The sequence below is a fragment of the Arsenicicoccus sp. UBA7492 genome (assembly GCF_002479615.1).
Classification (GTDB): domain Bacteria; phylum Actinomycetota; class Actinomycetes; order Actinomycetales; family Dermatophilaceae; genus Arsenicicoccus; species Arsenicicoccus bolidensis.
The window spans coordinates 14,196-71,205 of record NZ_DLOE01000021.1 but is presented as its reverse complement, the minus strand read 5'-3'; the positions used below and the strand labels follow the sequence as shown (position 1 = coordinate 71,205).

Annotated in this window: 50 protein-coding genes, 4 tRNA genes and 1 pseudogene (1 of these 55 running past the window's edge); 34 read left to right on the top strand and 21 right to left on the bottom strand. The window is 72.5% G+C overall.

Annotation, left to right across the window (positions count from 1 at the left end):
- On the top strand, positions 1–559 hold the 3' portion of the coding sequence (locus tag B4E97_RS05350) for an RDD family protein (RefSeq protein WP_286955637.1). Its footprint begins 353 nt before the window's first position; only the last 559 of its 912 coding nucleotides appear in the window; its start codon lies beyond the left edge, outside the window; it ends in the stop codon at positions 557–559.
- A gap of 115 nt (positions 560–674) precedes the next feature.
- On the opposite strand, the gene B4E97_RS05345 is transcribed toward B4E97_RS05350, so the two are convergent.
- Positions 675–1,355: an isochorismatase family protein gene (locus B4E97_RS05345; protein ID WP_286958967.1), complete on the bottom strand. Its 681-nt coding sequence runs from the start codon at positions 1,353–1,355 to the stop codon at positions 675–677.
- Between the two features lie 3 nt (positions 1,356–1,358).
- A complete protein-coding gene (locus tag B4E97_RS05340) occupies positions 1,359–2,681 on the bottom strand; it encodes a nicotinate phosphoribosyltransferase (RefSeq protein WP_414632785.1) in 1,323 nt (440 codons plus the stop codon).
- A 164-nt stretch (positions 2,682–2,845) separates the two neighbouring features.
- On the opposite strand from B4E97_RS05340, the gene B4E97_RS05335 reads away from it, so the two are divergent.
- The 9 genes from B4E97_RS05335 (at position 2,846) to B4E97_RS05295 (ending at position 10,253) form a co-directional block, all read left to right on the top strand.
- Positions 2,846–4,369: an aldehyde dehydrogenase family protein gene (locus B4E97_RS05335; RefSeq protein ID WP_286958965.1), complete on the top strand. Its 1,524-nt coding sequence runs from the start codon at positions 2,846–2,848 to the stop codon at positions 4,367–4,369.
- A 2-nt stretch (positions 4,370–4,371) separates the two neighbouring features.
- Positions 4,372–4,842, top strand: coding sequence for a DUF779 domain-containing protein (locus B4E97_RS05330; RefSeq protein WP_313666854.1), 471 nt, complete (start codon positions 4,372–4,374; stop codon positions 4,840–4,842).
- A 10-nt stretch (positions 4,843–4,852) separates the two neighbouring features.
- Positions 4,853–5,143, top strand: a complete 291-nt coding sequence (gene clpS / locus B4E97_RS05325) for an ATP-dependent Clp protease adapter ClpS (RefSeq protein WP_019287718.1) — start codon at positions 4,853–4,855, stop codon at positions 5,141–5,143.
- Positions 5,144–5,734 (top strand): DUF2017 domain-containing protein, encoded by a 591-nt coding sequence (locus B4E97_RS05320; protein WP_029212799.1) that lies wholly within the window; start codon positions 5,144–5,146, stop codon positions 5,732–5,734.
- 149 nt (positions 5,735–5,883) lie between these two features.
- Positions 5,884–6,810 (top strand): ABC transporter substrate-binding protein, encoded by a 927-nt coding sequence (locus B4E97_RS05315; protein WP_286958964.1) that lies wholly within the window; start codon positions 5,884–5,886, stop codon positions 6,808–6,810.
- Positions 6,811–6,813: 3 nt separating this feature from the next.
- Positions 6,814–7,803 carry an amino acid ABC transporter permease gene (locus tag B4E97_RS05310; RefSeq protein WP_029212797.1) on the top strand — a complete coding sequence of 330 codons (990 nt, stop codon included), beginning with the start codon at positions 6,814–6,816 and terminating at the stop codon, positions 7,801–7,803.
- 11 nt (positions 7,804–7,814) lie between these two features.
- Positions 7,815–8,651, top strand: a complete 837-nt coding sequence (locus B4E97_RS05305) for an amino acid ABC transporter ATP-binding protein (RefSeq protein ID WP_029212796.1) — start codon at positions 7,815–7,817, stop codon at positions 8,649–8,651.
- A 28-nt stretch (positions 8,652–8,679) separates the two neighbouring features.
- Positions 8,680–9,486 carry a glutamate racemase gene (gene murI / locus B4E97_RS05300; RefSeq protein WP_019287723.1) on the top strand — a complete coding sequence of 269 codons (807 nt, stop codon included), beginning with the start codon at positions 8,680–8,682 and terminating at the stop codon, positions 9,484–9,486.
- Positions 9,483–10,253, top strand: coding sequence for an MBL fold metallo-hydrolase (locus B4E97_RS05295; RefSeq protein ID WP_286955645.1), 771 nt, complete (start codon positions 9,483–9,485; stop codon positions 10,251–10,253). Before murI ends, B4E97_RS05295 begins: the two co-directional genes overlap by 4 nt.
- 67 nt (positions 10,254–10,320) lie before the next feature.
- Here the strand turns inward: B4E97_RS05295 and B4E97_RS05290 are convergent, their stop codons facing one another.
- Positions 10,321–10,701 (bottom strand): cytochrome b5 domain-containing protein, encoded by a 381-nt coding sequence (locus B4E97_RS05290; protein ID WP_019287725.1) that lies wholly within the window; start codon positions 10,699–10,701, stop codon positions 10,321–10,323.
- A gap of 58 nt (positions 10,702–10,759) precedes the next feature.
- On the opposite strand from B4E97_RS05290, the gene B4E97_RS05285 reads away from it, so the two are divergent.
- A complete protein-coding gene (locus B4E97_RS05285) occupies positions 10,760–11,650 on the top strand; it encodes a TetR/AcrR family transcriptional regulator (RefSeq protein WP_239266071.1) in 891 nt (296 codons plus the stop codon).
- A gap of 75 nt (positions 11,651–11,725) precedes the next feature.
- On the opposite strand, the gene B4E97_RS05280 is transcribed toward B4E97_RS05285, so the two are convergent.
- On the bottom strand, positions 11,726–13,975 hold the full coding sequence (locus tag B4E97_RS05280; RefSeq protein ID WP_286958963.1) for an MMPL family transporter: 2,250 nt from the start codon (positions 13,973–13,975) through the stop codon (positions 11,726–11,728).
- A 196-nt stretch (positions 13,976–14,171) separates the two neighbouring features.
- Here B4E97_RS05280 and rph point away from each other — a divergent pair, with 196 nt between their 5' ends.
- Together rph and rdgB are read left to right on the top strand one after the other, a co-directional pair.
- A complete protein-coding gene (gene rph / locus B4E97_RS05275; RefSeq protein WP_286958962.1) occupies positions 14,172–14,921 on the top strand; it encodes a ribonuclease PH in 750 nt (249 codons plus the stop codon).
- A complete protein-coding gene (gene rdgB / locus B4E97_RS05270; RefSeq protein ID WP_286958961.1) occupies positions 14,918–15,520 on the top strand; it encodes an RdgB/HAM1 family non-canonical purine NTP pyrophosphatase in 603 nt (200 codons plus the stop codon). The genes rph and rdgB overlap by 4 nt, the downstream gene beginning before the upstream one ends.
- 95 nt (positions 15,521–15,615) lie before the next feature.
- Here the strand turns inward: rdgB and arfB are convergent, their stop codons facing one another.
- The 3 genes from arfB to bcp all read right to left on the bottom strand — a co-directional run bounded on the left by arfB (position 15,616) and on the right by bcp (position 16,681).
- Positions 15,616–16,071, bottom strand: coding sequence for an alternative ribosome rescue aminoacyl-tRNA hydrolase ArfB (arfB, locus tag B4E97_RS05265; protein ID WP_286955650.1), 456 nt, complete (start codon positions 16,069–16,071; stop codon positions 15,616–15,618).
- A gap of 19 nt (positions 16,072–16,090) precedes the next feature.
- Positions 16,091–16,170, bottom strand: a tRNA-Leu gene (locus B4E97_RS05260).
- 40 nt (positions 16,171–16,210) lie between these two features.
- Positions 16,211–16,681 carry a thioredoxin-dependent thiol peroxidase gene (gene bcp, locus B4E97_RS05255; protein ID WP_286958960.1) on the bottom strand — a complete coding sequence of 157 codons (471 nt, stop codon included), beginning with the start codon at positions 16,679–16,681 and terminating at the stop codon, positions 16,211–16,213.
- Between the two features lie 160 nt (positions 16,682–16,841).
- Here bcp and B4E97_RS05250 point away from each other — a divergent pair, with 160 nt between their 5' ends.
- Together B4E97_RS05250 and B4E97_RS05245 are read left to right on the top strand one after the other, a co-directional pair.
- On the top strand, positions 16,842–17,429 hold the full coding sequence (locus B4E97_RS05250; protein WP_286958959.1) for a DUF3618 domain-containing protein: 588 nt from the start codon (positions 16,842–16,844) through the stop codon (positions 17,427–17,429).
- Positions 17,430–17,522: 93 nt separating this feature from the next.
- Positions 17,523–17,597 (top strand) — tRNA-Lys (locus B4E97_RS05245).
- A 74-nt stretch (positions 17,598–17,671) separates the two neighbouring features.
- On the opposite strand, the gene B4E97_RS05240 is transcribed toward B4E97_RS05245, so the two are convergent.
- Positions 17,672–18,337 carry a copper resistance CopC family protein gene (locus B4E97_RS05240; RefSeq protein ID WP_286958958.1) on the bottom strand — a complete coding sequence of 222 codons (666 nt, stop codon included), beginning with the start codon at positions 18,335–18,337 and terminating at the stop codon, positions 17,672–17,674.
- Between the two features lie 168 nt (positions 18,338–18,505).
- Here B4E97_RS05240 and B4E97_RS05235 point away from each other — a divergent pair, with 168 nt between their 5' ends.
- Complete coding sequence (locus B4E97_RS05235) at positions 18,506–18,877, top strand: hypothetical protein (protein ID WP_286958957.1); 372 nt, start codon at positions 18,506–18,508, stop codon at positions 18,875–18,877.
- Positions 18,870–20,303: a thioesterase domain-containing protein gene (locus B4E97_RS05230; protein WP_286958956.1), complete on the top strand. Its 1,434-nt coding sequence runs from the start codon at positions 18,870–18,872 to the stop codon at positions 20,301–20,303. The genes B4E97_RS05235 and B4E97_RS05230 overlap by 8 nt, the downstream gene beginning before the upstream one ends.
- 96 nt (positions 20,304–20,399) lie before the next feature.
- Here the strand turns inward: B4E97_RS05230 and B4E97_RS05225 are convergent.
- Both B4E97_RS05225 and orn read right to left on the bottom strand, forming a co-directional pair.
- A tRNA-His gene (locus B4E97_RS05225) sits at positions 20,400–20,475 on the bottom strand.
- Between the two features lie 101 nt (positions 20,476–20,576).
- On the bottom strand, positions 20,577–21,215 hold the full coding sequence (gene orn, locus B4E97_RS05220; RefSeq protein WP_286958955.1) for an oligoribonuclease: 639 nt from the start codon (positions 21,213–21,215) through the stop codon (positions 20,577–20,579).
- Between the two features lie 44 nt (positions 21,216–21,259).
- On the opposite strand from orn, the gene B4E97_RS05215 reads away from it, so the two are divergent.
- The 3 genes from B4E97_RS05215 to B4E97_RS05205 are packed head-to-tail and all read left to right on the top strand — an operon-like array spanning position 21,260 to position 27,690.
- Positions 21,260–22,417, top strand: coding sequence for a PrsW family intramembrane metalloprotease (locus B4E97_RS05215; RefSeq protein WP_286958954.1), 1,158 nt, complete (start codon positions 21,260–21,262; stop codon positions 22,415–22,417).
- A gap of 54 nt (positions 22,418–22,471) precedes the next feature.
- Positions 22,472–26,350, top strand: a complete 3,879-nt coding sequence (locus tag B4E97_RS05210; protein WP_286958952.1) for a Pls/PosA family non-ribosomal peptide synthetase — start codon at positions 22,472–22,474, stop codon at positions 26,348–26,350.
- The gene (locus B4E97_RS05205; RefSeq protein ID WP_286956228.1) at positions 26,347–27,690 is read left to right on the top strand and encodes a M1 family metallopeptidase; all 1,344 of its coding nucleotides are present in this window, start codon (positions 26,347–26,349) and stop codon (positions 27,688–27,690) included. The genes B4E97_RS05210 and B4E97_RS05205 overlap by 4 nt, the downstream gene beginning before the upstream one ends.
- A 227-nt stretch (positions 27,691–27,917) precedes the next feature.
- On the opposite strand, the gene B4E97_RS05200 is transcribed toward B4E97_RS05205, so the two are convergent.
- On the bottom strand, positions 27,918–28,634 hold the full coding sequence (locus tag B4E97_RS05200) for a 4'-phosphopantetheinyl transferase family protein (RefSeq protein ID WP_019287750.1): 717 nt from the start codon (positions 28,632–28,634) through the stop codon (positions 27,918–27,920).
- 70 nt (positions 28,635–28,704) lie between these two features.
- On the opposite strand from B4E97_RS05200, the gene B4E97_RS05195 reads away from it, so the two are divergent.
- A tRNA-Arg gene (locus tag B4E97_RS05195) sits at positions 28,705–28,777 on the top strand.
- 2 nt (positions 28,778–28,779) lie between these two features.
- On the opposite strand, the gene B4E97_RS05190 is transcribed toward B4E97_RS05195, so the two are convergent.
- Positions 28,780–29,667 carry an antirestriction protein ArdA gene (locus B4E97_RS05190; RefSeq protein WP_019287751.1) on the bottom strand — a complete coding sequence of 296 codons (888 nt, stop codon included), beginning with the start codon at positions 29,665–29,667 and terminating at the stop codon, positions 28,780–28,782.
- Between the two features lie 385 nt (positions 29,668–30,052).
- On the opposite strand from B4E97_RS05190, the gene B4E97_RS05185 reads away from it, so the two are divergent.
- Entirely contained in the window at positions 30,053–31,903 is a 1,851-nt protein-coding gene (locus B4E97_RS05185) for a bifunctional metallophosphatase/5'-nucleotidase (protein ID WP_286958950.1), read from the top strand.
- Positions 31,904–32,015: 112 nt separating this feature from the next.
- Here B4E97_RS05185 and B4E97_RS05180 read toward each other — a convergent pair whose 3' ends face one another.
- Positions 32,016–32,456: a vitamin K epoxide reductase family protein gene (locus B4E97_RS05180; protein WP_029211639.1), complete on the bottom strand. Its 441-nt coding sequence runs from the start codon at positions 32,454–32,456 to the stop codon at positions 32,016–32,018.
- Positions 32,453–33,394: a DUF929 family protein gene (locus B4E97_RS05175; protein ID WP_286958949.1), complete on the bottom strand. Its 942-nt coding sequence runs from the start codon at positions 33,392–33,394 to the stop codon at positions 32,453–32,455. The genes B4E97_RS05180 and B4E97_RS05175 overlap by 4 nt, the downstream gene beginning before the upstream one ends.
- A gap of 202 nt (positions 33,395–33,596) precedes the next feature.
- On the opposite strand from B4E97_RS05175, the gene B4E97_RS05170 reads away from it, so the two are divergent.
- From B4E97_RS05170 to B4E97_RS05150, 5 genes and pseudogenes are all read left to right on the top strand, one after another.
- Positions 33,597–35,351: a dynamin family protein gene (locus tag B4E97_RS05170; protein WP_286958948.1), complete on the top strand. Its 1,755-nt coding sequence runs from the start codon at positions 33,597–33,599 to the stop codon at positions 35,349–35,351.
- On the top strand, positions 35,348–37,003 hold the full coding sequence (locus B4E97_RS05165; RefSeq protein ID WP_286956254.1) for a GTPase: 1,656 nt from the start codon (positions 35,348–35,350) through the stop codon (positions 37,001–37,003). Before B4E97_RS05170 ends, B4E97_RS05165 begins: the two co-directional genes overlap by 4 nt.
- Before the next feature lie 257 nt (positions 37,004–37,260).
- Positions 37,261–37,893, top strand: a complete 633-nt coding sequence (gene ssb / locus B4E97_RS05160) for a single-stranded DNA-binding protein (RefSeq protein WP_286956258.1) — start codon at positions 37,261–37,263, stop codon at positions 37,891–37,893.
- Positions 37,894–38,001: 108 nt separating this feature from the next.
- Entirely contained in the window at positions 38,002–39,684 is a 1,683-nt protein-coding gene (gene ettA / locus B4E97_RS05155; RefSeq protein ID WP_286956259.1) for an energy-dependent translational throttle protein EttA, read from the top strand.
- A 175-nt stretch (positions 39,685–39,859) separates the two neighbouring features.
- Positions 39,860–41,598 (top strand): annotated as a pseudogene (locus B4E97_RS05150) (pyruvate dehydrogenase).
- A gap of 29 nt (positions 41,599–41,627) precedes the next feature.
- Here the strand turns inward: B4E97_RS05150 and B4E97_RS05145 are convergent.
- Positions 41,628–42,593 (bottom strand): acyl-CoA thioesterase, encoded by a 966-nt coding sequence (locus B4E97_RS05145; RefSeq protein ID WP_376786861.1) that lies wholly within the window; start codon positions 42,591–42,593, stop codon positions 41,628–41,630.
- 153 nt (positions 42,594–42,746) lie between these two features.
- On the opposite strand from B4E97_RS05145, the gene B4E97_RS05140 reads away from it, so the two are divergent.
- Positions 42,747–43,256 (top strand): AMIN-like domain-containing (lipo)protein, encoded by a 510-nt coding sequence (locus B4E97_RS05140; protein WP_286958946.1) that lies wholly within the window; start codon positions 42,747–42,749, stop codon positions 43,254–43,256.
- A 19-nt stretch (positions 43,257–43,275) separates the two neighbouring features.
- On the opposite strand, the gene B4E97_RS05135 is transcribed toward B4E97_RS05140, so the two are convergent.
- Positions 43,276–45,429, bottom strand: a complete 2,154-nt coding sequence (locus tag B4E97_RS05135; RefSeq protein WP_286958945.1) for a RecQ family ATP-dependent DNA helicase — start codon at positions 45,427–45,429, stop codon at positions 43,276–43,278.
- 55 nt (positions 45,430–45,484) lie between these two features.
- Here B4E97_RS05135 and B4E97_RS05130 point away from each other — a divergent pair, with 55 nt between their 5' ends.
- Positions 45,485–45,955, top strand: coding sequence for an acyl-CoA thioesterase (locus tag B4E97_RS05130; protein ID WP_019287765.1), 471 nt, complete (start codon positions 45,485–45,487; stop codon positions 45,953–45,955).
- Positions 45,952–46,584 (top strand): hypothetical protein, encoded by a 633-nt coding sequence (locus tag B4E97_RS05125; RefSeq protein WP_019287766.1) that lies wholly within the window; start codon positions 45,952–45,954, stop codon positions 46,582–46,584. The genes B4E97_RS05130 and B4E97_RS05125 overlap by 4 nt, the downstream gene beginning before the upstream one ends.
- Here the strand turns inward: B4E97_RS05125 and B4E97_RS05120 are convergent.
- The 5 genes from B4E97_RS05120 to B4E97_RS05100 all read right to left on the bottom strand — a co-directional run bounded on the left by B4E97_RS05120 (position 46,566) and on the right by B4E97_RS05100 (position 52,134).
- Entirely contained in the window at positions 46,566–47,972 is a 1,407-nt protein-coding gene (locus B4E97_RS05120) for an MFS transporter (protein ID WP_286958944.1), read from the bottom strand. The genes B4E97_RS05125 and B4E97_RS05120 overlap by 19 nt on opposite strands.
- Complete coding sequence (locus B4E97_RS05115) at positions 47,969–48,787, bottom strand: glycerophosphodiester phosphodiesterase family protein (protein WP_239261664.1); 819 nt, start codon at positions 48,785–48,787, stop codon at positions 47,969–47,971. The genes B4E97_RS05120 and B4E97_RS05115 overlap by 4 nt, the downstream gene beginning before the upstream one ends.
- Before the next feature lie 116 nt (positions 48,788–48,903).
- Positions 48,904–50,649, bottom strand: a complete 1,746-nt coding sequence (locus B4E97_RS05110; RefSeq protein WP_414632784.1) for an alpha-amylase family glycosyl hydrolase — start codon at positions 50,647–50,649, stop codon at positions 48,904–48,906.
- Positions 50,650–50,729: 80 nt separating this feature from the next.
- The gene (locus B4E97_RS05105; RefSeq protein WP_286958941.1) at positions 50,730–51,101 is read right to left on the bottom strand and encodes a globin; all 372 of its coding nucleotides are present in this window, start codon (positions 51,099–51,101) and stop codon (positions 50,730–50,732) included.
- 22 nt (positions 51,102–51,123) lie between these two features.
- Complete coding sequence (locus tag B4E97_RS05100) at positions 51,124–52,134, bottom strand: mechanosensitive ion channel family protein (protein ID WP_286958940.1); 1,011 nt, start codon at positions 52,132–52,134, stop codon at positions 51,124–51,126.
- 61 nt (positions 52,135–52,195) lie between these two features.
- Here B4E97_RS05100 and malQ point away from each other — a divergent pair, with 61 nt between their 5' ends.
- The 4 genes from malQ (at position 52,196) to B4E97_RS05080 (ending at position 56,997) form a co-directional block, all read left to right on the top strand.
- Positions 52,196–54,310, top strand: a complete 2,115-nt coding sequence (gene malQ / locus B4E97_RS05095; RefSeq protein ID WP_286958938.1) for a 4-alpha-glucanotransferase — start codon at positions 52,196–52,198, stop codon at positions 54,308–54,310.
- Between the two features lie 270 nt (positions 54,311–54,580).
- Positions 54,581–55,426, top strand: a complete 846-nt coding sequence (locus B4E97_RS05090) for an ABC transporter substrate-binding protein (protein ID WP_019287777.1) — start codon at positions 54,581–54,583, stop codon at positions 55,424–55,426.
- A 6-nt stretch (positions 55,427–55,432) separates the two neighbouring features.
- Complete coding sequence (locus B4E97_RS05085; protein ID WP_286955514.1) at positions 55,433–56,263, top strand: amino acid ABC transporter permease; 831 nt, start codon at positions 55,433–55,435, stop codon at positions 56,261–56,263.
- Positions 56,263–56,997, top strand: coding sequence for an amino acid ABC transporter ATP-binding protein (locus B4E97_RS05080; RefSeq protein ID WP_286955513.1), 735 nt, complete (start codon positions 56,263–56,265; stop codon positions 56,995–56,997). Before B4E97_RS05085 ends, B4E97_RS05080 begins: the two co-directional genes overlap by 1 nt.
- Positions 56,998–57,010 lie beyond the last annotated feature (13 nt).

The window sequence follows — 57,010 nt, the reverse complement described above, 5'->3', positions numbered from 1 at the left end:
CCAGCCGGCGCAGGACACCACGCCGGACGGGCAGCCCCTCAGCGGGTGGTGGCGACGGTTCTTCGCCTGGATCCTCGACGGGCTTCTCGTCCTGCTCGTGATGCTGCCGCTCACGGCATACCTCATGCGCGACTGGATCCCGCAGGTGCAGTCCTGGTGGGACGCGGCGATGGCGGCCGCGGCGGCCGGGAGCTCGACGCTGCCGGAGACCCCGATGCCGGGCGCGGCCCTGCAGCTGCAGGTCGCGGGGGCGATGTTCGCCGCCGCCGTGCTCTACGAGGTCGTCTGCCTGAGCCGGTGGGGCCGCACCCTCGGGCGCCTGGTCACGGGGATCAGCGTTCGCAGCATCGACGCCGCCGCCCCCGCGCCCGCCGGCCAGATCGCCCTGCGCACGATCGTGAAGAGGCTGGGCGATGTCCTGCCGGGCGCCATCGGCATGGTCTGGATGCTGGTCGACGGCCTCTGGCCGCTGGCCGACCGGCCGCTGCACCAGGCGATCCACGACAAGGTCGGCAAGACCTGCGTAGTGCGCGGCCCGCTGCCGCCCCGCCGCCGCTGAGGCGATCCACACCGCGGACGCCCGGATGCCCCGGACCACGTCTCGGGGTGGCGCGCCTGTCTCGTGCTGCAGGGTGAGACGGCCTCGGTGCGGGTGTCGGGTGGGGTGCGTGGCCTCAGGCCGGTCCGAGGCGCGGGGCGCCGACCAGCTCAACTCCCGCCGCACGCAGCTCGCCCAGCGCGCGCTCGGTCGTGTCCGGCGCGACACCTGCCGTGAGATGCAGGAGCACGCGGGTGGACAGCCCCGCCGCGACCGCGTCCAGGGCGGTGGCCCGCACGCAGTGGTCGGTCGCGATGCCCACGCAGTCCACGGCCGTGATCCCGTGCGACGCGAGCCAGCCCGCGAGCGGCTCACCCTCGGCCGTCAGCCCCTCGAAGCCCGAGTAGGCGGCCGACCGCCGGCCCTTGCGCACGACCACGTCGACCCGGTCCAGGGCAGGGCGCAGCCCCTCGTGGAAGTCGGCGCCCGGCGTCCCGGCGGCGCAGTGCACGGGCCACGTGTCGACGTAGTCCGGCTCCTGCGCCCAGTGGCCGCAGGGGTCCTCGTGCCAGTCCTGGGTGGCCACGACCGCGGCATACCGGTCCCTGTCCGAGCCGCTGTCCGAGCCGCTGTCCGAGCCCGCGCCCGAGGCAGCGCGCGAGCGCACCAGCGACGCGACGTCCCGCGCCACCGCAGCCCCGCCGGCCACGGCCAGCGACCCGCCCTCGCAGAAGTCGCCCTGCACGTCCACGACCAGCAGCGCCCGCCGCTCGCCCCCGGCCTCGCCCCCGGCCTCGCCCCCGGCCTCTCCCGCCACCGGTCAGCCCTTCACGTCGTCGACGAACTGGGTGGGGATCGCCGGCTCGCCGCGCGACAGGCGTCGCGCCCGCGCCGGCAGCTCGGCCACGGACGCCTCGTGCCGGGCCCGCGCGGCCTCGAGCGACAGGTCGCCGACGATCTCGCCACCGCGGACCAGCTGCACGAGCAGCTCGCGGTCGTTGTCGTCGCCCACCGGGTGCTCGCCGATGCCGATGACCTCGGCCTGCGCCGCGCCGCGCTCGTCGAGCCGGCGCAGGGCGTACTTGCGGCCACCCACCGAGGTCTTGGACGCGGAGGCCTTGGCCACCGAGACCCACGTGCCGTCGTCGTCCTTGCGGGCGACGAGCTTGTAGACCATGCCCGCGGTGGGTGCGCCCGAGCCGGTGACCAGCGAGGTCCCGACCCCGTAGCCGTCGACGGGGGCGGCGGCCAGCGCCGCGATGGCGTACTCGTCCAGGTCGGAGGTCACGGTGATCCGGGTCGTGGTCGCACCGAGCTCGTCCAGCTGCTGGCGCACCTCGCGGGCCTGCGCGACGAGGTCCCCGGAGTCGAGGCGCACCCCGCCGAGCTCGGGCCCCGCGAGGCGGACGGCCTCGGCCACGGCGGCGCGGACGTCATACGTGTCGACCAGCAGCGTGGTGCCCTGGCCGAGCGACTCGAGCTGGGCCTGGAAGGCGCCGCTCTCGGTGTCGTGCAGAAGGGTGAAGGAGTGTGCCGAGGTGCCGGCGGTCGGCACTCCGTGACGCCGTCCCGCCTCGAGGTTGGAGGTCTTGCCGAAGCCCACGATGTAGGCCGCGCGCGCCGCCGCCACCGCCGCCTCCTCGTGGGTGCGCCGCGAGCCCATCTCGATGAGCGGGCGCTCCTCGGCGGCCGTGACCATGCGCGACCCGGCCCCGGCGATGGCCGAGTCGTGGTTCATGATCGACAGGACCAGCGTCTCGAGGATGCAGGCCTCGGCGAAGGTCCCCTCGACGACCAGCAGCGGCGAGCTGGGGAAGTAGACCTCGCCCTCGGCGTAGCCCCAGACGTCGCCGGTGAAGCGATAGGAGGCGAGGTAGTCCAGCGTCGTCTCGTCCACGACCTGGTGCTCGCGCAGGAAGGCGATCTCCTCCTCGCCGAAGCGGAAGTCGCGGATGGCCTCGACCACCCGACCGGTCCCGGCGACGACCCCGTAGCGACGCCCGTCGGGCAGCCGCCGCGCGAACACCTCGAAGACGCAGTCGCGGTGGGCTGCGCCCGAGTGCAGGGCGGCCTGCAGCATCGTCAGCTCGTAGTGATCGGTGAGGAGGGCCGTGCTGGCCACGTTGCGAGTCACGCGAGGCACTCTAACCGCCCCCTACCCCTGCGGGGAGGCAGAGCCCGTATGCCGCCCGCCCACCGTCACCCGGGTGATCCTGGTCGCGCGCGGCCCGGACTGACGTAGCGTGGTGATCCCGGTCACGCCCACCCGCGGCGGCCGACGACCCACCAACGACGATGGGAGCACCGATGAGCGTCTATCCCCAGCCCGGCAGCAGCGAGTCACCGATCGAGATCAAGGAGCGCTACGGCCACTGGATCGGGGGTCGCTGGACCGACCCGGTCAAGGGCGAGTACTTCGACAACCCGACGCCGGTGACCGGCCAGGTCTTCACCAGCATCGCGCGCGGCACCGCCGAGGACATCGACGCCGCCCTGGACGCCGCGCACCGGGCCGCGCCCGCGTGGGGCCGCACGTCCGTCGCCGACCGGGCCAACGTCCTGCTCAAGATCGCCGACCGCATGGAGGAGCACCTCGAGGCGATCGCGGTCATCGAGACGTGGGACAACGGCAAGGCCGTCCGCGAGACGCTCAACGCCGACATCCCGCTCGCGATCGACCACTTCCGCTACTTCGCCGGGGCGCTGCGCGCCCAGGAGGGCGGGATCAGCCAGATCGACGAGCTGACGGTCGCCTACCACTTCCACGAGCCGCTCGGCGTGGTCGGGCAGATCATCCCGTGGAACTTCCCGATCCTCATGGCGGTGTGGAAGCTCGCCCCCGCCCTGGCCGCCGGCAACGCGATCGTCCTCAAGCCCGCCGAGCAGACCCCCTGGTCGATCCTCAAGCTCGTCGAGATCATCGGCGACCTGATCCCCGAGGGCGTCCTCAACATCGTCAACGGCTTCGGCGTCGAGGCGGGCAAGCCCCTCGCGTCGTCCCCCCGCATCGCCAAGATCGCGTTCACCGGCGAGACGACGACCGGCCGCCTGATCATGCAGTACGCCAGCCAGAACATCATCCCGGTCACCCTGGAGCTCGGCGGCAAGAGCCCCAACATCTTCTTCGCGGACGTCGCCGAGCAGCAGGACGCGTTCTACGACAAGGCGCTCGAGGGCTTCGTCATGTTCGCGCTCAACCAGGGCGAGGTCTGCACGTGCCCGTCGCGGGCGCTGGTGCAGCGCTCGATCTACGACGGCTTCGTCGCCGACGCCATCAAGCGCGTCGAGGCGATCGTCCAGGCCAACCCCCTGGACACCGACACGATGATGGGCGCCCAGGCCTCCAACGACCAGTTCGAAAAGATCACGAGCTATCTCGCGATCGGTCGCGAGGAGGGCGCCAAGGTCCTCACCGGCGGCGAGAAGGCCGAGCTGGAGGGCGATCTCGCGGGCGGGTTCTACATCCAGCCCACGATCTTCGAGGGCCGCAACGACATGCGGATCTTCCAGGAGGAGATCTTCGGGCCGGTCGTGGCGCTGACCTCCTTCGAGGACGACGCCGAGGCGCTCGCGACCGCCAACGACACGCTCTACGGCCTCGGCGCCGGCGTGTGGACCCGGCAGATGCAGCGCGCCTACACGATGGGGCGGGCGATCCAGGCGGGCCGCGTCTGGACCAACTGCTACCACCAGTACCCCGCGCACGCCGCGTTCGGCGGCTACAAGCAGTCCGGCATCGGCCGCGAGAACCACAAGATGATGCTCGACCACTACCAGCAGACCAAGAACCTCCTGGTCTCCTACAGCCCCGACAAGCTCGGGTTCTACTAGAGATGAGCGATCACCAGCCCGCGGAGCCGGTCACCCCAGCGGTGTGCCCGGCTCCGCAGGAGCGGTCGTATGCCGAGATCCCGCAGCCGGCGCCGTCGCGGGTCGGGCTCACCGAGGCCGCCGCAGAGCTGCTGCGTCGGCTCGTGGACCGCAACGGCCCCGTGATGTTCCACCAGTCCGGCGGGTGCTGCGACGGCAGCTCCCCGATGTGCTACCCCGAGGGGGAGTTCCTGACCGGTGACGCCGACGTGCTGCTCGGTCGGCTGGTGGCGCCGGGGCTTCCCGGCATACCGGTCTGGATCTCGCGGGCGCAGCACGCGGCGTGGGCGCACACCCACCTGACGATCGACGCCGTCCCCGGGCGGGGCGGGGGCTTCTCGCTGGAGTCGCCCGAGGGGCTGCGCTTCCTGACGCGGTCGCGGCTGCTGACCGACGAGGAGCGGGCCGCTGCCCTGCCGGAGGACTCTGCCTAGACTGGCGACCATGTCCGTCGCCCCCGTCGAGCTCGACCTGCCGCAGTCGGACGAGCTCATCAGCCCCGACGTGCCCTGGGTGACCCTCGTCTGGAACGACCCGGTCAACCTCATGTCCTACGTGACCTATGTCTTCCAGGAGTACTTCGGCTACGACCGGGCCAAGGCCGAGAAGCTCATGCTCGGCGTGCACCTCGAGGGGCGCGCCGTCGTCAGCTCGGGCACGCGCGACGAGATGGAGCGCGACACCGAGGCGCTGCAGGGCTACGGCCTGTGGGCGACCTACCAGAAGGACGAGTAGATGGCGCAGGCCTTCCGACGCCACGGCGACCGCATCGTCGGGCACCTCGACGAGGACGAGCGGGAGCTCGTCGCCAGCCTGCTGGTCCAGGTGGGGCGCCTGATCCGGGGCATGGGTCCGGCGATCCCCGACCCCACGGGCGACCCGCTGACCGACGCCATGGCGGGCCTGTCGGCCGAACCACCGCGGCGCCAGGCCGACCCGGCGCTGCGGCGGCTGTTCCCCGACGCGCGCCGCGACGAGGGGCAGCAGGCCGAGGAGGAGGCGCAGGAGTTCCGCCGGCTCACCGAGATGGGCCTGCGCCAGCGCAAGGTCGCGACCATCGACGCCGCGGTGTCGCTGCTCGAGCACGCCACCGACCCCGAGGTCCTGACGCTGACGACGGCGCAGGCCGGCCAGCTGACCGTCGCCCTCACGGACGTGCGGCTGGTGCTGGGGGAGCGGCTCGGGCTGCGGACCGACGAGGACGCCGAGGCCCTCGAGGAGCTGGTCGAGCAGTACGGCGAGGACCATCCGCACGTGCAGACCGCCGCGCTCTACGACTTCCTGACCTGGATCCAGGAGACGTTGGCAGAGGCGTTGGTCCGCTGAGCAGCGCGGCTGCCGCTCGCCGCACCTCACCGACCGCTCACGTCACGATTCGGGCGCAGCGCATCCGTCCGTGGCTCGATCCGTTGTCCGGCATGATCATGCGTGGCATGGTTCACACACCGCTCACTCATGCCTATGGAGGTAGCCCCGTGCCCATCCGTCCCGCTCGAGCCTCGGTGGTCGTCGCCGCCCTGGCGGTCGCCTCGTCCCTGTCCCTCGCCGCCTGCGGGTCGGACTCGCTGGAGTCCGGAGCCGCCAAGGCCTCCAGCGCCGCCGGATCGGCCACCGCCGCCGCCAGCCAGGCCGTCGACCAGGCACTCGCCGACAAGGTGCCCGCCAAGATCAAGCAGGCCGGCGTCCTCAAGGTCGGCTCGGACGCGTCCTACGCCCCCAACGAGTTCATCGGCGACGACGGCAAGACCGTCACCGGCATGGACGTCGACCTCTTCACCGCCGCGGCGCAGAAGCTCGGTCTCAAGGCGGAGTTCCAGAACGCCGAGTTCCCGTCGATCATCCTGGGGGTCACCTCCGGCAAGTTCGACGTCGGCGTCTCGTCCTTCACGATCAACGCCGACCGCAAGCAGAAGGTCAACATGGTGCAGTACTTCAACGCCGGCACCCTGTGGGCGGTCAAGAAGGGCAACCCCAAGCAGGTCGACCCGGCCAAGGCGTGCGGCCTCAAGGTGGGTGTCCAGAAGGGCACCGTCCAGATCGACGACCTGACGGCCCGCTCCAAGAAGTGCACCGACGCTGGCCAGCCGGCCATCACCCAGATCGTCGAGACCGAGCAGTCCAAGGTCACCGCCGACCTGTCCTCGGGCAAGGTCGACGCCATGGCCGCCGACTCCCCGATCACCAACTACGCCGTCAAGCAGACCAACGGTCAGCTGGAGAAGGTCGGCGAGCTCTACGACTCCGCGCCGTACGGCATCGTCGTCCCCAAGGACCACCAGGCCCTGGCCGAGGCCATCGGTGGGGCGTTCGCCGCGATGGAGAAGTCCGGGGACTACAAGAAGGTCCTCGAGAAGTGGAACAACGCCGACGGCGCCGTCACCGCGTTCCCGGTGAACCCCTGATCCATGGCTGATTCCGTCTCGAGGTCACCCCAGCAGGGACAGCCGGTCAGCACGACGGACCGGCCGGGCGCCATCGACGCCCGGCCCGTCCGGCACCCCTGGCGCTGGGTCGCCGTCGCCGTCATCCTCGTCCTCCTGGCCATGATGGTGAGCTCCTTCCTCACCAACGAGCGCTGGGACCTGGCGTTCATGGTCAAGGTCATGAACTACAAGCCCGTGCTCAACGGCCTGCTGATGGGCACCATCCTTGGCACCCTCGGTGCGATGGTCATCGGCGTCACGCTGGGCGTGATCCTCGCCGTGATGCGCCTGTCGTCCAACCCCGTGCTGACGTTCACGGCCGCGGCCTACACGTGGTTCTTCCGCTCCATCCCGCGGCTCGTCCTGCTGGTCATGCTGGGTACCGGGGTCGGCTACCTCTACCCCGAGCTGACCCTGGGCGTACCCTTCGGCCGGCAGCTCGCGGGGGCGCTGGGCCTCGGGACCGACCTGACCATCACCCAGATCGACGTCAACGCCTTCTCGTCCACCCTGTGGGCCGGCATCATCGGGCTCGGCCTGTCCGAGGCGGCCTACATGGCCGAGATCGCCCGCGCCGGGATCCTGTCCGTCGACCAGGGGCAGCGGGAGGCCGCGCAGGCGCTCGGCATGCCCGGCGGCAAGACCATGCGCCGGATCGTGCTGCCGCAGGCCATGCGCGTCATCGTGCCGCCCACCGGCAACGAGACCCTCGCCATGGTCAAGGACACCTCGCTGCTGTCGGCCGTGCCGATCAGCGCCGAGCTCTTCTACCAGACCCAGGTCATCGGGCAGCGGACCCTGCAGATCATGCCCACGATGATGGCGGCCGTGTGCTGGTACCTCGTCGTGTGCTCGGTCCTCATGGTCGGCCAGCTCTACCTCGAGCGGCACTTCGGCAAGGGCTTCGGGACCCGGCCCAGCAAGAAGGACCAGCAGGTCAACCGCCTGCTCGCGACCACGGGGAGCCACTGATGAGCAGCCGTATGACGGAGCCCGCCGCCACCGGGCGTGACGGCGACGCGCGAGACGCCGGCCGGGCCGGCATACCGCTGGTGCACGCCGTCAACGTGCACAAGGCGTTCCACGGCAACGAGGTGCTCAAGGGCATCGACATGGACGTCCACCAGGGTCAGGTCGTGTGCCTGCTCGGGCCGTCCGGGTCGGGCAAGACGACCTTCCTGCGGTGCATCAACCAGCTCGAGTCGATCGACGGCGGCCGCATCTGGGTCGACGGCGACCTCATGGGCTACCGCGACGTGGGCGGGCGGCTGCACCACCTGACCGACAAGCAGGTCGCGGCCCAGCGGCGCGAGATCGGCATGGTGTTCCAGCGGTTCAACCTCTTCCCGCACATGACGACGCTCGCCAACGTCATGGAGGCGCCGATCCAGGTCAAGGGGGAGCGCAAGGCCGAGGTCAGGGAGCGGGCCGTGCAGCTGCTCGACCGGGTCGGCCTGGCGGAGAAGGCCGACGCCTATCCCAGCCAGCTGTCCGGCGGGCAGCAGCAGCGCGTCGCGATCGCGCGGGCGCTGGCGATGCAGCCAAAGCTGATGCTCTTCGACGAGCCGACGTCCGCGCTCGACCCCGAGCTGGTCGGCGAGGTGCTGACGGTCATGCGCGAGCTCGCGGCCAGCGGCATGACGATGATCGTGGTGACCCACGAGATGGCGTTCGCCCGCGAGGTGGCCGACCACGTCGTCTTCATGGACGCCGGGGTCGTCGTCGAGCAGGGCCCGCCGCGCGAGGTCATCGGCAACCCGAGGCACGAGCGGACCCAGGCCTTCCTGTCGCGGATGAGGTCGGAGTCGCACGACGGCTGACGGCCCGCCAGCCTCTATCCTCGGTCGGGTGAGCGACGCACCCATCGGCATCTTCGACTCCGGCTACGGGGGTCTCACGGTGGCCCGGGCCGTGCTCGACCAGCTGCCGAGCGAGTCCATCGCCTACCTCGGCGACACGGCGCGGGCGCCATACGGCCCCCGCCCGATCGCCGAGACCCGCCGCTATGCGCTGGAGTGCCTGGACCGGCTCGTCGACCACGGCGTCAAGGTCCTGGTCATCGCGTGCAACACCGCGAGCGCCGCCGTGCTCCACGACGCGCGGGAGCGGTATGACGTGCCCGTGGTGGAGGTGATCCGGCCGGCCGTGCGACGCGCGGCCGCCGCTACCCGCAACGACGTCGTCGGCGTCATCTCGACGCGGGGGACCCACCAGAGCCGGGCCTACCCGGACGCCTTCGCGGCGGCCCCGCAGATCCGCGTCGTCAGCCAGCCGTGCCCGCGGTTCGTGGAGTTCGTGGAGTCGGGGGTGACGGGCGGTCACGAGGTGCTCGAGGTCGCGCGCGGCTATCTCGAGCCGGTCATCGCCCAGGGCGTCGACACCCTCATCCTCGGCTGCACGCACTATCCGCTGCTCACGGGCGTCATCTCCTATGTGATGGGAGACACGGTGACACTGGTGTCGTCCGCCGAGGAGACTGCCAAGGACGTCTACCGCGTGCTCGCCGACGGCGACGCGCTGCGACCGGCCGACCAGGGCCCTCCGTCCCACGGGTTCACCACCACCGGCGACCCCGAGGAGTTCCGTCGGCTGGCGCGGCGCTTCCTCGGCCCCGAGGTGGACACCGTGTTCGCCGACGACAGAGGTGCCCCGTGAGAATGACCGTGATCGGATGCTCGGGGTCCTTCCCGGGGCCGCAGTCGCCCGCCTCCTGCTATCTCGTGCAGGCCGACGACGAGGCCGGCCGCACCTGGTCGATCCTGCTCGACCTCGGCAACGGCGCGCTCGGCGTGCTGCAGCGGCACCTGGCGCTCGACGAGATCGACGCGGTCCTGCTCTCGCACCTGCACCCCGACCACTGCCTGGACGTGTGCGGGCTCTACGTCACGCGCAAGTACTCCCCGGCCCGCGCGGACGGCGGGCGCCTGCCGGTGCACGGCCCCCACGGCGTGGAGCGGCGGATGGCCGAGGCCTACGGCGGCGAGGAGGGCTCGGCGCTGGCCGGTCAGCTCGACTACCGCGAGTGGGAGGCCCGGCAGCCGGTGCGGATCGGACCGTTCACGGTCACCCCGATCCCCGTCAACCACCCCGTCGAGGCCTACGGCCTGCGCGTGGAGGCGGACGGGCAGGTGCTGGCCTACAGCGGCGACACCGACTCCTGCCCCGAGCTGTCCGAGCTGTTCACGGGGGCGACGCTGGCGCTGGCGGACTCGGCGTTCGTGGACGGGCGCGACGAGACGCGCGACATCCACCTGACCGGGTCGCGCGCGGCCGCCGCGGCGGTCGTGGCCGGGGGAGTGCAGCGGCTGATGCTGACGCACATCCCGTCCTGGAACGACCCCGAGGTGTGCCGCGCCCAGGCCGCGGCGGTGTGGGCGGGCGAGGTCGAGCTCGCCGAGCCCGAGCGCACCTACCCCCTCTGACCCGCCGCCGGCAGAGGCATCGACCGGCCTTCGTTCCCCAGGCTGATGCCTTTACCCCCGGCGGGTCTCAGCGGCGCAGGCGACCGACGACCGGCATCGACTGCAGCTTGTCCCTCGCGTGCCCCGACCTCACGAAGGCCTCCGTCGCGTCCGTGCCCGCCTCGATCCCGTGGTGGCGACCCCGCTTCATCCACGACGGGAACCCGCTCATGTCGTAGACGACGCCGTCCACGGCCAGGTAGCAGGCGGCGCCATCCGCGCAGGTCGCCGCCGTGAGCTGGTCGCCGGTGATGGTCACCGTGTCCAGGGTGTGCTGCTCGGCGCTGCTGACGGTGCGCTGCAGCTTGGTGGGGTCCCCGGCGTTCGGGTTGGGCTTGGCATAGGCATAGACGACCGCTGCCGCCACCGCGATCACGACGGCCAGGGTGATCCACATCCAGAGCTTCATGGCGTCCTCTCCGCGATGAGACACGGTGTCGCATCGCTGTCGTGAGACACTATGTCGCATGACTCGCGCTCCGGCATCAGGGGGATCCCCGAACCGTCCCCGACGCCATGGCGAGGACCCCGTCGCGGACCGCATGCTCGACGCGGCCCTCACCCGCATCGAGGCCCAGGGCATGACGGTGAGCCTCGCCGATGTCGGCATGGAGGCCGTGATCGCCGAGGCCGGCGTCTCCCGTGCGACGGCATACCGCCGCTGGCCGAGCCGCGAGGCCTTCCTGGCCGACGTGCTCGTGGAGACCGTGCGGCGCACCTCCCTGATCCCCGAGACCGAGCAGGACCTCGTCCGCCTCCTCGAGGTCGTCGACGACCACCGGGCCGACCTCGGCGGCGAGCAGGGGCGCCGGGACCTGGTCGTGGAGGCCCTCCGGGTCTCGGTCGACCTGGACGTACGACGCATCGTCGCCTCACCGCGCTGGCGCACCTTCGTGTCGTTGGCGGCGACCTACCAGGGGCTGCCCGAGGGGGCCGTCCGTGAGGCGGTGGGGTCGGCGCTCGCCGAGGCCGAGGAGGCGTTCGTCGCCCGGCGGGCCGGGATCTACGCCAACCTCGTCGGGCTCATCGGCTATCGCCTGGCGCCGCCCCTGCAGGGGGACGACGGCTTCCGTGCGCTGTCCGGCGCGACCGGGGCGATGATGACCGGCGTGGTCCTGCGGGCCCTGCCGCGACCGGCGTGGCTGGACGAGCGGCATACGACCCGCTTGCTCGGCGCATCTCGAGAGGCGGCCTGGTCAGAGCCCGAGCGGCTGCTGGTGGGGCTGCTGCTCAGCCATCTCGAGCCGGACCCCGACCTGGCCTGGGACGACGCGACGATCGAGGGCCTCCTGACCAGGCTCGAGGGTCAGGTCGCGGAGCTGTTGTCCCGTCCGTCACGGCCCGCGGCCCCCCGGTGAGAGCCGCCCGCCGACCGCCTAGGACCCGCCGGGGGCAGAGGCATCAGCCTGGGGGACGACGGCCGGTCGATGCCTCTACCGCCGGCGGGACAGGGCGGAGGGCCACCAGACGCGGTCGCCTAGCTCGCGCACCAGCGCCGGCACGAGCAGCGAGCGCACCACGAAGGTGTCCAGCAGCACCCCGAACGCCACGATGAACGCGATCTGCACCAGGAAGCTCAGCGGCAGCACCCCGAGCGCCGAGAAGGTCGCGGCCAGCACGATCCCGGCACTGGTGATGACGCCGCCGGTGACCGCCAGCCCGACGAGCACGCCCTCGCGGGTCCCGCGCTTGCGGCTCTCCTCGCGCACCCGGGTCATGAGGAAGATCGAGTAGTCGATCCCCAGCGCGATCAGGAACACGAAGCCGTACAGCGGCACGGTCGGGTCGAAGCCGGGGTAGTCGAGCACCCAGGTGAACAGCACCGCGAAGACCCCCATCGTCGCGGCGAAGCTCAGCACGTTGGCGAGGGTCAGCAGCACCGGCGCGACGATCGAGCGCAGCAGGATCACGAGCACGACGATCGAGCGCAGCAGGATCACGAGCACCACGAAGACGACGAGCAGGATGGCCGGCCCGACCGTCCGCAGGTCGTGCACCCCGGCGTCGCGGGAGTCCAGACCCTGGGCGGCGACGCCTCCCACGAGGGAGCCGTCGGCGATCGGGTGCACGACGGACCGTATGCCGCGCACGACGTCCTGCGCCTCCGGCGTGTCGGCGGCCGGCGTCGTCGTGGCCTGGAGCAGCACACGACCGTCGACGACCTTGGGCGGCGCGCCCTGACCGGGCCGTCCGCCACCCGTGCTCCCGGCCTGCGCGGTGAGCGGCACGACCGACGCGACCCCGTCGACGCCCTGGAGGGCGGTGGTGACCTGGGCGGCCGTGGCGGAGGGCACGATGACCTGCACGGGCGAGCCGGACCCGCCGGGGAAGTGCCGGGCCAGGGCCTTGTTGCCCGTGACGGACTCGACCTCGGTGGTGAAGTAGGTCGACTGCGGCGCGCCGTCCGCGCGCAGCACGGGCACGAACGCCGCGCACACGGCGAGCCCCAGCGCCGACAGCACCCAGGCGCGACGCGGGTGGCGCCCGACCAGGCCGGCGACGCGGCCCCAGACGCCCCGCTTCGCACCCGCCGAGGTCGTCGAGGTCGGTGCAGCAGAGCCGGGCTCGTCTGCCGGAGCCGTCGCGACCGCGTACTCGGAGTGCACGTGGTCCACGCGGGGGATGGCCGGCCAGAAGATGCGCCGACCGGCGAGCAGCAGCACCGCGGGCAGGAAGGTGAGGGCGGCGAGCATGGCGCCCACGATGCCCAGGGCGCCGATGGGGCCGAGGCTGGCGTTGTTGCCGAGGTCGGACAGCAGCAGGCAGAGCAGCCCGAGGATGACGGTGCCGCCGGAGGCGACGATGGGCTCGACCGTGCCGCGCCAGGCGCGCCGCATGGCCACGCGGTGGTCCTCGTCGTCGTGCAGCTCCTCCTTGTAGCGCGCGACCAGCAGCAGCGCGTAGTCCGTCGCCGCGCCGACCACGAGGATCGACAGGATGCCCTGGCTCTGCCCGGACAGGGTGAGGTGGCCGCCCTCGGCGAGGGGATAGATGACCAGCCCCGCGGCGGCGAGCCCGAAGACCGCGGTGGCGAGGACGGCGAACGGCAGGACGGGGCTGCGGTAGACGACGAGCAGGATCACCAGCACCACGCCCAGCGCCACGAGCAGGAGCACCCCGTCGATCCCGCCGAAGGCCTTGACCAGGTCGGCCGTGAAGCCGCCAGGCCCGGCGACGTACGCCTGCAGGCCGCTCCCGGCGAGGACGGCGTCCCGATGGGTGCGCAGCGCCTCGGCCACCGCGCCGACGGGCTTGACCCCGTCGATCTCGGTGTCGGTCTTGGTCGAGTCCACGCTGACGGGGACGAGCAGCGCCTTGCCGTCCGGGGAGGGGATCGCGACGGCGGGCCCCGCGAGCAGGGACTGCAGCCTGACCTGGGGTGCCCCCGGCAGGGTCAGTGAGGGGATCGAGTCGACATAGCTCTGGGCCGCGGCCCGGTCGGCGGCGGTGAGCCCTGACTCGCGCTCGACCACGACGAAGAACGGCAGCGTCGACTGCTCCTGGAAGCGCTCGGCCACCTCGCGGGCCTTGGTCGACTCGGCGCTGGCGGGCAGGAAGGCCGCCTGGTCGTTCTTCTGCACCGAGGACAGGCCGCCGATCTTGGGGCCGCCGAGCCCGCCGACGGCGAGCCAGGCGACGACCACCACCAGCGCGGCGAGCAGCCAGCGGCCTGGTCGCGGCACTCCGGTCCCGGTTCGATGGGGGCGATGGCGACCAGGCTGGGGGCTCATTCCACCAGTGAAACAAATGTGGCGTGCCTGCGCGCGCCGCCACGCAATCCCTGGACCCACCTGTGCCGAGCCTGTATGCCGTCCACCGCCGGGTGCCGTACGCCGCGAGCGGGCGGGCCCGGCATACGGGCTCGATAAGGTGAGGTCCATGACTGCACGCCACGACGGGCGCACGCCCGACCAGCTCCGCGACGTCCGCATCACCCGCAACTGGCTCGACCACGCCGAGGGGTCGGTGCTCGTGGAGTTCGGGCGCACGCGGGTCCTGTGCGCCGCGAGCTTCACCGAGGGCGTGCCGCGCTGGATGAAGGGGCAGGGCCGCGGCTGGGTCACGGCGGAGTACGCCATGCTGCCGCGCTCGACCAACACCCGCTCGGACCGCGAGTCGGTCAAGGGCAAGATCGGTGGCCGCACGCACGAGATCTCGCGCCTGGTGGGACGTTCGCTGCGGGCCGTGGTCGACCTGGACCAGCTGGGGGAGAACACCATCGTCCTGGACTGCGACGTGCTGCAGGCCGACGGCGGGACCCGGACGGCCGCGATCACCGGCGCGTATGTCGCCCTCGCCGACGCCATCGCCGGTGGGGTCACGAGCGGCGCGATCGCCAAGGGCGCCAAGCCCCTGCGCGACTCGGTCGCCGCCATCTCGGTGGGCGTGGTTAAGGGGGTGCCGGTGCTCGACCTGGACTACCCCGAGGACTCGACCGCCGACACCGACATGAACGTCGTCATGACCGGCGACGGACGCTTCGTCGAGGTGCAGGGGACCGCCGAGGCCGAGCCCTTCGACAAGGCCACGCTGGACGCCCTGCTCGAGCTGGCCACGGCCGGGTGCGCCGAGCTGACCCGCCTGCAGCAGGCGGCCCTGGCCGAGACCCCGCGGGAGCGCGTCCAGTGAGCCGGGTCGTCCTCGCCACCCGCAACGCCGGCAAGATCCGTGAGCTCGAGACGATCCTGCGGGAGTCCCTGCCGGACGTCGAGGTGGTCGGGCTGGGGGAGTTCCCCGACCTGGAGGACGTCGTCGAGTCGGGGGTGACCTTCGAGGCCAACGCCACGCTCAAGGCCACCTATGCCGCCCGCATGACGAATCTGCCTGCCGTCGCTGACGACTCGGGCCTGGCCGTCGACGTCCTCGGCGGTGCTCCCGGCGTGTTCTCGGCCCGCTGGTCGGGTCGGCACGGGGACGACGCAGCCAACCTGCGCCTCCTGCTGGACCAGCTCGCCGACGTGCCGGACGAGCATCGTGGGGCGCGCTTCCGGTGCGCGGCGGTGCTGGCGCTGCCGGACGGGACGACCGTGTGCCGCGAGGGCGACTTCCCGGGGATGCTGACGCGAGCGCCGCGCGGCAGCAACGGTTTCGGCTACGACCCGATCCTGCAGGTCGAGGGGGACACCCGCACCGCCGCCGAGCTGTCCCCCGAGGACAAGAACGCGATCTCCCACCGCGGCAAGGCCTTCCGCGCGCTCGCGCCCGAGATCGCCCGCCTGCTGGCCTGAATCCTGCTGCTGGGTCGCAAGGTTCGGCACGCGGGGCTCGGGTCGCGGGGTGCGGGCGACAGGTGTCGGCCCGGTGTCCAGCGTCGCGCGAGACGTCAGTCGTCGGCGCGGGTCACGCGCCCTCGTCCGGACTTCACGTCCGCACGGCGCGACTTGGCGGCGAGGCGCCGGCGCTGAGATCCCTTGGTGGGCTTGGTCGCCCGCCTCGGTGGCGGTGGGGGAGCCAGGGCCGCGCGGACGCCCTCCGCCAGCCGGTGCCGCGCCGCCTGGCGGTTCTGGCGCTGGGACCGGTGCTCCGAGGCGTCGATGGTGATCACCCCGTCGACGAGCCGCGGCTCCAGCGCCTGCACCACCCGCGCCCGCTGCGCCTCGCTGAGGGCGGTCGAGGTGGCGGGCGCCCACGAGAGCTGCACGCGCGAGTCCGTCGTGTTGACGCCCTGGCCGCCGGGGCCGGACGCGCGCGAGAACCGCTCCGTCAGCTCGGACGCCGGCACCACGAGCCCGCGGGGGATGCCCGGGCCGGAGGGGACGCGGAGGTCGGCGGTCGGCATACGACCACTCTCTCAGAGGTGCGCACGGCGGGACTCGAACCCGCACGCCGGAGCACAGGAACCTAAATCCTGCGTGTCTGCCAGTTCCACCACGTGCGCGGGGCCCGGTGCACGACGGCGACCGGGCGGGAGGCCAAGGCTACTCGGCGAGGCTCAGGGCCTTGGACAGCGAGGCGACGTGCCCCTTGGCCTTGATGTTGTACTTCGCCAGCTCGACGCGGCCCTGCTCGTCCAGCACGATCGTGGAGCGGATCACGCCCTCGATCGTCTTGCCGTAGCTCTTCTTCTCGCCGTAGGCGCCGTAGGCCTTGAGCACGTCCAGGCCCGGGTCGCCGAGCAGGGGGTAGGTGAGCCCCTCCTTCTCGCGGAAGGTCGCGAGCTTCTCCGGCTTGTCCTTGGAGATGCCGACGACCTCGTAGCCCGCCGCCTGCAGCGACCCCAGCGAGTCCCGGAAGTCGCAGGCCTCGGCGGTGCACCCGGGCGTCATGGCGGCGGGGTAGAAGAAGATCACGAGCCGCCGCCCGCGGAAGTCGGCGAGGGACACCGGCGCGCCCGTGTCGTCGGGGAGGGTGAAGTCGGGGGCCTGGTCGCCGGGCTCGAGACGGGGCATGTCGGGTCCTTCCGGGCGGCTGGTCGGGATGCACCCCGAGCCTACGGGGTATGCCGGACTGCAGCCGCGCAGGCGGATGCTCCGACGAGGGGCGCCCCACCTGCGTTATCGTCGACGCAAGACCTGCGTCCCGCGCATCCCCCCACGCTAGGAGAGCATCGTGACCGAGCAGCCCAACAAGTCCGTGTCCGACCTCGAGTCCGACATCGCCAAGAGCCGTGAGCGTCTGGCCGCCACCATCGACGAGCTGGCCTACCGCGCCCAGCCCAAGAACATCGTGGCCGACCAGAAGCGCCAGCTGCGCGAGACGGTCATGGCCAAGTACCACTCGCTGATGGGGACCTCCGCCGGCGCGACCACGGGCCCGAGCCACTACTCGTCCGCGGGGACGACCACGACCTCCCACTCCGACGCGTCCGTGGCCGACCAGGCCAAGGCCAAGGCGGAGGAGCTCAAGACCACGGCGACGCTCAAGGCCGAGGAGCTCAAGGCGACCGCCACCGCCAAGATCGACGAGCTGAAGTCGCGCTCGGAGAGCCACGGCCAGCACGCCGACCCGGCCGCGCAGACCACCTTCGCCGACCTGCGGTCCCGCGCGCAGGTCAAGGCCGACCAGGCCCGCCTCAAGGTCGACGAGGCCACGCACGACGCCGACGGCGAGCTGCGCATGGACCGCGTCGCCACCGGCCTGGCCGCCGCCGGGGCCGTCCTCATCAGCCTCGGCGTGGCTCGCCGCAACCGCGGCTGACACCCCCAGCGCCCGGATCGAGGTGGCCCCGTCACGGCGGGGTCACCTCGATTTCATGTAGCCCCCTCTGACCTGGTAAGGTCTTACCTCGTTGCGCCGCTAGCTCAATGGCAGAGCAAGTGACTCTTAATCACTGGGTTCGGGGTTCGAATCCCTGGCGGCGCACCAGTCACGAAAGGCCCGGTCCACCTGGACCGGGCCTTTCGTCATGCCGGGACCGTCTCGCCGGCCGGGCGCCGGCGTCAGCGGCGCGGGCCTGCCTCGCCGCGGCGACGCCGGGTGAGGCGGCTGAGACTGACCAGGCCACCGACGGCCAGCACCGCCGCGAGGCCGATCCACAGCCACGGGGACGTGCCGCCGGTGCGCTGGGCGGAGGCGGGGCCGGCCGGGTCGGACGGGGTGGACGAGGCGTTGGTGCTCGCCGCGCTCGACGTTGCCGCGCTCGTGGTGCCTGAGGTGCTCGTCGTCGCCGGGGTGGAGCTGGTGGACGTGGTGCCGGAGGTGCTCGTGCCTGCGGGTCCCGACGCCGCGAGGGTGAAGTGCAGCTCGCCCGCGATCCGGTGGGTGTCGGCGCTGACGACGCTGTAGACGACGCGGTAGCGGCCGTCCACCAGGCCCGACGGCAGCTTTGCGCTGACGACAGGACCGGCGACGGTGGCCGCCTCCGCGACCTGGCGGCCGTCGGGGTCCGTGACGATCACCTTGCTGAACTGCCCCTTGATGTCCTCGTTGAAGGTCAGGGTCACCGCGCTCGGCGCCGTCCGGACGGTGCTGCCGTCGGCGGGGTCGGCGGACACGAGGGCCGAGTGGGCGAAGGCCGGGCCGGCGCCGAGCAGCACGAGGGCGGCGGTCAGGAGGATCAGGAGCGGCAGGGCCGCTCGACGGGCTGGGCTGAGGTGGGTGGGCATGGTTCCTTCCGGGCTGGACGCGTCTCGCGGCCACCTTGTCCACAGGTCGTCGCGATCCGGTCGGCGTCGTCCCCAGGAGCATCACGGTGCCTCCTGGGCGGTGCAGGTCCTTCCTAGCATCCTCACCAGGATCGTCCATGGGAGGACGGTGCGGAGGTGGAGGTGGCTGTGGACGGTGGACAGGTCGTGGCGTGCGCGGCGGCGCTCGAGCAGCACGCGGCGGGGATGGGCCGGGCGGCGGAGCGGCTGGCCCAGGCGGCGGCGGTGGTGGAGTGGCAGTCGCCGGCCGCGCAGGCGGCTCGGGACCGGGTCGACGACCTGGTCGCCGGCCTGCGTGCAGGGTCCGAGCAGGTGCACGACGCTGCCGTGGCGGTCCGGGCCCACGGTCTGGCGGTCTCCGCCGCCTGGGCGGAGCTCGTCTCGACCACGGCCGCCGTGAGCGAGGCGGCCGACCAGGGGGCCGAGGCGGTCCGCCGGGCGCTGCGCGGCGAGGTGGTGGGGCCGGCGGGCTCGGCCGTCTTCGGAGGTCGTCATGGGTGACGAGCCCCTGCGGATCACCGGCATCGACGGTGGCGCCGGCGGCATACGGGTGGTCGCTGACGACGTCCTGATGCTGGGCGTCCTGTGCCGAGGCGTGGGCGCCGAGCTCGACGAGGTCGGCGTCGCGGGCGCCCTGGCGGGGGCGGGCCTCGCGGTCGAGGCGACCGCCGTGCTGGCGCCCGCCACGGCGCTGGTGGCCGGCGCGGCGTTGCAACGGTCGGCTCTCGGCCCCCACTCTCCGCTCGTCGTCGGCGGCGGGGCCCAGGTGCTCGGCAACGCTCTCGTGACCGCGGCGAGCGGCTACGACCTGGCCGAGGCGGCCAACGTGGCCCTGTGGGATGCGGGCGACGCGGTCGGCCTGCTCCTGACCGTCAAGGACGTCGTCACCGACCCGGCTGGTGCGTCCGTCGCGGTCGCCCAGGCCTATGCCGTGGAGGTGGTGCGGGCCGGGGAGCCGCTCGACCCCCAGGAGGCGGCCGGTCGCTGGGCCGCGGCGCATGCTGGGGAGCTCGAGCACCGGATCAACGGAGCGGCCGCGCTCGCGGCCCCGGGGGTTGCCGGCGCCCGGCTCGACCAGGGCCAGGAGGTCCTCGGGGAGCACGCGTCCTGGGCCCCGGTGGCCGTGGTGGCGCACGCGGCGGCGCCGCTGTGGGTGGATGGCGAGCCGGTGGTGGGTGCGGCTGGGCCGGCGACGGTGGGGTCCGCGCCGACGCGGACCGCCGATGTCGTGCGCGGCCTCGCCGCCACCAACGAGAGGGAGGACGGCACCATCGCGGTGCGGCGGATCACGAGCCGGCAGGATGGGGTGGAGCGGCAGGCCGTGCTCGTCGACGTCCCCGGCACCGACGCCTGGAGCCTCCCCGGCCACGAGACCGACCAGGTTCGCGACCTCGGTGGCAACGTGGGCCTCCTGGGCGGCGACGCCACGGCCTACGCGCGAGGGGTCGAGGCGGCGGTCGTCGCCTCGGGCGTCCCCAAGGACGTGCCGATCGCGCTCGCGGGACACTCGCAGGGCGGCATGGCTGCCGTCGTCGCGGCCGACCGGCTGCGGAGCCAGGGCTATCGCGTGACTCACGTGGTCGCTGTCGCGGCGCCGATCGCCCACCTGCGGCAACCGCGTGGCGTGACCACGTTGGCCCTGGACGGCGACCGGGACGTCGTCACCAAGCTCGACGGTCGACCCAACGGTGACCGCGCCCGGCGGGTGACCGTGCGGTTCGACAGCGGCCTGGAGGGGACGGGTCCCAACCACGACCTGCGGACCTACGCCCGCGCAGCGGACGAGGCCGACGACCTCGCGGCGACCGACCCGTCGCTGGCTCGCGTGGTCACCGAGATGCGCGACGCGGGCGTCCTCACCTCGGGCGGCACCTCGGCCTCGATGGAGACCGTCCACGTCCGCATCACCGCCGACCGCGGACGCTGAGGGGTCTCAAGACGTGCGAGGGGTCTCAAGGGGTGCAAGGGGTCTCGAGACGTGCGAGAGGCCCCGGATCAGGACGATCCGGGGCCTCTCGCCGACTGGGGTGAGTGACGGGACTTGAACCCGCGGCCACCTGGACCACAACCAGGTGCTCTACCAGCTGAGCTACACCCACCATGCACCTCGACCACGGTCACCCGCGTCGAGCAGCGCGGACCATACTACCGTGGATCCGGCGTGCTTCCGACCACGTTCCGCTCGGGCAGAGCCGGCCGCTCAAGCCTTCGGCGTCCCGCCGCCCTCGTACTTCGCCGCGATGCCGCGCGCCTGGTCGGTCGTCGGCCCGGGCTGGGGCACGAACACCGCCTCGCGGTAGTAGCGCAGCTCCGCGATGGACTCGGTGATGTCGGCCAGGGCCCGGTGTCCGCCGACCTTCTTGGGGGAGTTGAAGTAGGCCCGCGGGTACCACCGGCGGGACAGCTCCTTGATGGAGGACACGTCGATGATCCGGTAGTGCAGGTAGGACTCCAGCTCGACCATGTCCCGGGCGAGGAAGCCGCGGTCGGTGGCGACGGTGTTGCCGCCGAGGGGGGCCTTGCCCGGCTCGGGCACCCACTCCCGGACGTAGTCCAGGACCCGGGTCTGGGCCTCGGCCATCGTCAGGCCCGAGTCGAGTTCGACGAGCAGCCCGCTCGTGGTGTGCATCTCGCGCACGAAGTCGTTCATCTGGTCCAGTGCGGCCTGCCCGGGGCGGATGATCACGTCGACGCCCTCACCGAGCTGGTTGAGCTCGAAGTCGGTCACCAGGGCGGCCACCTCGATGAGTGCGTCGTGCTCGAGCGACAGCCCGGTCATCTCGCAGTCGATCCAGACGATCCGGTCGGTCAGGGCCTTGTCGGTGGCAGCGCTACTCACCCGCCCCACTGTAGCCACCTCACCTGGACGGCTAGCCTGCAGCCATGAGTCGGTCGCCCGGGGGACCCCCGCTGTCCATGGCCGCGGCCGTGCCACCGCGTCGGATGACGCTCCGTCGCTGGCTGATGGTCGGCCTGCTGATCATCGGGTTCGGGCTGTGCTCGCTCGTGCTGCTCGGCGCGGTCGGCATCTCGACCGGCGTGGGGGCGGGGCTGCTGGGCCTGGTGTTCGCCGCGCTCCCGCTGGGGGTGGTCGTGCCGGCGTTCCTGTGGATCGACCGGCTCGAGAGCGAGCCGCGGCGCATGCTGGTCCTGGCCTTCGCCTGGGGAGCGGTCGTCGCCACGGCGGTCGCCCTCGTCGCCAACACGGGGACCATGGCGATCATCGCCGGGGCCACCGGGACCGACCCGACGTCGCTGGGTGCCGTGGTGGTGGCCCCGGTCGTGGAGGAGAGCGCCAAGGGTCTCGGGCTGCTCGTCATCCTGTGGCTGCAGCGCCGCGAGTTCGACGGCGTGGTCGACGGTCTCGTCTACGCCGGCCTGGTCGCGGGCGGCTTCGCGTTCGGCGAGAACATCCTCTACCTCGGCCGCGCCTTCAACGAGGCGGGAGGCGCGGGCCTCGTCGCGACGTTCGTCCTGCGAGGCGTCGTCGGCCCGTTCGCGCACCCGATCTTCACGTGCTGCACGGGGGTGGGGATCGGGGTCGCGGTCTACCGCAGGCGCGGCCCCCTGCGCCTGGTCGCGCCGGTGGTCGGGTGGGCCGTCGCGGTGGCGCTGCACGCCGCCTGGAACCTCTCCGCCGTGGCCGGTCTCGAGGGCTTCCTCACGGGTTATGTCCTCCTGCAGGTGCCCTTCTTCGCGGCGTTCGTGGCCCTGGCCGTGTGGGCCCGGCGCCGGGAGGCACGGATCATCTCGGTCGAGCTGACGCGCTACGCCAGGGCCGGGTGGCTGGCCCCGACGGAGGTCGCCATGCTCTCCTCCGTTCCGGCGCGGCGCCAGGCCCGGGAGTGGGCGCGCGGCATCGGGGGCCGCCGCAGCCAGGCGGCCATGGACCGGTTCCAGGACGCGGCCAGCGACCTCGCGATGCTCCGGCACCGCATGGAGCTCGGCGACGTCGACGACGGCGTGCTCGCACTGGAACGTCACCTGCTGGCCACCATGATGGAGTGTCGGTCGCAGTTCGTCGGCTCGCGCGCCCTGTAAGGTCTGGGCCGTCGGTCCGCGTCGCGGTCAGGGAGCAGAGCAGGGACGTCATACGTGGCAACGGCACAGCTGATCGGCGGCAGCACGCCGCCCGAGCGCACCCTGGTCGACCTCCTCGACGAGGTCGTCCGGGACCACCCCGACGCACCGGCCCTGGACGACGGCACGACGGTCCTGTCGTATGCCGAGCTGCGCACCGCCGCCTCCCGGCTCGCCGACCGGCTGCGCGACGAGGGAGTGCGCCGCGGCGACAAGGTCGGGGTGCGCGTCCCGTCGGGCACCTGCGACCTCTACGTCGCGATCGTGGCAATCCTGCTCGCCGGGGCGGCCTACGTCCCGGTCGACGCCGACGACCCGATCGAGCGGGCCGAGCTCGTCTTCTCCGAGGCGGGGGCGGTCGCGGTGGTCGGCGCGGGCCTGCGGCTGCAGCTGCTCGACCTCGAGGCCGACCGGCCCGCCGACCAGCGCGGACGTCCCACGCCGGACGACGACGCGTGGGTGATCTTCACCTCCGGGTCCACCGGCACCCCCAAGGGCGTGGCGGTGACCCACCGCAGCGCGGCGGCCTTCGTCGACGCGGAGGGACGCATGTTCCTCCAGGACGCACCCCAGGGCCCGGGCGACCGGGTCCTCGCCGGCCTGTCCGTCGCCTTCGACGCCAGCTGCGAGGAGATGTGGCTCGCGTGGGGCCACGGCGCCTGCCTCGTGCCCGCACCGCGTGCCCTCGTCCGCACGGGCATGGACCTCGGCCCCTGGCTCGTCGAGCGCGGGATCACCATCGTCTCGACGGTCCCGACGCTCGCGGCGCTGTGGCCCGCCGCGAGCCTGGACGCCGTGCGGCTGCTCATCTTCGGCGGCGAGGCATGCCCGCCCGAGCTGGCCGAGCGGCTGGTGCGCCCCGGCCGTGAGGTGTGGAACACCTACGGTCCCACCGAGGCCACGGTCGTCGCGTGCGGTGCGCGGATGACCGGCGAGGGTGCCGTCTCGATCGGCCTGCCCCTCGACGGCTGGCAGCTCGCGATCGTCAGGGACGGCGAGCTGGTCGCCGAGGGCGAGGTCGGCGAGCTGATCATCGGCGGCGTCGGCCTGGCCCGCTACCTCGACCCGGCCAAGGACGCCGAGAAGTACGCCCCCCTGCCCCTGCTCGGCTGGGACCGCGCCTACCGCTCGGGCGACCTCGTCCGCTACGAGCCCGACGGCCTGATCTTCATGGGGCGCGCCGACGAGCAGGTCAAGCTCGGGGGCCGCCGCATCGAGCTCGGCGAGGTCGACGCGGCCCTGCAGGCGCTGCCCGAGGTGGCCGGCGCCGCCGCCGCGGTCCGCACCACCGACGCGGGCAACCAGATCCTCGTCGGCTACGTCGTGCCGAACGACCCCGACGGCTTCGACCGCGCCCAGGCCCGCAGCGAGCTCGCGAGCGTCCTGCCCGCCGCGCTGGTGCCCCTCATCGCCGTCGTCGACACCCTCCCCAGCAAGACCTCCGGCAAGGTCGACCGGGACGCCCTGCCCTGGCCGCTGCCCGACCTCGCGCCGAGCGCCCCGGGCGCTCCGGGTGGCACGAGCGAGCTGACCGGCACCACGGCCTGGCTCGCCGAGCAGTGGTCCTCGGTGCTCGGCTCACCCGTGACCAGCCCGGACGACGACTTCTTCGGCCTCGGCGGGTCCAGCCTCACCACCGCTCAGCTGGTCTCGGTCCTGCGCTCGACCCACCCCGAGATGACGGTCGCCGACGCCTACGCCCACCCGCGCCTCGCGGACCAGGCGTCCTACCTCGACGTCATGGCGGCGCGCCTGCGCGCCGACGACACCCCACCGCGCACCGTGACCCCCGTGCCCCGGCGGGCCCAGCTCGCGCAGCTGCTTCTCGGCATACCCCTGTCGACGGTCACGGGGCTGCAGTGGCTGGTGGGGGTCGCCGCCGCCAACTCCGTCGCCGCCCTGGTCTGGGACATCCCCTGGGCGCCCACCGCCCCGTGGTGGGCGATCCTGCTCGGCTGGTTCCTGCTGCTGACGCCCGTCGGGCGGATGGGCATCACGGTCGTCGGGGCCCGCCTGCTCCTGCGCGGAGTCCGCCCCGGCAGCTACCCCCGCGGCGGCTCGGTGCACCTGCGCCTGTGGGCCGCCGAGCGGCTGGCCGAGGCCGTCGGGGCGGTGACCATGGCCGGCGCGCCGTGGATCGTCTACTACGCCCGCGCCCTCGGCGCCAAGATCGGCCGCGACGCCGACCTGCACACCCTGCCTCCCATCACCGGCCTCCTGTCGCTCGGTCGCGGTGCCTCGATCGAGCCCGAGGTCGATCTCGCCGGGCACTGGCTCGACGGTGACGTCCTGCACGTCGGGCAGGTCACGGTTCGCCCTGGCGCGGTCGTCGGAGGCCGTTCCACCCTCGGGCCCGGCGCAGTCGTGGGCCGCGACGCGGAGGTGCTGCCCGGGTCCTATGTCACCGGGGTCGTGCCCGACGGCGAGCTGTGGGCGGGCTCGCCCGCCACCAAGGTCGGCCGGGCGCGCCCGACCTGGCCCACCGAGCGTCCGGCCCAGTCGCGTGCCTGGCTGACGGCGTATGCCGTGAGCTCGGTCCTGCTCGGCCTCGTCCCCACCCTCGCCGTCGTGCCGGCCGCCGCGCTGGTGCTCTGGGCCGTCCACGACGCGCCGACGCTGTCCGCGGCCCTGCTGCGGGCCCTCGTGTGGACGCCACCGGCCACCGTGGTCGCGATGCTCACCCTCATGCTGCTGACGCTGGTCTGCGTGCGGCTGCTGGGTCTGGGGCTGCGCCCCGGCTACCACCCCGTCCGGTCCCGCATCGGCTGGCAGGTGTGGGCCACCGAGCGCCTCCTCGACAGCGCGCGCACCCAGCTGTTCCCCATCTACGCCAGCCTGTTCACCCCGGTGTGGCTGCGGCTGCTGGGCGCCCGCGTCGGCAAGAACGTCGAGGCCTCCACCGTCCTGCTGCTGCCCGCGATGACCCGGGTGGGGGAGGGCGCCTTCCTGGCCGACGACACGATGATCGCGTCCTACGAGCTCGGCGGCGGCTGGGTGCACATCGAGCGGGCCAAGGTCGGCAAGCGGGCCTTCCTCGGCAACTCGGGCATGGCCGCGCCGGGGCGCAGCGTCCCCAAGAACGGCCTGGTCGCCGTCCTCTCTGCCGCTCCCGCCAAGTCCAAGTCGGGCTCGTCGTGGCTGGGGAGCCCGCCGGTGCGCCTGCAGCGGCAGGCCACCGACCACGACCTGTCGCGGACCTACCACCCCACCCCCGGGCTCAAGGTCGCCCGCGCCCTGGTGGAGCTGTGCCGCGTCATACCCGTCATGTGCACGATCGCCCTCGCGGTGCTCGTGGTGGCGACCCTCGAGGTCCTGTGGGTGCAGGTCGGCTGGTGGGCCGCCGCCCTGCTCGCCGGTGTGGTGCTGCTGCTGACCGGGGTGCTGGCCGGCGCGATCACCGTCGCGGTCAAGTGGCTGCTCGTCGGCCGGCTGCGCGTCGTGGAGCACCCGCTGTGGAGCACCTTCGTGTGGCGCAACGAGGTCGTCGACACCTTCGTCGAGATGGTGGCCGCCCCCTGGCTCGCCTGGGCCGCGACCGGCACGCCGGTCCTCAACGTCTGGCTGCGCGCCCTCGGGGCCCGGATCGGGCACGGCGTCTGGTGCGAGAGCTACTGGCTGCCGGAGGCCGACCTGGTCACCCTGCGAGACGGGGTGAGCGTCAACCGTGGATGCGTCCTGCAGACCCACCTCTTCCATGATCGGATCATGCAGATGGACACCGTCACCCTCGACACCGGCGCCACCATGGGCCCGCACGGCGTGATCCTGCCTGCCGCCGGCCTCGGCGAGTCCACGACCGTCGGCCCGGCGTCCCTCGTGCTGCGTGGCGAGCAGGTGCCCGCCGGGACCCGCTGGATCGGCAACCCCATCGCCCCCTGGGCGGGCTCCGCATGAGGCCACCCGCGCTGCCGCGCCCGCGCACCTCGGCCGAGCTCGAGCCCGACCCCTACGTCCCCGCGCACGGCGACACGAGCTACACCGTCGCCCACTACGACCTGGAGCTCGACTACCGCGTGGCGAGCAACCGCCTGGCCGGGCGCGCCCGCATCCACGTGCGCCCCACCCGCCGCATCGACCGGCTGGCCCTCGACCTCGCCGGCCCGCTGGCGGTCGCCAAGGTCCTGGTGGACGGCAAGCGAGCCCGCTACGCCCACCGCGCGGCCCGGCTCACCGTCACGCTCCCGGGTCAGGTCTCCGCCGGGGCGGTGCTCGTGGTCGAGGTGCAGTGGTCGGGCAACCCGCGCCCGAGCCGGAGCCTGTGGGGCGAGGTCGGCTGGGAGGAGCTGACCGAGGGCGTGCTCGTCGCCGGCCAGCCCGACGGCGCCCCCACGTGGTTCCCCTGCAACGACCACCCCGGCATCAAGTCGACCTACGCGACGACGGTGACCTGCGACTCGCCATACACCGTCGTCACCAACGGCGTGCTGGTGCAGCGGGTCGTGCGGGGATCGCGGACCAGCTGGACCTACGAGCAGCGCGAGCCCATGGCGCCCTACCTCGCGAGCGTGCAGATCGGGGCTTACACCGCCGCGCGCATCGCCGACGCCCCCGACGTCCCGCAGACCCTGCACGTCCCGCCACGGCTCAAGGCCGAGGCGCTGCACGACTTCGGGCGCCAGCCGCAGATGATGGCCGTGTTCACCGAGCTCTTCGGGCCCTACCCGTTCCCCGCCTACGACGTGGTCGTGACGGACGACCCGCTCGAGATCCCGCTGGAGTCGCAGGGATTCTCGACGTTCGGGGCCAACCACTGCACCGGGCGCCGGTCCGAGGAGCGGCTGGTGGCGCACGAGCTCGCGCACCAGTGGTTCGGCAACGCCGTCGGCGTCGCGACCTGGCAGCACATCTGGCTCAACGAGGGCTTCGCCTGCTACGCCGAGTGGCTGTGGTCGCCGCACGCCGGCGGTCAGTCCACCGACGCCCACGCCCGCCGCTGGCACGCGTCCCTCAAGCGTCAGCCGCAGGACCTGGTCCTCGCCGACCCGGGGGCGCGCGACATGTTCGACGACCGCGTCTACAAGCGCGGCGCCCTGACCCTGCACGCGCTGCGGATCACGGTGGGTGACAGCGTCTTCGGCGAGCTGGTGCAGTCCTGGGTGGCCGACCACCTGCACTCCGTCGTCACCACCGACATGTTCGTGACCCACGCCCAGCGGTATGGCGGAGCGACCGCCCGCTCGCTGCTCAAGGCGTGGCTCGAGCAGCCGACCCTGCCCGAGCTCCCTCGCCGCTGACGCCGCTGACACTGCTGCCGGTCGGCTGGGTCCGGCCGACTCGCCGGCGCGTGCACAACTGCTGCACTATGGTCGGTCTCCCACGTGAGTTCCGTTGTGCCGCAACAGGTGGATCTCGACCGCTCTCCCTATGTGCAGCACGTGTGCCCGCCGCTGGGGCGGGTGGCACCTCGACGGCGGCGTGCGCCTGTCACGGCTGCCATCGCACGGAGGTTGGACGGGCGCAGCTAGTCGACGCGGAGGAGCTCGTCGCCGTCGAGCTGGGTGACGTCGATCGCCGCGACCCGGTCGTCCACGTCGTGCAGGGCCACGGCCGCGGCATACGATCCTGGCACCCTCAGGTCCGCGAGATGCACCGTGGGGGAGGGAGACTCGGGCCAGGCCAGCAGGGCCGGCTCCTCCGTCGGTGGGGTCACGCGCACGCTCGTCGGGTCGATCGTCATGCCGTGGCCGGTCGCCTTGAGGGCGGCCTCTTTGCGGACCCACCAGGTCGCCCGCGCCCAGTCGGCGTCGCGCTCGGACAGCTCCGCCAGCTCCTCGACCTCGGCAGGGTGCAGGGACACCTCGGCGAATCCCTCGAAGCCGCAGGCGGACTCGACCTCCACGTCCACGCCGACCGGGGCGGTGGGGGAGAGGGCCACCACGACGAGGTCGCCGGCGTGGCCGAGGCTGACGTGCTGGTCCAGGTCCGGGGCGAGCACCTTGCCGTGCTCGGTGGATCCGCAGGTGGGGCAACGGCGCTCGAGCACGACCTCGAGGGCGTCGACGCCGCAGCGGGAGGCCAGGGCGAGGCGCAGGAGGGCGTGCGAGGTGACGAGCCGAGCGCGGTCCGCCGGCCGGTGCAGCCCGTCCAGGCGGCGCAGCTCGTCGTCGTCGAGCAGCCCGCGCAGCGCGGGTATGTCGACCACGTGGGCCAGGTGGACCTCGACGTCCCCGGTGATCATGGGGTCATCGTCGCACCGCAGGTCACGGGGTGCAGGCAGCGGCGCGACCGGCCACTAGACTGGATGGCCGGCCCCCATAGCTCAACGGATAGAGCATCGGCCTTCTAATCCGACGGTTGCAGGTTCGAGTCCTGCTGGGGGCGCTTCAGGACAGGTCCGGCGGACCGAACACGTGATAGCCGTCGGCGCCGGGCTCGTAGGAGTAGCCCGACGAGAAGACCTGGCGGGTGAGCAGGCTCATGTCCAGCGACACGGCGCCGGCCAGCCCGTCGACCCGGTTGAGGGTCGCCAGGGCCGCGAGCCACCCGCGGGACTCGGCCTGGTCGAAGACGAACTCCTCCAGCGTGGCGACGTGGCCGCGGTACCGCGCCTCGAAGTCGTGCTCGGACATGCCCTGCTGGAAGGTCATCTCGGCGTAGGCAGCGTAGGCCTCGCCGTGCCGGTCGATGCCCTGCGCGACGGCGTTCATGGTCCACAGCTCCGGTTGCGCCATCGGATAGACGTGGTAGAAACCCATCCGGCCGTGGACCTGCCACTGGGTGTCGGCGGGGTCGCCGGGCAGCGAGCCGAGCGCCTGCTCGACCTGGCGCTCGGGGCGGGTCATGTCGATCCACTCGCCGACGCTGCACCCGGACCGGGCGACGTAGAGCATGGGGCGAGGTTGACGCTCGGCCTCCCGCCCGACCCAGCCGACCCGGATCGCCGACGCGCAGAAGCCCCGCAGGGCCTCGGTCCAGCTGGCGTGGCCGCAGGGGCGCAGGGTGGGGAGCTGGTCGAGGACGGCGTGCGGGTCGAGGATGTCGTAGATCACGAACTCGCCGAGCGGAGACTCTGCCTCCGGCTCCAGGTGCTCACCGATCACGTGGCACAGGGCGGCACCGGGACGACCGTGGACGGCCAGGTCCGACTCGAGGGCGGCGTCGGTCCACGCGGCCGTGCGGCGGTGCTCGCGCATCCAGCTGAGCTCGGCGACGTCCTCGGGGAGCGGCTGGGGGCGGTGTCGGTAGCTGTCGCTGAGGGGGGTGCCCGACATCCTCGCCTCCGTCTCTGTGATCTCGTGCTGCTCTGGCGCTGGTCTCGCGCCTCCGGCAGGGCGCCGGTCGCCCCTGCTGTCTGGTCCGTCAACGACCGTAGGGGCCCCCGGTCGTCGCGGTCCCCGCACCTGCGGAAAGGAGAGGCATTTGTCCGACGATGACCGCCCGGTCGGCGCGCACGGATCACGCAGGGTGACCGACGGTGGCGGCTCCACGGGCGGCCCGGCACCCTGTTCACCGGGCCGATGCCGCGATGTCACCCGGTGGCGGTCTTGACGGTCTGTCGGAGGCCGAGGCTAGCGTTCATCTCGCCGGCCCCCACCCCAGGGGCCGGACCACCTGCACGCTCCCGACGACGAGAGCGTGCCGTCCACTGGGAGTGACATGTCTCGAGTGCGCACCACGCGTGCCGCCGCCGCCCTCGCGGGGCTGGTGCTGGCCGCGTCCGCCACCACCGCCGCCGCGGCGCCCGCCGACCAGGGCGGAGCCGACGCCAAGGGCAAGAAGCCCGGCAAGGACAAGCTGGTCGACCTGCAGATCCTCGGCTTCAACGACTTCCACGGCAACCTCGAGGGCCCGACGGGCTCCAGCGGCCGGGTCGTCGTGGACCACCGCCTCGACCCCACCACCGGCAAGCCGGTCGACGTCACGGTCGACGCCGGCGGGTCGGCATACCTCGCCACCCACCTCAAGACCCTGCGCGAGGGCCAGACCCGCACGATCACCGCCGCGATGGGCGACCAGGTCGGCGCCTCCCCGCTGCTGTCCGCCGCGTTCCACGACGAGCCGACCATCGAGGCCATGAACCTCATGGGCGTCGGCGTGGGGACCATCGGCAACCACGAGTTCGACGAGGGCTACCGCGAGATGCTGCGCCTGATCAAGGGCGGCTGCCTCGACGACGGCGACGGCAAGGACAACCAGAACTCCTGCGCCGCCGGCGATTTCGAGGGCGCGGACTACCCGATGGTCGCGGCCAACGTGTTCTACAAGGGCACCAACCGCACCGTCCTGCCGGCCTACACGATCAAGGAGGTCGGCGGCGTCAAGGTCGGCTTCGTCGGCGCCGTGCTCAAGGACACCCCCAACATCGTCACCCAGGCCGGCGTGGCCGGTCTCGAGTTCCGCGACGAGGTGTCGACGATGAACGCCGCGGCCCGCGACCTGCAGCGCAAGGGCGTCAAGGCGATCGTCGCGATGGTGCACCAGGGCGGCTCGCTCAAGCAGCAGCAGTGGAAGGCCCCCGACGGCAAGACCTACCCCGTCAACCCGGCCTACGACGCCGTCTGCGGCAAGGGCGGCGAGCTCGACCCCAACAGCGACATCCTGCCGATCGCCCGCACCCTCTCGCCCAAGATCGACCTCGTCATGACCGGGCACACGCACCAGTCCTACGTGTGCGACGTGCCCGACCCGGACGGCCGGCCGCGCTACGTGACCTCGGCGCTGTCCTTCGGCCGGCTCGTGACCGACGCCCGGATGAAGTACGACACGAAGTCCCGTGACATCGTGCGCAGCTCGGTCCGGGTCGACAACCGCATCGTCACCCGCACCGTCACGCCGGACCCCGCGGTCAGCTCCCTGATCGCGAAGTACAAGGAGCTGGTCAAGCCCATCGCGAGCAAGGTGCTCGGCCGCATCACCACGGACGTCACCAGGACGCAGAACCCCGCCGGCGAGTCGGCGCTCGGGGACCTCATCGCCGACGCCCAGCTCGCCGACCCGTCGGTGGTCAGCAACGGCGTCAAGCCGGTCGTCGCCTTCATGAACCCCGGCGGCATCCGCACCGACCTCACCTACAAGGCGTCGGGCGCCGAGGGCGACGGCGTGGTGACCTACGAGGAGGCCTTCCAGGTCCAGCCGTTCAACAACTACCTGGTCTCGATGGACATGACGGGCGCGCAGATCTACACCCTGCTCGGCCAGCAGTTCACGGGCACCAACGCGTCCTTCCCCAAGGTGCTGCAGGTCAGCAAGGGCTTCCGCTACGAGCGGACCGCGGCGGGGGCGATCAGCAATGTCACCATCGGCGGCCAGCCGGTCGCCAACGACGCGAGCAAGACCTACCGCGTCGTGACCAACAACTTCCTGTCGGACGGTGGCGACGGCTTCCCGGTCTTCAAGGAGGCGACGGGCAAGCTCATCGGCGGCCTGGACATCGACGGCTTCGCGGCCTACCTCGCCGCGAGCTCGCCCTACACCCCGGGCCCGCTGGACCGCATCGTCCTGCGCTGACGAGGCACGGGCAGGTCGTTCTCGTCGTCCCTGCCGTATGACGAGGCGCCCCGCTCCCGGGCTCACCGGGGGGGCGGGGCGCCTCGCTGCTCGGTGGGCGCAGCGGCCTGCCTCAGCGGCGCGGCGCCAGCGCCCGGCCGAAGACGAGCAGGATGAACAGCAGGACCGTCGCGACGTGGATCACGGTGCACCACAGGCAGATCGCCCCGATCCCGAACAGCTCGGCCCATACGAGGTAGAAGACCATCAGGACACCGACCCCCAGCAGGACGAGGCGCGGCAGGTCGAGGTCGGCACGGCGCCACGCGGCCGGCAGGCAGAGCAGCGTCACGACGACGAAGTAGGCGAGACCGACGAGCGCCACGGGCAGGCCGAGGAAGGTCGCGTACTGGCTCTCGGTGACCTTGGCGCAGTTGAGCACCTCGCCCTCGGGGCAGGCGAGCGTCGCGCTCGCGGTGAAGTGCTCGTAGGTCAGGTAGGCCGACGCGAGCAGACCCACCAGCGACAGCAGGAGCGCTCCCGAGCGCAGCCAGCCGGGCAGACCGGACGTCACTGGTGGTCCTGGATCTTGGCGGCACCCGCCTTGACAGGGGCGGAGGAGCAGACGTCGGCGGGCTTGTTGCCGGTCTGCTCGCAGATGGCGGCCGTGATGACGTTGGCGCCGGAGAGGATCTGCTTGGTCGTCTCGTCCTGCGGGTCCTTGAGCGCGGTCGCGATCTGCTGGGTGGTCTTGCCCTCGAGGACGCGGACGTCGAAGATGCCGCCGGACTGGAAGGTCTTGCCCCCGATCGACAGGAACGGGATGGAGCCACCGTCGCCCTGCACGTAGGGCGGGAAGTCGTACTTCTTGAAGGTCACGTCGTCCTCGCCCTCGAGGGTGTCGAGCTTGACGTACTGACCGTTGCGCTGCTCGGAGGTTGTGGTCTCGTAGCCGTTGAACGCCAGGGTGTCGCTCGTGTACGCAGCGCCGTGGTTCTGCTGGCTGAAGGACACGGTCGACAGCGGGTCGAGGCCGGACTCCTGGATGGACTTGCTCTCCGTGAGGGAGGTCCACTGGCCGAAACGCCCGAGGGCCACCGCCGTGGACCAGCGCAGCCCGGCGCAGTACGGGCAGTACTCCGCACCGACGTACAGCACCTGCGGCTTGCCCTCGCGGGTGGCGGCGGGCGCGTCCTTGACCCGCTTCGGACCGTTCGTGATCTGGTCGCTCACGCCCGCGGCGGCGAAGGCCGTCGCGGGGACGTCGTTGATCGAGGAGAGCGCGGCGGCGTCGAGCTTGACCGCACCCGCGGCGGCGGGGGAGGGCTTGTCCTTGTTGAGCACGGCCACGGCCACGATGGCGCCGATGATGGCGAGGACCACGAGGGAGGTGACGGCGGCGATGAGGAGCCGCCGCTTGCGCTCGGCCGCCTCCTGCTGGGCGCGGATCTCGGCGGCACGCTGACGGGCGGCCTGCTTGGCGTTGTTCGCGCGGTTCTTCTTGGCGGACAAGGGGGCTCCTGCACGGGTGGGGTGTGGACGCCGGGCGGGTCACGGTCCGTCACGCGCGTCGGCCTTCCGGGGGAGTGTATCGAGCCCACCAGGGGAAACCCCGGAGGGACTCGTCAGGGCGAAGATCCGACGAAACGGGGAGGTTCCTGTCAGAATGTGCGCAACGCCCAGGGCCCGAACGTGCGTGCCGTGGTGACGATCCGTGATCGCAACCCGTGGGGGACTCGTGGAGATGGTGGACAGCCCGGCGCCTGGTGGCAACGACCGGCTGCCGGATGCCGTGGCACACCTCAAGACCGTCGTCGACCGGGCGCAGTTCCCGATCGAGCTGGCCTCCACCGCCGAGGCTCGCGCCGCCCGCACCAGCCTGGTGACCCAGCTCGACGACTACGTCATACCGAGGCTGGCGGCGCTGGACGCGCCTCTCCTGGTCGTCGTCGGCGGGTCCACCGGCTCGGGCAAGTCCACCCTGGTCAACTCCGTCGTTCGCGAGACGGTGTCGCGCAGCGGCGTGCTGCGGCCCACGACCCGGGCCCCCGTCCTCGTGCACCACGAGGCGGACCGCGAGTGGTTCACCACCAAGGTCCTGCCGCGCTTCGGCCGGCTCACCGGCCGCAGCGACAGCCAGGGCACCGCGGACGACGACATGAGCTCGGTGCGCCTGGTGACCTCGGACTCCCTCCCCGCCGGGCTGGCCCTGCTCGACGCCCCCGACATCGACTCCGTGGTCGCCGCCAACCGCGAGCTGTCGCGGCAGCTGCTCAACGCCGCCGACCTGTGGCTCTTCGTGACCACGGCGGCCCGGTATGCCGACGCCGTGCCCTGGGACCTCCTGCGCGAGGCCGGGGACCGCGGCACCTCGGTCGCGATCGTCCTGGACCGCGTGCCCGACGAGGCCGTCGTGGAGGTCCGCGAGGACCTTGCGCGGATGCTGGCCGAGCAGCGGCTGGAGGGCGCCCCCATCTTCACGGTCCGCGAGACGGTCCTCGAGGAGGGCGGCCTGCTGCCCGAGCGCGAGGTGGGTCCGCTGCGGCGCTGGCTGGCCACCCTCGCGGAGGACGCCGTGGCCCGCCAGACGGTCGTCCGGCGCACGCTGTCGGGCGCCCTCGACTCGCTCTCGGGCCGCGTCACGGGGCTCGTCGAGGCGAGCGACGACCAGCAGATGGCCGCCTCGGGGCTGCGACTCGCGGCCGACCGGGCCTACGACGACGCCCTGGAGGGGGTCGAGCTCGGGGTCAGCGACGGCACCCTCCTGCGGGGCGAGGTGCTCGCCCGCTGGCAGGAGTTCGTGGGCACCGGCGAGTTCCTGCGCACCATCGAGTCTGGCATCGGCCGGATCCGCGACCGGATCACCGCCGCGGTCAAGGGCCAGCCCCAGCCCGCCGACCAGCTCGGCGAGGTGCTGCAGTCCGGTGTCGCCTCCCTCATCCAGGCCCAGGCCGACCGGGCCGCCTCCGACGTCCGTCGCCAGTGGCGCAACGCGCCCGGCGGCGAGGTCCTGCTGGCGCACCGCACGGGGCTCGGCATGTCCTCCGTCGACCTGCCCGACCGCGTCGACCGCCTGGTCCGCGACTGGCAGTCCGACCTGCTCGCGATGATCCGCGAGGAGGGCCAGGACAAGCGCACGACCGCGCGCGTCCTCGCCTACGGCGTCAACGCGCTGTCCGTGGTGCTGATGCTCGTGGTCTTCACCCACACCAGCGGGCTCACGGGCGCCGAGGGCGGGATCGCCGCGGGCTCCGCCGTCCTCGGGCAGCGCATCCTGGAGGCGATCTTCGGCGACCAGGCCGTGCGCGACCTGGCCCGCAAGGCTCGCCGGGACCTGATGGACCGGGTCCAGGCGCTGTACGCCGACGAGGAGCGCCGCTATCTCGAGGCGGTCGACGACGTCGCGGTGGACACCAACCAGTCGAGCGACCTGGCCCAGGCCGCCGTGAGCGTGAGGGCGGCCCGATGACCAGCATCCTGCGACGTCGCACGACCGAGGAGACCGCGCTCCCCGCTACCGAGCGCGCGCGGATCCTCGCCGAGGCGCTGCAGACCGGCGGCGCCGAGCTCAGCGAGCAGGCGGTGGCGCCGGCCCGCCGGATCGTCAACCAGACCCGCGAGCGCACCGCCCTCGTGGGGTCGCACACGGTCGTGGCGCTCGCGGGCGCCACCGGCTCGGGGAAGTCGTCGACCTTCAACGCCCTGGTCGGCGAGGACGTCTCGCGGGTCGGCGCCCGCCGGCCCACGACCTCGACGGCCAGCGCCGCGGTGTGGGGCGACGACCCCGCGACGCCGCTGCTCGACTGGCTCGGCGTCGGAGCCCGCCACCGCGTCGCCACCGACCCCGTCCACGGGCGCGCGGCCGACCTCGACGGGCTCGTGCTGCTCGACCTGCCGGACTTCGACTCGCGCACCCAGTCGCACCGGGCCGAGGCCGACCGCGTCCTGCAGCTGGTCGACGTCTTCGTGTGGGTCACGGACCCCCAGAAGTATGCCGACGCCCGCCTGCACGACGACTACATCCAGGTGCTCTCGGAGCACGACGCGGTCACCGTGGTCGTGCTCAACCACGCCGACCGGCTGTCGCCCGAGGGGGTGGAGCAGTGCACCGCCGACCTGGGCCGCATCCTCGCGGACGACGGGATCCCGTCGGCCGAGGTGATCCCCACGTCGGCCCGCACCGGGATGGGCCTGGACGTCCTGCAGCAGCGGCTCGCGGAGGCGGTCTCGTCACGCACGGCCGCCGAGCGCCGGCTCACGGGTGACCTGCGCGCCTCCGCGGAGGAGCTGCGCGACGAGGTGGGGTCCACCGACCCGCAGCTCCCGGACGGGCCCTCCGACGAGCTGGTCGCCGCCCTCGGACGCGCGGCCGGCGTGCCCGTCGTCCTCGAGGCGGTCGAGCGGGACTACCGTCGCGAGGCCGCGCAGACGACAGGATGGCCGTTCACGCGCTGGGGTCACGCGCTGCGGCCCGACCCGCTCAAGCGGCTTCGCCTCAAGGAGGACAACGACCTGGGCATCCAGGCCACCGACGTGCGCCGCACCATCGGCCGGTCCTCGCTGCCGCCGCCAACCCCGGCCGCCCGCGCCTCGGTGGACCTGGCCACCCGCCACCTGGCCGACGTGGCCTCCGAGGGCCTGCCGACCCGCTGGGCCGACGCCGTGCACCGGGCCGCCGCCCCCGAGGACAACGACCTGGTCGACTCCCTCGACCAGACGGTGCTCGAGGTGCCGCTGCGGGCTCGACGGCCGCTGTGGTGGAGCGTGTTCAACGGGCTGCAGTGGTTGTTCGCGCTCGTCGCGGTCGCGGGCCTGGTCTGGCTGCTGGTCCTGATGGGCCTCGGCTGGGCCCAGCTGCCGGTGCCCGAGCCCCCCACTGTCGGGATCCTGCCCTACCCGCTGCTCATGCTGGTCGGTGGCCTCCTGCTCGGGCTCCTGCTCGCGGCGCTCGGCCGGGCCATCGCCAGGGCCGGCGCCCGGCGCCGCCGCGACGGCATCGGCCGGCGCTTCGACGCGGCGATCCACGACGTCGCGCAGGAGCGCCTGGTCAGCGAGGTGCACGCGGTGCTCGCTCGGCACGGCCGCACCCGCGAGCTGCTCGACCAGGCGATCAAGGGCTAGCCGAGTACCGCCAGCTCAGCCAGCCCTGCCCGCCAGCTCAGCCAGCCCTGCCCGCCAGCTCAGCGTGCTCGCCAGCCCAGGCATCGCCAGGGCTCCGGCCCGGAGCGGCGCCGTCGTCCACAGGGGACGGCGGCGTCGCGGCATTCCGCGTCGTCGTCCACAGGCTGCCGGCAGGCCCTGGCACCCGCGCCCTGCCCGTCCGACCCTGGGTCCACGACGTCCTTCCGACGAGGAGGACCCGACCAGGAGGACACCTCATGCACGAGACCATGATCACCGTGACCGGCAATCTCTGCGCCGACCCGGAGCTGCGGTTCACCCAGGGCGGCGACGCGTTCGCCGCCTTCCGGATCGCCTGCACCGAGCGCAAGCGCAACCGCGAGGGCGGCTGGGGCGACGGTCACACCAACTTCGTCCGGGTCACGGCCTTCCGGTCGCTGGGCCAGAACTGCGCGGCGACGCTCAAGCAGGGCACGCGCGTCATCGTGCGCGGCCGCCTGCGCGTCACGGACTGGGAGCAGGGCGAGCGCCGCGGGACCAACGTCGAGATCGACGCCCACTCCGTGGGCCCGGACCTCACCTTCGCCTTCGCCGACGTGACCAAGGGGGTCCACAGCTCCGGCACCGACCGCATGGCCGACCCCGAGGTCGCGGCGGCCAACGACCGCGGCGCCCTGCCCGACGGTGCGGAGCCGTCCGGGCTGCCCGAGGCGGACGGCTACGGCGGGCACGCCGGCAGCGGGCTCGAGGGCGGGCTGCCCGACGGCACCGACGCGGTGTCGGGCGTCGGTGCCGACGCCCACGCCCACGTCGAGGGCGTCGACGACACGGAGGACTACGACGTCGATGCCGACGGCGTCGTCACCGAGCGCGAGCCGTCGTTCGCCTGAGGTGTCAGGGACGCGCAGGTCGCGCGGTGCCCGGCCCTGACCGGAGCACCGCGCGACCAGCGTCGACGGATTCGTTGAGCCTGGCCGGCGACCGATAGCCTGAGGGGCATGGCGGAGTTCATCTACACCATGTCCAAGGCCCGCAAGGCCGTCGGTGACAAGGTCATCCTCGACGACGTGACGATGTCGTTCTTCCCCGGAGCCAAGATCGGGGTCGTCGGCCCCAACGGTGCCGGCAAGTCGACGATCCTCAAGATCATGGCGGGGCTGGACCAGCCCTCCAACGGCGAGGCCCGGCTCTCCCCGGGATACAGCGTGGGGATCCTGCTGCAGGAGCCGCCCCTGACGGAGGACAAGACCGTCCTCGGCAACGTCGAGGAGGGTGTCGGCGAGATCAAGGCCAAGGTCGACCGCTTCAACGCGATCTCCGCCGAGATGGCCGACGAGGGCGCCGACTTCGACGCCCTCATGGAGGAGATGGGCAAGCTCCAGGAGGACATCGACCACGCCGACGCGTGGGACCTGGACTCCCAGCTCGAGCAGGCCATGGACGCCCTGCGCTGCCCGCCCGGCGACGCCGACGTCACCGTCCTGTCCGGTGGTGAGCGCCGCCGCGTCGCCCTGTGCAAGCTGCTGCTGTCCAAGCCCGACCTGCTGCTCCTCGACGAGCCCACCAACCACCTCGACGCCGAGTCGGTGCTGTGGCTGGAGCAGCACCTCGCGTCCTACCCCGGCGCCGTCCTGGCCGTCACGCACGACCGGTACTTCCTGGACAACGTCGCGGAGTGGATCTGCGAGGTCGACCGCGGCCGCCTCTACGGCTACGAGGGCAACTACTCCAAGTACCTCGAGTCCAAGGCCGCGCGCCTCGAGGTGCAGGGCAAGAAGGACCAGAAGCTCCAGAAGCGACTCCGCAGCGAGCTCGAGTGGGTCCGCTCCAACGCCAAGGGCCGTCAGGCCAAGTCCAAGGCCCGCCTGCAGCGCTACGAGGAGATGGCCGCGGAGGCCGACCGCACGCGCAAGCTGGACTTCGAGGAGATCACGATCCCGCCGGGCCCGCGCCTCGGCAGCACCGTGATCGAGGTCAACGACCTCAAGAAGGGCTTCGGCGACCGGGTCCTCATCGACGGCCTGTCCTTCTCGCTGCCCCGCAACGGCATCGTCGGTGTCATCGGGCCGAACGGCGTCGGCAAGACGACGCTGTTCAAGACCATCGTCGGCCTGGAGGAGGCCGACTCCGGCAGCGTCCGCGTCGGTGACACCGTCGACATCTCCTACGTCGACCAGAGCCGCGCCGGGATCGACCCCGACAAGAACCTCTGGGAGGTCGTGTCTGACGGCCTCGACTACATCCAGGTCGGCAAGGTCGAGATCCCGTCGCGCGCCTACGTCTCGCAGTTCGGGTTCAAGGGCCCGGACCAGCAGAAGAAGGCCGGGATCCTCTCCGGTGGCGAGCGCAACCGCCTCAACCTCGCGCTCACCCTCAAGCAGGGCGGCAACCTGCTGCTGCTCGACGAGCCGACCAACGACCTCGACATCGAGACCCTCGGCTCCCTCGAGAACGCCCTGCTGGAGTTCCCCGGCTGCGCCGTGGTCATCAGCCACGACCGGTGGTTCCTCGACCGCGTCGCGACGCACATCCTGGCCTACGAGGGCACCGAGGAGGACCCCTCGGCGTGGTACTGGTTCGAGGGCAACTTCGAGGCCTACGAGAAGAACAAGATCGAGCGCCTTGGCGAGGACGCCGCCCGTCCGCACCGCGTCACCTACCGCAAGCTGACGCGCGACTGACCTCCGCGGTCGCGCGAGAGCCGCACCCCGAGCCCGCTTCCGGGCGTCCGGGGTGCGGCTCTCGGCATACGAGATGGTCCGCGCCGTGGGCGATGAAGGCTCGCGGGGCGGGGTAGGGGGAGGAGGACGCCGCACGTCCGCGACGCCGACCGTCCTACTCCCAGGAGGTTCGTGCATGGCCAAGCCCACCGTCGCCGACCAGCTCGTCGCTCACCTGAAGTCCCTTGGGGTGCAACGCATCTACGGGCTCGTGGGGGACAGCCTCAACCCCGTCACCGACGCCATCCGCCGGGATGGTGAGATCTCGTTCTTCGCGGTCCACAACGAGGAGGCCGCCGCCTTCGCCGCCGCCGCCGAGTCCCGCCTCACCGGCCGGCTCGCCGTCTGCGCGGCGTCCTGCGGCCCCGGCAACACCCACCTCGTCCAGGGCCTCTACGACGCCAACCGCGGCGGCGCCAAGGTCCTGGCCATCGCGAGCCACATCCCGTCGCCGCAGATCGGCACCTACTTCTTCCAGGCGACCCACCCCGAGCAGCTGTTCGCGGAGTGCAGCCACTACGCCGAGGTCGCCAACAGCCCTCGCCAGGCCGCCCGGATCCTGCACATCGCCACCCAGACCGCCATCGCCCGCAGCGGCGTCTCGGTCCTGGTCCTGCCGGGCGACGTCGCCGAGGAGCCTGCTGTCGAGGCCCCCGCCCTCGGTCACACCTCGGAGCGTCCGCCGCGCCACGTCCCGGACCCTGCGGTGGTCACGGACCTGGCTCGCCTGCTCGACCGGGCCAAGAAGCCCATGCTCTTCGTCGGGGCCGGGGTGCGCGGCGCCCACGACCAGGTCATGGCGCTGGCCGACGCGCTGAAGGCACCCGTCGGCCACGCCCTCGGCGGCAAGGAGTGGATCCAGTTCGACAACCCCTACGACGTCGGCATGAGCGGGTTGCTCGGCTACGGCGCGTGCGCCGAGGCGATGGACCAGGCCGACCTCGTCCTGCTCCTTGGCACCGACTTCCCCTACGACCAGTTCCTGCCGCAGGACACGGTGATCGTGCAGGTCGACCGGTATGGCGAGCGCCTGGGGCGTCGCGCCACGCTGTCCCTGGCGGTCGAGGGGGACGTGGACGCGACCATCGAGGCCCTGCTGCCGATGCTCGGGCGCGAGCGGGACGGGCGCTTCCTGCAGCGGATGCTCAAGGAGCACGCCTCGACGCTCGACAAGGTGGTCAAGGCCTACACGCGCGACGTGGACACGATGGTCCCGATCCACCCGGAGTACCTCGCCTCGATCCTGGACGACCTGGCCTCCGACGACGCCGTGTTCACCGTCGACACCGGCATGTGCAACGTGTGGGCGGCGCGCTACCTGACGCCCAACGGGCGCCGCCGGGTCCTCGGCTCCTGGCACCACGGCACGATGGCCAACGCCCTGCCGCACGCGATCGGCGCTGCCGCGAGCCAGCCCGGGCGCCAGGTGATCTCGATGTCCGGCGACGGCGGGCTGTCGATGCTGATGGGGAGCTGGTGACCGTCGCCGAGCACCAGCTGGACGTCAAGATCGTGGTGTTCAACAACTCCACGCTCGGCATGGTCAAGCTCGAGATGCTCGTGGACGGCCTCCCGGACTACGGCACGGACCGCGCGCACGTGGACTACGCCGCCATCGCCCAGGGCTGCGGCATCACGAGTATCCGCATCACCGACCCCAAGGACGTCCGCGAGGGTCTGAGCCGGGCTCTTGCCACGCCCGGACCCGTGCTCGTCGACGTCGTGACCGACCCCAACGCGCTGTCGATCCCGCCCGAGATCACCCTCGAGCAGGTGACGGGCTTCGCGTCCGCAGCCACCAAGACCGTGCTCGACGGCGGCGTCGGCAAGATGGTGGACATGGCCCGGGCCAACCTGCGCAACATCCCGCGCTGACCCGCTGCAGCCGCGGGAGCCGGGGCGGCTCAGCCCTTGAGCCGCAGCATGCCCTCCTGGGCCACCGTGGCGGCGAGCGAGCCGCCGGGCGTGAACATCCGGCCCATCCCGAGACCGCGACCACCCTGCGCGCTGGGGGAGTACTGCGTGTAGAGCATCCACTCGTCCGCCCGAGCCGGCCGGTGGAACCACATGGCGTGGTCAAGGCTGGCGGCCCGCAGCCGCCGGTCGATCCACGCGATCCCGTGGCGCCGGATGATGGGCTCGAGCAGGGCGTAGTCGCTGGCGTAGGCCATCACGGCCGCGTGCACCAGCGGGTCGTCGGGCAGCGTGCCGACGGCGCGCAGCCACAGCTCCTGGTGGGCCACCTGCTCGGCGGCCGGCTCGGACCAGAGGTCCTCGCGCACGTGCCGCAGGTCGATCGGCCGGCTGTGGGCCAGGTGCTTGGCCGCGGGATGGTCGACGTGGCCGTACTTGTCGGCGACGCTCGGGAGCGTCTCCGGACCAGGCACGTCGGGCATCGCGTCCTGGTGGTCCAGCCCGCCCGCGGGCTCCTGGAAGGACGCCGTCATCGACAGGATGACCTGGCCCTCCTGCATGGCGTGCACGCGGCGGGTCGAGAAGGACCGACCGTCTCGGATGCGCTCCACGGAGAACCTGATCGGCCTGGCGACGTCCCCGGGCCGCACGAAGTAGGCGTGGAGCGAGTGGATCGGGCGGGGCACCCCGCCTGCTACGGCGCCCACGGTGCGCCCGGCGGCAATGATCGCCTGAGCGAGCACCTGCCCTCCGAAGACGCGGCGGTGGGGCTGCCACTGGCTCTTGCCCTCATAGATCTCGCGGTCGGGGTCGCCCAGGATCTGCTCGGTGAGGAAGGACTCGGGGCCGGCGTCGGTGCGGGCGCTCACGGTCATGCGCGCGGTCCCGAGGTGGTCCAGGTCGAGGATCTCGAGGAGCTCGGCGAAGGGGTCCGGCTGTGGTGGCGTCACCTGCAGCACGATAGCCGCCGCAGGGCCATCCAGATGACGTCCAGGGGACGTTTGTGGCGAGCCCCTCCAGGGTGCCTCGCCGTTGGCCTACGGTGAGCGCGCCGGACGACAGCCGTCTCCGGCCTCGACACCGTCGTCACCGTCACCTGGGGGATCATCATGTCCGCGCTCACCCGTCGCCTCGCCGCCGCCACGACCGCCCTCGCCGCGGTCGGCGCCGTCTCGGTCGCCACCCTGCCCGCCGCCGACGCGGCCACGTCCTGCCGTGTCCGCTGGGGCTCCCAGGACAAGGGCATCAACCTGTCCAGCCCGGTCACCGGCACACCCGCCGTCGACCTCCGCACCGGGCACCACGCGTGCTACGACCGCGTGGTCTTCGAGCTCAAGGGCCGCACGGGAGCCACCGTCGCGGGCTACGTCGGCACCGCCCGGTCGCCGCAGGTTATCGCCGTGGGCTCGCGCACCAACCTGGTGCCCGTGGGGGTCAAGCCCGGCCAGGCGCTGCCGACGAGCTTCTCCACCGTCCGGGGCGTCGTCTATGCCGGCAAGGTGGACGGTGTCGAGGCCGTCGGCATCGTGACCCGGGCTCGCCTGCCCTACCGCGTCTTCGTCGTCAAGGGCCCGGGCGCCAACAACCGGGTCGTCGTGGACGTCGCGCACCGCTGGTGACCCGGCCGCCCTGGCCGGCTCACCCCGAGACGGCCAGGGCGAACGGCAGCACGCTCGTGGCGCCCGCCTCACGCAGGGCCCGCCCCGCCACGGTCATGGTCCAGCGGGAGTCGACCAGGTCGTCGACGAGCAGGACTGCCCCGGGGCTCAGCTCGAGCTGGTCGCGGACCATCGCTCCGGCCTGCACCCGGTCCCACACGCCCGCGAGGCGATAGGCGCTGTTGCCTCCCCGGTCGCCGATCGGGCCGCCGTCGACGAGCTCCATCGGTCCGAGGTCGACCATCCGCCCCATCGACGCGAGCCCTCGGGCGAGGGACTCGACGAGCTGTGGTCGTGATCGCGAGGGGATCCACGTCACCGCGAACGGCCGCTCGGCCCAGCCCCAGTCGCGCAGCACCGGCACGCACCCCCGCAGGAGCGCCTCGTCGACCGGAGCGTCCGGGGCCGCGAGCAGCGTGCGCACGCGCTGCCCCCACCCCAGGTCCGTGAGCCGTGCCAGCGCCCGGCCGGGCTCCACCTGCTCGGCGGGCGCGATCCGTCCCTTGACCTCGACGCCCAGGCGCGGCATCCAGCTCGGCCACTGGGCGCGGGGCTCCACGAGCACCCCCGGCCGGTCGAGCCGGGTGCGGGCCTCGACGACGGCGCCCTCGGGCACCCCCTCGGGATACCACGGCCCCGCGCAGACGTCGCACCGGCCGCACGGCGCGGCCGTGGGGTCGTCGAGCACGCGCTGGAGGAAGGCCATGCGGCACTCCTCGCCGCGCTGGTAGGCGAGCATCAGGTCCTGCTCGCGCTCGCGGGCCTCGGCGACGCGTGCGTAGCGCTCCGCGTCGTAGGTCCACGGCGCCCCGGTGGCCGTCCAGCCACCCTGGACCCGGCGGACCGCGCCGTCGACGTCGAGGACCTTGAGCAGCAGCTCGAGCCGGGTGCGGCGGACGTCGACCACCGTCTCGAGGGCGGCCGTCGACATCGGACGGTCCGAGGCGGACAACGCCGCGATCACGGCGTCGGCCTGCTCGGGCCGGGGCATTGAGGCGCTCGCGAAGTAGGACCAGATGTCGCGGTCGGAGGCGGACGGCAGCAGCAGGACGTCGGCGCGTGCGACACCGCGACCGGCGCGGCCGACCTGCTGGTAGTAGGCGACGGGCGAGCTGGGGGAGCCCAGGTGCACCACGAACCCGAGGTCTGGCTTGTCGAAGCCCATGCCGAGCGCGCTGGTGGCGACCAGCGCCTTGACCTGGTTGGCGCGCAGCATCCCCTCGAGCTGCTCGCGGTCGGCGGGGTCGGTGCGCCCGGTGTAGGCCCGGACCTCGTGCCCGGCCTGGCGCAGCGCCTCGGCCACGTCCTCGGCGGCCGAGACGGTCAGGGCATAGACGATGCCGCTGCCCGGGAGCTCGGCGAGGTGCGCGGTGAGCCACCCGAGCTGCTGCTCGGCCGAGCCCAGGCGCAGCACCCCGAGCCGCAGCGAGTCGCGGGCCAGCGAGCCGCGCACGGTCAGGACCTCGTGGCCACCCACCTCGAGCTGCTCGGCCACGTCGGACACCACGCGCGCGTTGGCCGTGGCGGTGGTCGCCAGCACCGGCACGTCGGTGGGCAGCTCGGTGAGCAGGTCCTTGATGCGGCGGTAGTCCGGGCGGAAGTCGTGACCCCAGTCGCTGACGCAGTGCGCCTCGTCGACGACCAGGAGGCCGCACCGGGCGGCCAGCCCGGGGAGCTGCTCGTCCCGGAAGCGAGGGTTGTTGAGCCGCTCCGGGCTCACCAGCAGCACGTCGACCTCGTCCGCCGCCAGGGCCGCGGCGACCTCGCCCCAGGTGTCGGCGTTGGCCGAGTTCATGGTCACCGCCCGCACGCCGGCGCGCTGGGCCGCCGCGATCTGGTCGCGCATGAGTGCCAGCAGCGGCGACACGATGATCGTCGGCCCCGCCCCCGCCGCGCGCCGCAGCGACGTCGCCACGAAGTACACCGCCGACTTGCCCCAGCCCGTGCGCTGCACCACGAGCACGCGCTGGCGCGCCGACACCAGCGCCGCCACCGCCTCGAGCTGGCCGTCGCGGAAGTCCACGTCCTCGCGCCCGACCAGGCGTCGCAGCGCCGCCGTGGCGTCCCCGCGCACGGCCTCGGTGTCCACGTCGACGGCGGGCGCGCTCGGCATACGGGCCTGGTTGCTGGTCATGCCCACACGCTAGACGCCAGGGCCGACAGACCCGGCCGTGCGTGATGATGGGCCCATGCCCGACGCCCCCAGCGACCCCCGCCCGACGAGCCTCTATCGCGTCGCCGTGCCGCTCCGGTGGAGCGACATGGACGCCTACGGCCATGTCAACAACGTGGAGTACCTCCGGCTCCTGGAGGAGGCTCGCGTCGAGGCCTTCCGCGCGTGGTTCGGCAACCACGACCCGGTGCTCGGTCGCGGAGTCCTGGTGGCCCGCAGCGAGATCGAGTACCTCCGGCCGCTGGAGTTCCGGCACGCCCCGGTCGCCGTCGACATGTGGGTGACGCGGCTCGCGGGAGCGTCCTACGACCTCGGCTACGTGATGCGGGACCCCGAGAGCGTCGGGGACCAGGTCTACGCGCGGGCCGAGTCGACGATGGTGATGTACGACTTCGCCGGTGCCCGCCCCCGTCGCATGACCCCCGAGCAGCGCGAGACGCTGGGACAGTACCTCGGCGAGCCGGTCGACCTGAGGCGGCGCCGGTGACCGGCACGCTCGCCCTGGTCGACGCGGGGACCGCCTCGGACCTGCGCACCTTCGTCGCCCGGGCCGCCGCGGCGGACCGCGAGGGCGCCATGCGGCTGCAGGCCCAGGGGACCGTGCTGGCTGCGTATGCCGCGGTCCTGCCCGGGTCCGGGCTGGCGGCAGAGGGACTCGTGATGGGTCTGCGCACGATGCGTCTCGCGGAGCCCGCCGACCTCGACGTCACCGTCTCGCTGGGCTCGCTCCTGGACCGGTTCGCCCACGACCAGGGGACCCGCCTCGCGGTGCCGCCGACCGAGGTCCGCGCGCCCTGGGCCGGGCAGAGCGCCCCGCGCGCCGGCTGGGTGCCGATCGGGCGGGTGACCAGCGCCGAGCTGCACGACGCGGCGCAGGCGGGCATCGCCGACGTCGCGCGCGGAGTGGGGAGCGGCGCCGGGGCCCTCGCCGTCGCCGAGCTGCGGCACGCGGTGTGGGCCCGGCCGATGGCAGCGGCTGAGGCCGAGGGCATCCCGTCGGGGCTGGCCTTCGGGGCGCACGCCCTGGGCTTCCTCACGGGAGAGGCGGGCACGCTGCACCGCTGCGGCCGGTGGTTGCGGCTGTCCGTGCCGGTGGGTCACGTCCTCGCGCGCTGAACGTCGACCGGGCGGGCCCGCGAGCCGGCCAGGACCACCAGCGCGGCCGAGGTCGCGCAGAGCACCCAGATCAGCGTGTAGGCCGCTCCGTCCTCGCCCGGCGAGCGGTGCAGCCCGGCGAAGACGGCGCCCGTCAGCGCCACGCCGAGCGCGGAGCCGAGCGTGTCCGCGAGCTGCAGCGAGGACGAGACCTCGCCGTGCCGCTCGATGGGCGTGAGGTCGAGCCCGAGCACCGAGACCGTGGACATGGCCAGGCCCATGCCGACGCCCATGGCGCTGGCGGCGACGGGCACGAACCACTCCGACAGCCCGAGGCCGGCGATGGCGGCGAGCCCCAGCAGGCCGACGGCGAGCGACGCCCCGCCGGCGCCGAGCAGGCGGAACCTGTCGCGCACGAAGGCATCTCGTCCCTGCAGCGCCGCACCCACGGACCAGCCGAGGGAGCCGAGCGTGAGCATGACCCCGGCCACGGTGCTGCTGGTGCCGCGCTCGTTGACGAGCATCAGGGGGATGAAGGTGATGGCGCCGTTGAACGCCGCCGCCAGCAGGAAGCGCGACATGGTGACGGACGGGAGGCCCCGGGCCAGGCGGACGGTTCCCTGCGGGACGAGCCTCGGCGCGACGACGGCCACGACGACCAGACCGGCCGCCGCGAGGGCGACGGGGAGGAGCTGGAAGGGCTCGACGTGCTGCGAGCCCCACTGCAGGACACCGGCGGCCACGGCGACCAGGGCTCCCGCCACGGCGGCTCGCCGGTGCGTGCTGCGCTCGCGGCCCGAGCCCACGTGCCCGGGGGGCGACACCGTGGCGCGGCGCGACCAGGTGAGGACGGCGGTGACCAGGATCGGTGGCACGACGACGAGGAAGACCCAGCGCCAGGACAGCGCCTCGGTGAGCCAGGCGGCGAGCAGCGGGCCGACGATGGCGGGCAGCACCCAGGCGGCCGACACCCAGCCGAAGACCTTGGGCCGCAAGGACTCCGGGTAGGCGCGACCGATCATGACGTAGAGCGCGACGACGAGCAGGCCGCCCCCCAGCCCGGCGATCATCCGCCCGACGAGCAGGACGGCGAAGCTGCCGGCCATCCCCGCGATCAGGGAGCCGATCGCGAGCCCGGCCTGGCCCACCAGGGTGGCGGGCAGCGGCCCGCGCAGGTCGGTCCAGGTCCCCGACAGCACCGTGCCGAGCAGCTGCGCGGACAGGAACAGCGAGAAGGCCAGGCCGTAGGACCGCACCGCGTCCAGCTCGGCGGCGACCGCCGGCATCGCGGTCGTGACGGCCATCGACTCGAAGGCGACGAGGGTCACCTGGGCGATCATGACGATCGTGACCAGCCGGTATGCCGGCCCCATCGGTCCCTGCGTGGTCGGTGTCTCGGCGGGGCTCACCGCTCCACGGTAACGGGGCCACGGGGTGGTTCCTGCCACGCGCCGCGCTCGACCAGGACCGAGCGCAGGGTGTCGATGGCGTCGCTGACCAGACCGTCCACCCCGAGGTCCAGCAGCTCGTGCATCTCCTGCGCGTCGTCGATCGTCCAGACGTGGATGTGCTTGCCGCGCCGGTGGGCCGCCTCCACGAGCGCCGGGGTCACGAGCTCGACCGACCGCCCGGCGAGGGTGTAGGTGCGGGGGATCTGCAGCACCGGTGCCGGGGTGCTGAGCCACTGGGTCACCAGGCGCGGCAGGAACCGCAGGCTGGCCACCCCCGCGCCACCGGCGGCCGTCGCCAGGCGTGGCCCGAGCAGCTCGCGCACGTGGCGCAGCCGGCGCTGGGAGAAGGACCCGACGCAGACGCGATGCAGCGCGCCGGCCTGCAGCAGCACCTGCGCGGTGGGGACGACCGCGCCCGGCGACTTGATGTCGATGTTGAACCTCGCGTCCGGCAGCTCCTCGAGCAGCTCGGTGAGCAGCGGGACGGACTCGCCCGCGATCCGCGCCTGCTGCACGTAGTCCCACGGCAGGTCCGCGATCGCGCCGCGCCGGTCGGTGACCCGGTCCAGCCGCCCGTCGTGGAACGCGACGACCTGCCCGTCGAGGGTGGCGTGGACGTCCGTCTCGAGATAGCGGTAGCCCAGGTCGTAGGCGGTGCGGAAGGCCGCCAACGTGTTCTCCCGCCCGTGGTTGGGCGCGTAGGCGGCGCCACCGCGGTGGGCCAGGGCCAGCGGCCGGGGAGCGTCGAAGTACGGGAACTGCTCAGCCTTCACGGGGCCAACCTACGACGCGCGGGGCGACGACTCGGGCAGGTCACAGATCTTCGGGCCAGAACCCGAAGATCTGTGACGCACCCGACCGTTGTCAGGGGGCGTGCACCCGGCCGGCGTCAGCGGGTGCGCGCCCAGACCGTGGTGTCGGTCGGGACGAGCCCCTCGGGGGTCAGCGGGCCGCTGGCCACGACGACCTCGGTCCCGTCGGGCAGCGCGACCGGCTCCTCGCCGAGGTTGGCGAGGACCAGCAGCCGGTCCGTGCCGCGCTCGTTGACGACGGCGACCACGTCCTCGCCATACCCCTGCTGCCAGTGCAGGACGCCGACGCCGAGGTCGAGCTCGCGGCGGGTGGCGAGCAGCGCGCGATAGAGCTCGAGCGTCGAGCCCGGCTTCCCCGCCTGGAGGTTCGCCGCGAGGGCGGCATACGCGTCGGGCTGGGGGAGCCAGGTGCGCTCCGAGGGACCGAACCCGTTGCCGGGCGCACCCCCGACCCAGGGGAGGGGGATGCGGCAGCCGTCGCGACCGATCTCGGCCTCGGGGGTGCCCTTGGTGCGGTGGTGCGCGGGGTCCTCGCGCAGCTCGTCCGGCAGGGTCGTGTGGTCGGGGAGCCCGAGCTCCTCGCCCTGATAGAGGTATGCCGAACCGGGCAGCGCCAGCATGAGCGCCGTGGCAGCCCGGGCCCGCCGCAGGCCGAGGTCGGCGTCCGGCTGGGGGCAGGTCGCGTCGATACCGTTCATGCGGGGCGAGCCGACGGGATAGCCGAGCCGCGTCGCGTGCCGCACGACGTCGTGGTTGGACAGGACCCAGGTCGTGGGGGCGCCGACGCTCCGCGCCGCCTCGAGGGAGCGCGTGATGCGCTCGACGAGATCGGTTGCGCGCCAGGGGGAGTCCAGGAAGTCGAAGTTGAACGCCTGGTGCATCTCGTCTGGCCGGGTGTAGGCCACGAGCCGCTCGATCGGGGACACCCAGGCCTCGGCGCACAGGATCCGGTCGCGCTGGGGGTCGCCCTCGGGGTTGTAGGAGTCGAGGACGCGGCGCCACCCGCGGTAGATGTCGTGGACGCCGTCCTGGTCCCAGTAGGGACTGGCGTTGGTGGGGCGGGCCTCGCCGTCGCCCGAGATCATCTCGGTGTGGGCGTCCCAGTCGCGAAAGCTCGGGTCCTTGGCCAGGCCGTGCGCGACGTCCACGCGGAAGCCGTCGACGCCGCGGTCGAGCCAGAAGCGCAGGATGGCGTGGAACTCCTCGCGCACCTCGGGGTGCTCCCAGTCGAGGTCGGGCTGCTTGGAGTCGAACAGGTTGAGGTACCACTGGCCCGGCTCGCCGCCGGACTCGGTGACCCGGGTCCACGCGGAGCCGCCGAAGACCGATCGCCAGTTGGTGGGCGGCAGCTCGCCGTGCTCGCCACGGCCGTCGCGGAAGATGTAGCGGGCCCGCTCGGGGGAGCCGGGGCCCGCGGCGAGGGCGGCCTGGAACCACGCGTGCTCGTCGCTGGTGTGGTTGGGCACGAGGTCGACGACGACGCGGATGCCGAGCTCGTGGGCGCGCGCGACCAGCTGCTCGGCGTCGGCCAGCGAGCCGAACCGCGGGTCGACGTCGCGGTAGTCGCTGACGTCGTAGCCCGCGTCGGCCTGCGGGGAGGTGTAGAAGGGGGAGAGCCAGACCGCGTCGACGCCCAGGTCGTGCAGGTAGGGCAGCTTGCCGGTCACGCCGGCCAGGTCACCCATGCCGTCGCCGTCGCCGTCGGCGAAGGAGCGGGGATAGACCTGGTAGATGACGGCGTGCCGCCACCAGGCGGCGGCGTCGGTGGCTGGGATGGCGGCAGAGACGGCGGTGTCGGGGGTCACCCATCCATGCTGAGGCATCGTCGCGCCCGTGTGAAATCGACTGCAACATCTGCAAGAACTTGCACCAGCATGCCTGCCGCAGGTGCTCACCGACCGCGTCAGTCGAGGCGGTTGACCAGCGAGTGCGCCGCCCGCACGAGGTAGTCGCGCAGGAGCAGGTCGTGCGTCTCGTCCAGGTCGAGGGTGTCGACCGCGGCGAGCATGTGGTGCAGCCAGCGGTCGCGCATGTCCGGAGTGACGGCGAAGGGCACGTGCCGCATCCGCAGGCGTGGGTGGCCGCGCTGCTCGGAGTAGGTCGTGGGCCCGCCCCAGTACTGCTCGAGGAACATCCGCAGCCGGACCTCCGCCGGGCCGAGATCCTCCTCGGGATAAAGCGACCGCAGCTCGGGGTCGCCGGCCACGCCGCGATAGAACTCGCGCACCAGCTGCTCGAACGTGGCTGCGCCACCGACCTCGTCGTAGAACGTCACCGCGCCAGTCTCTCGCACGCGGTCACTTGGCGGTGCTCCCGCCGCCCCCGGGCAGCACGCCGGGACCGAAGGTCGGCATGGTCGGCAGCGAGATCCCGTTGGCGCCGAGCTGCGCCATGACCCGCGAGCGCACCTCGCGGCCGACCGGGACGTTCTCGTTGGGCGCGCACTTGACGATGATGCGGACCGTCGCGACGCCGCCCACGATCGACTCGACGCCACCCACCTCGGGCTGCTCGATGATCTTGCCGAACCAGTCCTCCTCCTTGTCCATGCCGCGGATGGCGCGGGAGATGATCGGCATGACCTTCTCCATGGACTCGGTGACGGGGACGGGGATATCGACGAGGGCGGTGGACCAGCCCTGGGAGCGGTTGGCGATGCGCAGGATCTCGCCGTTGCGGATGTACCAGATCACCCCGTTGAAGTCGCGGATCGTCGTGAGTCGCAAGGAGATGTCCTCCACCGTGCCGATGACCTCGCCGGTGTCGACCACGTCGCCGACGCCATACTGGTCCTCGATGATCATGAACATCCCCGACAGGTAGTCCTTGACCAGGCTCTGCGCGCCGAAGCCGAGCGCGACGCCGCCGACCGAGGCCGAGGCGAGCAGCGGGGCCATGTTGAAGCCCAGCTCGTCGCCGACCATCAGCGCCGCGACGAAGGCGACGGTGACCGTCGTGACCGAGCGCAGGACGGCGCCGAGCGTCCGCACCCGCTGCTCCTGGCGCGCGCTGCTGACGATGCTGGGGTCGCTGAAGATCTTGGCGGCCTTGCGCGCCTGCCGGCGGATGATCGGGAGCTCGGCGGTGTCGACCCGGGTGACGTTGACCGCAGCGGCCTCCACGCGCTCGGACCGCAGCAGGAGTCCGTTGACGAATCCGTTGATGGCGCGGTGGATCAGCCAGCGGGTCGCGATGGCCCCCAGGATGATCGCGACGATCGTGAGGGGTGCCCCCTGGGCCCAGGTCCACGCCGACTCCCAGGTCACGGCGAGCGGTTGCAGGACGGACGAGGATGTGCTGGCACTCATGCCTCCATCATGGCGGGTCGACCTTGGCGAACGCTGTCACGGCCGTGACACACTTCACCCCGTGACTGACGCACCGTCGACCGAACTGATCGATCTCGCCCGCGCCAACGGGGTGGCCACGGAGTACTGGGACTGGCAGGGAGCCCACGTGACCGTGCCCGCGAGCACCATCGTGGCCGTGCTCGCCGCTCTGGGTCAGCCCGCGGCGACGGAGGACGAGGTGCGTGACTCCCTGGCCCAGGTCCGCGACCGCGAGTGGCGTCGCCCGCTGCCGCCGGTGCTGGTCGTGACGGAGTCCGAGAGCACGACGATCCCCGTGCACCTGCCGCACGGCGAGTCCGTCACGGTCTCCGTGCAGCTCGAGGACGGATCGCGCCGCCCGCTCGACCAGGTCGACAGGTGGGTGGACCCCCGCGTCGTGGACGGCCGTCAGCTGGGGGAGGCGACCTTCGACGTCCCCGCGGGCCTGCCCCTCGGCTGGCACGAGATCAGTGCCTCGTATGCCGGGACCACGGCCACCTGCACGCTGGTCGTCACGCCGGACCGCCTCGAGGTGCCGGAGTCGCTGCGCGACCACCCTGCCTCCGGCGTCATGACCCAGCTGTACGCCATGCGCTCCAGCCGGTCCTGGGGGATGGGTGACGCGGCCGACCTCGCCGAGCTCGCCGCGTGGGCCGGTCAGGAGCTCGGCTCCGACTTCGTCCTCGTCAACCCGCTGCACGCCGCCGAGCCGGTCCCGCCGGTCGAGCCCTCGCCCTACCTGCCCACCACCCGGCGGTTCATCAGCCCGCTCTACATCCGGGTCGAGGACATCCCCGAGATGGGCTACCTCACGGCGCAGGACCGGGCTCTGCTGCAGTGGCAGGCCGACGACGCGCTGCGCCTCAACGCCGAGGACGTCATCGACCGCGACGCCTCCTGGCGCCTCAAGGACGCCGCCCTGCGGCTCGTCCACAAGCAGCCGCGCTCGCCCCGCCGGGAGCGGGACTACCGCGCCTTCTGCCAGCGGGAGGGGCAGGGCCTGGTGGACTTCGCGACGTGGTGCGCGTTCACCGCGGCATACGGCGAGGACGAGGCCGAGTGGCCCGAGGAGCTGCAGGACTCCGCCGGCCCGGCCGTCGCCGAGCGTCGCGAGGAGCTGGCCGCGGACGTCGACTACTACTGCTGGCTGCAGTGGGTCGTCGAGGACCAGCTGGAGCAGGCCCAGCGGGTCGCCCACGAGTCGGGCATGCGCCTCGGCCTGATCCACGACCTGGCCGTCGGCGTCCACCCGAGCGGGGCCGACGCGTGGGGGCTGCGCGACGCGCTGGCCCGCGGCGTCACCGTGGGGGCGCCGGCCGACCAGTACAACCAGCTGGGCCAGGACTGGAGCCAGCCGCCGTGGCGGCCCGACCAGCTCGCCGAGCTGGGCTACGCGCCCTACCGCGACATGCTCCGGACCGTGCTGCGCTCGGCCGGCGGCCTGCGCGTCGACCACATCATCGGGCTCTTCCGGCTCTGGTGGATCCCGCAGGGCTGCAAGCCCTTCGAGGGCACCTACGTGCGCTACGACCACGAGGCGTTCATCGGCATCCTGGCGCTGGAGGCCCACCGCGCGGGCGCCGTCGTCATCGGCGAGGACCTCGGCACCGTCGAGTCGTGGGTGCGCGACTACCTCGCGGACCGCGGCGTCATGGGCACCTCGATCCTGTGGTTCGAGCGCGACTACGAGCACGGCGGGGAGCCGATCCAGCCCGAGCAGTACCGCCGCCTGTGCCTCGCCACCGTCACCACCCACGACCTGCCCCCGACCGCGGGCTACCTCCAGCAGGTGCACATCGACCTGCGCCACGAGCTGGGCCTGCTGACCCGCTCGATCGAGGAGGAGCGCGCGAGCGAGGTCCACGAGCAGGAGGGGATCAAGGCGCTGCTGCGCTCGCGCGGCCTGCTGCGCGAGGACGCGAGCGACGAGGACACGATCGAGGCGCTGCACAAGCTCCTGTCGTGGACGCCGGCGCTGCTGCGCGGCATCTCGGTGTCCGACCTGGCCCAGGACAAGCGCATCATCAACCAGCCCGGCACCGACGAGGAGTACGCCAACTGGCGCATGCCCCTGGCCGGCGCCGACGGCCGGCCCGTGCTGCTCGAGGACCTGATGCGATCGCGCTGGGCCCGCCGCCTCGCCCGCACCCTCTGACCTACCTCAGGTAGTCACACCCGCCTGGGTTAGCACGCCGTCGACGGACCTACCCCCGGTAGAGGCATCGACCGGCCGTCGTTCCCCAGGCGGGTGTGACGGAGGCCGGCGGACCTGGCGCCTCACCTGCCTGCCTGGACGGCGTCCGAGACGTGGACGCTCGGATTACCTGACGTTTGCCTCTGCATAAGGTTCCCTTTGGTCTGCCCACCGTCGGGCGGGCCTCCCACCCATGCCGGCGCCGATCGCGCCCCGCCCCGGAGGACAACCATGTCTCGCACGCCCTGGATCACCCGTCGCACCGCCCTCGCCGCCACCGGCGCGGCGATGATGCTGGCGGTGTCCGCGTGCGGTTCCGGCTCCGGCTCGGACCAGGCCGCCGACAACCCCCTGGACCTGCAGCGCCCCGGCGTCCTGCACGTCGGCACGCTGACCGACGCCCCGCCCAACGTCTTCCTCAAGGACGGCCAGTTCACGGGCTTCGACAACGACCTGCTCAAGGCCGTCGCCGCCAAGCAGGGCCTCACGGTCGAGTTCGCGGGCACCGACTTCTCCGGCCTGCTCTCGCAGGTCAAGTCCGGCAAGTATGACGTCGGCTCGTCCTCGGTCACCATCACCGAGAAGCGCAAGCAGACCGTCGCCTTCACCAACGGCTACGACTTCGGCTACATCGGCCTCAACGTCCCCGCCGGGTCCACGCTCAAGAGCTTCGACCAGCTCACGGGCAAGCGCGTGGTCGTGGTCCAGGGCACGGTCCAGGACGACTACGCCACCGGCAAGAAGCTCGACCCCGTGCGCGTCCCCGACTACAACGGCGCGATGAACCAGCTCAAGGCCGGCACCGTCGACGCCTGGGTCAGCCCTGCTGAGATCGGCGAGAAGCTCGCCGGCGAGTCCGGCGGCAAGGTGCTGCTCGCCGCCAAGGAGCTGAGCCCCACCCCGATGGCCTACGCCGTCGCCCAGGACAAGACCAAGCTCAAGGACGCGCTCGACAAGGGCCTGGACGAGGTCGTCAAGGACGGGACCTGGCAGAAGCTCGTCGACCAGTACTACCCGGGCCGCAAGACCCCTGCGGACTTCACGCCGGGCAGCGGCGCCGTCAAGATCACGCGGTGACCCGGGGTGGACGTCCTCGAGACCCTCAGGGAGACCTTCTTCGACCTCGACGCGATGCGCGAGGCGCTGCCTGACCTGATCACGGTCGGCCTGCCCAACACGCTGCTCCTCGCGGTCGTGTCCGCCATCATCGGGACCATCCTCGGTATGGCGCTCGCGGTCGCCGGCCTGTCCCGGCACCGCTGGCTGCGGTGGCCGGCACGCGTGTGGACCGACATCTTCCGCGGGCTGCCTGCCGCCGTCACCATCCTGCTCATCGGCGTCGGCCTGGCCCCCGTCGGCCTGCAGATCTGGGGCAACAACCCCTACCCGCTCGGGATCCTCGCCCTGTCGCTGATCGCGTCCGCCTACATCGGCGAGATCTTCCGCTCCGGCATCCAGAGCGTCGAGGCCGGGCAGATGGAGGCCTCGCGGGCCCTCGGCTTCAGCCACAACGCCGCGATGCGGCTGGTCGTCATACCCCTCGGTGTCCGCCGCGTGCTCCCTGCCCTGGTCAACCAGTTCATCTCGTTGATCAAGGAGTCCTCCCTGGTCTACTTCCTCGGGCTCCTGGCCAGCCAGCGCGAGCTGTTCCGGATCGGGCAGGACTATGCCGCCAACACCGGCAACCAGTCCGCGCTGCTGCTCGCCGGGCTGTTCTACCTCGTGATCACGGTGCCGCTGACGCACGCCGTCAACGCCATCGACCACCGGCTGCGCCACGGTCGTCGCTCGGACGGGGAACACCCAGAGGGCTCCGACGGCTCCGACGGCTCTGGCGGTCCACGCGCTGGCGGCTCCGCCACGCCGGACGCCCCCGACGACGGCGCACTCGCCCTGACCCAGGAGGCACACTGATGACCGCCGCACCGCTGTCCGTCGAGCTGCGCGACGTGCACCTGGCCTTCGGCCGCAACCGCGTGCTGCGCGGCGTCGACCTCGAGGTCCCTGCCGGCAGCACGACCTGCGTCATCGGGCCCTCCGGGTCCGGCAAGTCGACGCTGCTGCGCGTGGTCAACCGACTGCTCGAGCCCGACCAGGGCGACGTCCTCCTCGACGGGCGCAGCATCCTGCGCGACGACCCGGACCAGCTGCGCCGGCACGTCGGCATGGTGTTCCAGCACTTCAACCTGTTCCCGCACAAGACCGTCGCCGACAACGTCGCGCTCGGGCCCCGCAAGCTGCTCGGCCTGTCCCGCGACGAGGCACGGTCCCGGGCGCTGACGCACCTGGAGTCGGTGGGGCTCGCGCACAAGGCGGACGTCCGTCCGTCGTCCCTCTCCGGCGGGCAGCAGCAGCGCGTGGCGATCGCCCGGGCGCTGGCGATGGACCCGCGGATCATGCTGTTCGACGAGGCGACGTCCGCGCTCGACCCCGAGCTGGTCAAGGGCGTGCTGGCGATCATGCGCGACCTCGGCGATTCCGGCCTGACGATGCTGGTGGTGACCCACGAGATGGGGTTCGCGCGCGAGGCGGCCGACCAGGTGGCGTTCATGGACGAGGGCGTCGTGGCCGAGCACGCGGCTCCGGACGTGATCTTCGAGCGTCCGGCCAGCGAGCGCCTGCAACGCTTCCTCTCCCGCGTCCTCTGACCTACCTCAGGTA

Coding starts and splice junctions, on each gene's coding strand:
- B4E97_RS05140 (WP_286958946.1), top strand. CDS start 42,747: ATGTCCGCGCTCACCCGTCGCCTCGCCGCCGCCACGACCGCCCTCGCC.
- B4E97_RS05185 (WP_286958950.1), top strand. CDS start 30,053: ATGTCTCGAGTGCGCACCACGCGTGCCGCCGCCGCCCTCGCGGGGCTG.
- B4E97_RS05320 (WP_029212799.1), top strand. CDS start 5,144: ATGGCGCAGGCCTTCCGACGCCACGGCGACCGCATCGTCGGGCACCTC.
- rph (WP_286958962.1), top strand. CDS start 14,172: ATGACTGCACGCCACGACGGGCGCACGCCCGACCAGCTCCGCGACGTC.
- B4E97_RS05130 (WP_019287765.1), top strand. CDS start 45,485: ATGCCCGACGCCCCCAGCGACCCCCGCCCGACGAGCCTCTATCGCGTC.
- B4E97_RS05165 (WP_286956254.1), top strand. CDS start 35,348: ATGACCAGCATCCTGCGACGTCGCACGACCGAGGAGACCGCGCTCCCC.
- B4E97_RS05190 (WP_019287751.1), bottom strand. CDS start 29,667: ATGTCGGGCACCCCCCTCAGCGACAGCTACCGACACCGCCCCCAGCCG.
- B4E97_RS05215 (WP_286958954.1), top strand. CDS start 21,260: ATGAGTCGGTCGCCCGGGGGACCCCCGCTGTCCATGGCCGCGGCCGTG.
- arfB (WP_286955650.1), bottom strand. CDS start 16,071: ATGCCGACCGCCGACCTCCGCGTCCCCTCCGGCCCGGGCATCCCCCGC.
- B4E97_RS05200 (WP_019287750.1), bottom strand. CDS start 28,634: ATGATCACCGGGGACGTCGAGGTCCACCTGGCCCACGTGGTCGACATA.
- B4E97_RS05310 (WP_029212797.1), top strand. CDS start 6,814: ATGGCTGATTCCGTCTCGAGGTCACCCCAGCAGGGACAGCCGGTCAGC.
- B4E97_RS05335 (WP_286958965.1), top strand. CDS start 2,846: ATGAGCGTCTATCCCCAGCCCGGCAGCAGCGAGTCACCGATCGAGATC.
- B4E97_RS05110 (WP_414632784.1), bottom strand. CDS start 50,649: ATGCCTCAGCATGGATGGGTGACCCCCGACACCGCCGTCTCTGCCGCC.
- ssb (WP_286956258.1), top strand. CDS start 37,261: ATGCACGAGACCATGATCACCGTGACCGGCAATCTCTGCGCCGACCCG.
- B4E97_RS05330 (WP_313666854.1), top strand. CDS start 4,372: ATGAGCGATCACCAGCCCGCGGAGCCGGTCACCCCAGCGGTGTGCCCG.
- B4E97_RS05080 (WP_286955513.1), top strand. CDS start 56,263: ATGACCGCCGCACCGCTGTCCGTCGAGCTGCGCGACGTGCACCTGGCC.
- B4E97_RS05100 (WP_286958940.1), bottom strand. CDS start 52,134: ATGAGTGCCAGCACATCCTCGTCCGTCCTGCAACCGCTCGCCGTGACC.
- B4E97_RS05230 (WP_286958956.1), top strand. CDS start 18,870: ATGGGTGACGAGCCCCTGCGGATCACCGGCATCGACGGTGGCGCCGGC.
- ettA (WP_286956259.1), top strand. CDS start 38,002: ATGGCGGAGTTCATCTACACCATGTCCAAGGCCCGCAAGGCCGTCGGT.
- clpS (WP_019287718.1), top strand. CDS start 4,853: ATGTCCGTCGCCCCCGTCGAGCTCGACCTGCCGCAGTCGGACGAGCTC.
- B4E97_RS05305 (WP_029212796.1), top strand. CDS start 7,815: ATGACGGAGCCCGCCGCCACCGGGCGTGACGGCGACGCGCGAGACGCC.
- B4E97_RS05285 (WP_239266071.1), top strand. CDS start 10,760: ATGACTCGCGCTCCGGCATCAGGGGGATCCCCGAACCGTCCCCGACGC.
- bcp (WP_286958960.1), bottom strand. CDS start 16,681: ATGCCCCGTCTCGAGCCCGGCGACCAGGCCCCCGACTTCACCCTCCCC.
- B4E97_RS05290 (WP_019287725.1), bottom strand. CDS start 10,701: ATGAAGCTCTGGATGTGGATCACCCTGGCCGTCGTGATCGCGGTGGCG.
- B4E97_RS05090 (WP_019287777.1), top strand. CDS start 54,581: ATGTCTCGCACGCCCTGGATCACCCGTCGCACCGCCCTCGCCGCCACC.
- B4E97_RS05240 (WP_286958958.1), bottom strand. CDS start 18,337: ATGCCCACCCACCTCAGCCCAGCCCGTCGAGCGGCCCTGCCGCTCCTG.
- B4E97_RS05205 (WP_286956228.1), top strand. CDS start 26,347: ATGAGGCCACCCGCGCTGCCGCGCCCGCGCACCTCGGCCGAGCTCGAG.
- B4E97_RS05135 (WP_286958945.1), bottom strand. CDS start 45,429: ATGACCAGCAACCAGGCCCGTATGCCGAGCGCGCCCGCCGTCGACGTG.